This window comes from Paenibacillus nuruki (assembly GCF_001721045.1).
Lineage (GTDB): Bacteria > Bacillota > Bacilli > Paenibacillales > Paenibacillaceae > Saccharibacillus > Saccharibacillus nuruki.
Map to the genome: position 1 here is coordinate 57,672 of NZ_MDER01000086.1, position 57,671 is coordinate 115,342.

The 57,671-nt window shown below is 40.1% G+C and carries 53 protein-coding genes, 1 pseudogene and 1 CRISPR repeat array (1 of these 55 only partly in view); of the genes and pseudogenes, 17 read left to right on the forward strand and 37 right to left on the reverse strand.

The genetic code is table 11. From position 1 onward, the window contains the following. Positions 1-332: 332 nt before the first annotated feature. Entirely contained in the window at positions 333-3,062 is a 2,730-nt protein-coding gene (gene acnA / locus PTI45_RS20335) for an aconitate hydratase AcnA (protein ID WP_069329415.1), read from the forward strand. Between the two features lie 211 nt (positions 3,063-3,273). Here the strand turns inward: acnA and PTI45_RS20340 are convergent, their stop codons facing one another. Beyond that, positions 3,274-4,017 carry an IclR family transcriptional regulator gene (locus PTI45_RS20340; protein WP_069329416.1) on the reverse strand — a complete coding sequence of 248 codons (744 nt, stop codon included), beginning with the start codon at positions 4,015-4,017 and terminating at the stop codon, positions 3,274-3,276. 268 nt (positions 4,018-4,285) lie between these two features. Between PTI45_RS20340 and PTI45_RS20345 the strand changes: the two genes are divergently transcribed. Then, entirely contained in the window at positions 4,286-5,377 is a 1,092-nt protein-coding gene (locus PTI45_RS20345) for an alpha/beta hydrolase (protein ID WP_139129299.1), read from the forward strand. A 187-nt stretch (positions 5,378-5,564) separates the two neighbouring features. Here the strand turns inward: PTI45_RS20345 and PTI45_RS23950 are convergent, their stop codons facing one another. From PTI45_RS23950 to PTI45_RS20430, 16 genes and pseudogenes are all read right to left on the reverse strand, one after another. Next, the gene (locus tag PTI45_RS23950; RefSeq protein ID WP_425415583.1) at positions 5,565-6,293 is read right to left on the reverse strand and encodes a nucleotidyltransferase domain-containing protein; all 729 of its coding nucleotides are present in this window, start codon (positions 6,291-6,293) and stop codon (positions 5,565-5,567) included. Further along, positions 6,294-6,590: a CRISPR direct-repeat array (repeat unit 29 nt; unit sequence CTTTAAATCCCACTACGTTCATATAAAAC). 257 nt (positions 6,591-6,847) lie between these two features. Further along, positions 6,848-7,714 (reverse strand): SDR family oxidoreductase, encoded by an 867-nt coding sequence (locus tag PTI45_RS20355; RefSeq protein WP_069329418.1) that lies wholly within the window; start codon positions 7,712-7,714, stop codon positions 6,848-6,850. Between the two features lie 106 nt (positions 7,715-7,820). After that, positions 7,821-9,170, reverse strand: coding sequence for a F390 synthetase-related protein (locus tag PTI45_RS20360; RefSeq protein ID WP_245703523.1), 1,350 nt, complete (start codon positions 9,168-9,170; stop codon positions 7,821-7,823). Further along, on the reverse strand, positions 9,167-10,072 hold the full coding sequence (locus PTI45_RS20365) for an MBL fold metallo-hydrolase (protein WP_069329420.1): 906 nt from the start codon (positions 10,070-10,072) through the stop codon (positions 9,167-9,169). Before PTI45_RS20365 ends, PTI45_RS20360 begins: the two co-directional genes overlap by 4 nt. Continuing rightward, positions 10,069-11,061 carry an NAD-dependent epimerase/dehydratase family protein gene (locus tag PTI45_RS20370; RefSeq protein WP_069329421.1) on the reverse strand — a complete coding sequence of 331 codons (993 nt, stop codon included), beginning with the start codon at positions 11,059-11,061 and terminating at the stop codon, positions 10,069-10,071. The genes PTI45_RS20365 and PTI45_RS20370 overlap by 4 nt, the downstream gene beginning before the upstream one ends. Further along, positions 11,058-12,353, reverse strand: a complete 1,296-nt coding sequence (locus PTI45_RS20375) for an ATP-grasp domain-containing protein (RefSeq protein WP_069329422.1) — start codon at positions 12,351-12,353, stop codon at positions 11,058-11,060. The genes PTI45_RS20370 and PTI45_RS20375 overlap by 4 nt, the downstream gene beginning before the upstream one ends. Then, positions 12,343-13,341 carry a beta-ketoacyl-ACP synthase III gene (locus PTI45_RS20380; protein WP_069329423.1) on the reverse strand — a complete coding sequence of 333 codons (999 nt, stop codon included), beginning with the start codon at positions 13,339-13,341 and terminating at the stop codon, positions 12,343-12,345. The genes PTI45_RS20375 and PTI45_RS20380 overlap by 11 nt, the downstream gene beginning before the upstream one ends. A gap of 55 nt (positions 13,342-13,396) precedes the next feature. Then, a complete protein-coding gene (locus tag PTI45_RS20385; protein ID WP_069329424.1) occupies positions 13,397-14,242 on the reverse strand; it encodes a lipoate--protein ligase family protein in 846 nt (281 codons plus the stop codon). 146 nt (positions 14,243-14,388) lie between these two features. Next, on the reverse strand, positions 14,389-14,679 hold the full coding sequence (locus PTI45_RS20390; RefSeq protein ID WP_069329425.1) for a hypothetical protein: 291 nt from the start codon (positions 14,677-14,679) through the stop codon (positions 14,389-14,391). Between the two features lie 13 nt (positions 14,680-14,692). Continuing rightward, positions 14,693-15,184 carry a hypothetical protein gene (locus PTI45_RS20395; RefSeq protein ID WP_069329426.1) on the reverse strand — a complete coding sequence of 164 codons (492 nt, stop codon included), beginning with the start codon at positions 15,182-15,184 and terminating at the stop codon, positions 14,693-14,695. Positions 15,185-15,322: 138 nt separating this feature from the next. Then, positions 15,323-15,916 (reverse strand): GTP cyclohydrolase I FolE, encoded by a 594-nt coding sequence (folE, locus tag PTI45_RS20400; RefSeq protein ID WP_069329427.1) that lies wholly within the window; start codon positions 15,914-15,916, stop codon positions 15,323-15,325. 60 nt (positions 15,917-15,976) lie between these two features. Further along, positions 15,977-16,255, reverse strand: a complete 279-nt coding sequence (locus PTI45_RS20405) for a YneF family protein (protein WP_069329428.1) — start codon at positions 16,253-16,255, stop codon at positions 15,977-15,979. Positions 16,256-16,395: 140 nt separating this feature from the next. After that, positions 16,396-17,430, reverse strand: a complete 1,035-nt coding sequence (locus PTI45_RS20410) for an HD-GYP domain-containing protein (protein WP_069329429.1) — start codon at positions 17,428-17,430, stop codon at positions 16,396-16,398. A 35-nt stretch (positions 17,431-17,465) separates the two neighbouring features. Continuing rightward, positions 17,466-19,177: pseudogene (queG, locus tag PTI45_RS20420) on the reverse strand (tRNA epoxyqueuosine(34) reductase QueG). 25 nt (positions 19,178-19,202) lie between these two features. Further along, positions 19,203-19,721 (reverse strand): signal peptidase I, encoded by a 519-nt coding sequence (lepB, locus tag PTI45_RS20425; RefSeq protein ID WP_069329432.1) that lies wholly within the window; start codon positions 19,719-19,721, stop codon positions 19,203-19,205. Between the two features lie 148 nt (positions 19,722-19,869). Continuing rightward, complete coding sequence (locus tag PTI45_RS20430) at positions 19,870-20,298, reverse strand: GNAT family N-acetyltransferase (RefSeq protein ID WP_069329433.1); 429 nt, start codon at positions 20,296-20,298, stop codon at positions 19,870-19,872. Between the two features lie 678 nt (positions 20,299-20,976). Between PTI45_RS20430 and PTI45_RS20435 the strand changes: the two genes are divergently transcribed. Then, on the forward strand, positions 20,977-21,585 hold the full coding sequence (locus PTI45_RS20435; protein ID WP_069329434.1) for a superoxide dismutase: 609 nt from the start codon (positions 20,977-20,979) through the stop codon (positions 21,583-21,585). A 75-nt stretch (positions 21,586-21,660) separates the two neighbouring features. On the opposite strand, the gene PTI45_RS20440 is transcribed toward PTI45_RS20435, so the two are convergent. The 4 genes from PTI45_RS20440 to acpS form a co-directional block, all read right to left on the reverse strand. After that, positions 21,661-22,539: a DMT family transporter gene (locus PTI45_RS20440; protein ID WP_069329435.1), complete on the reverse strand. Its 879-nt coding sequence runs from the start codon at positions 22,537-22,539 to the stop codon at positions 21,661-21,663. A gap of 335 nt (positions 22,540-22,874) precedes the next feature. Next, positions 22,875-23,294 carry an SMI1/KNR4 family protein gene (locus PTI45_RS20445; protein ID WP_069329436.1) on the reverse strand — a complete coding sequence of 140 codons (420 nt, stop codon included), beginning with the start codon at positions 23,292-23,294 and terminating at the stop codon, positions 22,875-22,877. Positions 23,295-23,311: 17 nt separating this feature from the next. Next, on the reverse strand, positions 23,312-24,703 hold the full coding sequence (gene mutY / locus PTI45_RS20450) for an A/G-specific adenine glycosylase (RefSeq protein WP_069329437.1): 1,392 nt from the start codon (positions 24,701-24,703) through the stop codon (positions 23,312-23,314). Positions 24,704-24,799: 96 nt separating this feature from the next. After that, the gene (gene acpS / locus PTI45_RS20455) at positions 24,800-25,207 is read right to left on the reverse strand and encodes a holo-ACP synthase (RefSeq protein ID WP_069329438.1); all 408 of its coding nucleotides are present in this window, start codon (positions 25,205-25,207) and stop codon (positions 24,800-24,802) included. Positions 25,208-25,389: 182 nt separating this feature from the next. Here acpS and PTI45_RS20460 point away from each other — a divergent pair, with 182 nt between their 5' ends. After that, complete coding sequence (locus PTI45_RS20460) at positions 25,390-26,220, forward strand: alpha/beta hydrolase family protein (protein ID WP_069329439.1); 831 nt, start codon at positions 25,390-25,392, stop codon at positions 26,218-26,220. Positions 26,221-26,367: 147 nt separating this feature from the next. On the opposite strand, the gene nadE is transcribed toward PTI45_RS20460, so the two are convergent. The 3 genes from nadE to PTI45_RS20475 form a co-directional block, all read right to left on the reverse strand. Further along, positions 26,368-27,177: an ammonia-dependent NAD(+) synthetase gene (nadE, locus tag PTI45_RS20465; protein ID WP_069329440.1), complete on the reverse strand. Its 810-nt coding sequence runs from the start codon at positions 27,175-27,177 to the stop codon at positions 26,368-26,370. Positions 27,178-27,329: 152 nt separating this feature from the next. After that, a complete protein-coding gene (locus tag PTI45_RS20470) occupies positions 27,330-27,764 on the reverse strand; it encodes a BrxA/BrxB family bacilliredoxin (protein WP_069329441.1) in 435 nt (144 codons plus the stop codon). A 104-nt stretch (positions 27,765-27,868) separates the two neighbouring features. Then, positions 27,869-29,527 carry an ATP-binding protein gene (locus tag PTI45_RS20475; protein WP_161594297.1) on the reverse strand — a complete coding sequence of 553 codons (1,659 nt, stop codon included), beginning with the start codon at positions 29,525-29,527 and terminating at the stop codon, positions 27,869-27,871. Positions 29,528-29,848: 321 nt separating this feature from the next. Here PTI45_RS20475 and PTI45_RS20480 point away from each other — a divergent pair, with 321 nt between their 5' ends. Continuing rightward, positions 29,849-31,117, forward strand: coding sequence for a BaiN/RdsA family NAD(P)/FAD-dependent oxidoreductase (locus PTI45_RS20480; RefSeq protein WP_069329746.1), 1,269 nt, complete (start codon positions 29,849-29,851; stop codon positions 31,115-31,117). Positions 31,118-31,221: 104 nt separating this feature from the next. Here PTI45_RS20480 and PTI45_RS20485 read toward each other — a convergent pair whose 3' ends face one another. Next, positions 31,222-32,100 carry a glycerophosphodiester phosphodiesterase family protein gene (locus tag PTI45_RS20485; RefSeq protein WP_069329443.1) on the reverse strand — a complete coding sequence of 293 codons (879 nt, stop codon included), beginning with the start codon at positions 32,098-32,100 and terminating at the stop codon, positions 31,222-31,224. A 693-nt stretch (positions 32,101-32,793) separates the two neighbouring features. On the opposite strand from PTI45_RS20485, the gene PTI45_RS20490 reads away from it, so the two are divergent. Then, on the forward strand, positions 32,794-33,261 hold the full coding sequence (locus PTI45_RS20490; RefSeq protein WP_069329444.1) for a MarR family winged helix-turn-helix transcriptional regulator: 468 nt from the start codon (positions 32,794-32,796) through the stop codon (positions 33,259-33,261). Positions 33,262-33,575: 314 nt separating this feature from the next. On the opposite strand, the gene PTI45_RS20495 is transcribed toward PTI45_RS20490, so the two are convergent. The 6 genes from PTI45_RS20495 to PTI45_RS20520 form a co-directional block, all read right to left on the reverse strand. Continuing rightward, positions 33,576-34,535 (reverse strand): NAD(P)H-dependent flavin oxidoreductase, encoded by a 960-nt coding sequence (locus PTI45_RS20495; protein WP_069329445.1) that lies wholly within the window; start codon positions 34,533-34,535, stop codon positions 33,576-33,578. A gap of 24 nt (positions 34,536-34,559) precedes the next feature. Next, positions 34,560-35,363: an energy-coupling factor transporter transmembrane component T family protein gene (locus tag PTI45_RS20500; protein WP_069329446.1), complete on the reverse strand. Its 804-nt coding sequence runs from the start codon at positions 35,361-35,363 to the stop codon at positions 34,560-34,562. Continuing rightward, entirely contained in the window at positions 35,356-36,213 is an 858-nt protein-coding gene (locus tag PTI45_RS20505; RefSeq protein WP_069329447.1) for an ATP-binding cassette domain-containing protein, read from the reverse strand. The genes PTI45_RS20500 and PTI45_RS20505 overlap by 8 nt, the downstream gene beginning before the upstream one ends. Next, complete coding sequence (locus tag PTI45_RS20510) at positions 36,189-36,998, reverse strand: ATP-binding cassette domain-containing protein (RefSeq protein ID WP_069329448.1); 810 nt, start codon at positions 36,996-36,998, stop codon at positions 36,189-36,191. The genes PTI45_RS20505 and PTI45_RS20510 overlap by 25 nt, the downstream gene beginning before the upstream one ends. 13 nt (positions 36,999-37,011) lie before the next feature. Continuing rightward, complete coding sequence (locus PTI45_RS20515; protein ID WP_069329449.1) at positions 37,012-37,563, reverse strand: biotin transporter BioY; 552 nt, start codon at positions 37,561-37,563, stop codon at positions 37,012-37,014. 177 nt (positions 37,564-37,740) lie between these two features. Further along, positions 37,741-38,070 (reverse strand): hypothetical protein, encoded by a 330-nt coding sequence (locus tag PTI45_RS20520; RefSeq protein ID WP_069329450.1) that lies wholly within the window; start codon positions 38,068-38,070, stop codon positions 37,741-37,743. A 207-nt stretch (positions 38,071-38,277) separates the two neighbouring features. On the opposite strand from PTI45_RS20520, the gene PTI45_RS20525 reads away from it, so the two are divergent. Together PTI45_RS20525 and PTI45_RS20530 are read left to right on the forward strand one after the other, a co-directional pair. Further along, positions 38,278-38,757, forward strand: a complete 480-nt coding sequence (locus PTI45_RS20525) for a GAF domain-containing protein (protein WP_069329451.1) — start codon at positions 38,278-38,280, stop codon at positions 38,755-38,757. A gap of 301 nt (positions 38,758-39,058) precedes the next feature. Next, positions 39,059-39,661 (forward strand): nitroreductase family protein, encoded by a 603-nt coding sequence (locus PTI45_RS20530; protein ID WP_069329452.1) that lies wholly within the window; start codon positions 39,059-39,061, stop codon positions 39,659-39,661. Between the two features lie 218 nt (positions 39,662-39,879). Here PTI45_RS20530 and PTI45_RS20535 read toward each other — a convergent pair whose 3' ends face one another. After that, entirely contained in the window at positions 39,880-40,560 is a 681-nt protein-coding gene (locus tag PTI45_RS20535; RefSeq protein WP_069329453.1) for a hypothetical protein, read from the reverse strand. 448 nt (positions 40,561-41,008) lie between these two features. Here PTI45_RS20535 and PTI45_RS20540 point away from each other — a divergent pair, with 448 nt between their 5' ends. From PTI45_RS20540 to PTI45_RS20555, 4 genes are all read left to right on the forward strand, one after another. After that, positions 41,009-41,878, forward strand: coding sequence for an ABC transporter permease (locus PTI45_RS20540; RefSeq protein WP_245703533.1), 870 nt, complete (start codon positions 41,009-41,011; stop codon positions 41,876-41,878). Positions 41,879-41,891: 13 nt separating this feature from the next. Next, positions 41,892-42,833 (forward strand): carbohydrate ABC transporter permease, encoded by a 942-nt coding sequence (locus PTI45_RS20545; RefSeq protein WP_069329455.1) that lies wholly within the window; start codon positions 41,892-41,894, stop codon positions 42,831-42,833. A 54-nt stretch (positions 42,834-42,887) separates the two neighbouring features. After that, positions 42,888-44,438 (forward strand): DUF3502 domain-containing protein, encoded by a 1,551-nt coding sequence (locus tag PTI45_RS20550; RefSeq protein WP_069329456.1) that lies wholly within the window; start codon positions 42,888-42,890, stop codon positions 44,436-44,438. 463 nt (positions 44,439-44,901) lie between these two features. Then, complete coding sequence (locus tag PTI45_RS20555) at positions 44,902-48,642, forward strand: collagen binding domain-containing protein (RefSeq protein WP_069329457.1); 3,741 nt, start codon at positions 44,902-44,904, stop codon at positions 48,640-48,642. A 104-nt stretch (positions 48,643-48,746) separates the two neighbouring features. Here the strand turns inward: PTI45_RS20555 and PTI45_RS20560 are convergent, their stop codons facing one another. Together PTI45_RS20560 and PTI45_RS20565 are read right to left on the reverse strand one after the other, a co-directional pair. Then, a complete protein-coding gene (locus PTI45_RS20560; RefSeq protein ID WP_069329458.1) occupies positions 48,747-49,559 on the reverse strand; it encodes a helix-turn-helix domain-containing protein in 813 nt (270 codons plus the stop codon). A gap of 185 nt (positions 49,560-49,744) precedes the next feature. After that, on the reverse strand, positions 49,745-51,115 hold the full coding sequence (locus PTI45_RS20565; RefSeq protein ID WP_069329459.1) for a dihydrolipoyl dehydrogenase family protein: 1,371 nt from the start codon (positions 51,113-51,115) through the stop codon (positions 49,745-49,747). Positions 51,116-51,505: 390 nt separating this feature from the next. On the opposite strand from PTI45_RS20565, the gene PTI45_RS20570 reads away from it, so the two are divergent. Together PTI45_RS20570 and PTI45_RS20575 are read left to right on the forward strand one after the other, a co-directional pair. After that, the gene (locus tag PTI45_RS20570; protein ID WP_069329460.1) at positions 51,506-52,162 is read left to right on the forward strand and encodes a hypothetical protein; all 657 of its coding nucleotides are present in this window, start codon (positions 51,506-51,508) and stop codon (positions 52,160-52,162) included. 59 nt (positions 52,163-52,221) lie between these two features. Next, positions 52,222-52,824 (forward strand): hypothetical protein, encoded by a 603-nt coding sequence (locus PTI45_RS20575; RefSeq protein WP_069329461.1) that lies wholly within the window; start codon positions 52,222-52,224, stop codon positions 52,822-52,824. 50 nt (positions 52,825-52,874) lie between these two features. On the opposite strand, the gene PTI45_RS20580 is transcribed toward PTI45_RS20575, so the two are convergent. Together PTI45_RS20580 and PTI45_RS20585 are read right to left on the reverse strand one after the other, a co-directional pair. Beyond that, on the reverse strand, positions 52,875-53,219 hold the full coding sequence (locus tag PTI45_RS20580) for a DUF1292 domain-containing protein (protein ID WP_161594296.1): 345 nt from the start codon (positions 53,217-53,219) through the stop codon (positions 52,875-52,877). An 89-nt stretch (positions 53,220-53,308) separates the two neighbouring features. Beyond that, positions 53,309-54,508 carry an ROK family transcriptional regulator gene (locus PTI45_RS20585; RefSeq protein ID WP_069329462.1) on the reverse strand — a complete coding sequence of 400 codons (1,200 nt, stop codon included), beginning with the start codon at positions 54,506-54,508 and terminating at the stop codon, positions 53,309-53,311. 320 nt (positions 54,509-54,828) lie between these two features. On the opposite strand from PTI45_RS20585, the gene PTI45_RS20590 reads away from it, so the two are divergent. The 3 genes from PTI45_RS20590 to PTI45_RS20600 all read left to right on the forward strand — a co-directional run bounded on the left by PTI45_RS20590 (position 54,829) and on the right by PTI45_RS20600 (position 56,707). Further along, entirely contained in the window at positions 54,829-55,470 is a 642-nt protein-coding gene (locus PTI45_RS20590) for a chromate transporter (RefSeq protein WP_069329463.1), read from the forward strand. Between the two features lie 12 nt (positions 55,471-55,482). Beyond that, the gene (locus PTI45_RS20595) at positions 55,483-56,019 is read left to right on the forward strand and encodes a chromate transporter (protein WP_069329464.1); all 537 of its coding nucleotides are present in this window, start codon (positions 55,483-55,485) and stop codon (positions 56,017-56,019) included. Positions 56,020-56,107: 88 nt separating this feature from the next. Further along, positions 56,108-56,707 carry a hypothetical protein gene (locus PTI45_RS20600; protein ID WP_069329465.1) on the forward strand — a complete coding sequence of 200 codons (600 nt, stop codon included), beginning with the start codon at positions 56,108-56,110 and terminating at the stop codon, positions 56,705-56,707. Between the two features lie 80 nt (positions 56,708-56,787). Here PTI45_RS20600 and PTI45_RS20605 read toward each other — a convergent pair whose 3' ends face one another. Then, on the reverse strand, positions 56,788-57,671 hold the 3' portion of the coding sequence (locus PTI45_RS20605) for an NAD-dependent epimerase/dehydratase family protein (RefSeq protein ID WP_069329466.1). Its footprint extends 19 nt past the window's final position; the window shows 884 of its 903 coding nt (coding positions 20-903); its start codon lies beyond the right edge, outside the window; it ends in the stop codon at positions 56,788-56,790.

A 57,671-nucleotide genomic window follows, 5' to 3' on the forward strand; every position in this document is an offset into this window, starting at 1 on the left:
CAGTTACATCAAGTCATTTTCAAGATTGTCATCTTAACAAATTTCTTCCAAAAACATCTTTACTACCTCCCATGTAAACGGTATACTTAATACAAGAATTACTTTTTGAAATTGTGTTTCACTGTGTGAAACTATAAACATTTTTATCGTTCTCCATTTTGAATAATTCGATTTTAGTTGCTTAATAGTATAGAATAGTAATGAATTGAACCGTTTTCATTTCTAATTTTATCCAGCAAGCGTTTGAAGATCATTTGCCAAAATGTTGAGGATTTTTCCCTGTAACGCAAAATCCAAAAAGTAAGCCGTATTTTATTTGAGGAGGGGCATCTATGTCACCAAAAGATTCATTTTCTGTTGGCCGAGAACTGAAAGTGAGAGACCAGTCTTACCGTTATTACAGCCTTAATGCTTTAGCTGAAAAAGGTTATGAACACATTTCCAAACTTCCTTTCTCTATTCGTGTGCTACTTGAAGCCGCTGTTCGTCAATATGATGGACGTGCGATTACTGAAGAGCATGTGAAGCAACTTGCGAACTGGAGTGAAGGTCGCGAAGAGAAAGAGATTCCATTTATTCCTGCACGTATCGTACTTCAGGATTTCACCGGTGTACCTGTAGTTGTTGATTTAGCCGCTATGCGTGATTTTGTTAAAAAATCAGGTGGCGACCCTAAACAGATCAATCCGCTAGTACCGGTTGACCTTGTTATTGACCACTCCGTTATGGTAGACGCATTCGGTACGCCTGATGCACTTGAATATAATATGAATATTGAATTTGAACGTAATGAAGAGCGTTACCGCTTCTTGCGTTGGGCACAAACAGCATTTGATAACTTCCGTGCTGTTCCACCAGCTACAGGTATTGTTCACCAAGTAAACTTAGAGTATCTTGCTTCTGTAGCAGCAACGCGTACTGTTGATGGCGAATTGCAAGTATTCCCTGATTCCCTAGTGGGTACAGATTCACATACTACAATGATCAACGGTCTAGGTGTTGTTGGTTGGGGTGTTGGTGGTATTGAAGCTGAAGCAGGTATGCTTGGACAACCGCTATACTTCGTTATGCCTGAAGTAGTTGGTTTCAAATTAACAGGTAGCTTGAGCGAAGGCGCAACAGCAACAGATTTGGCGCTTACTGTTACTCAAATGCTTCGTAAAAAAGGCGTTGTTGGTAAATTCGTAGAATTCTACGGTCCAGGTCTAAGCAATATCAGTCTTGCTGACCGTGCAACTGTAGCTAACATGGCTCCTGAGTACGGTGCTACTATTGGTTTCTTCCCTGTTGATGATGAGACTTTGTTCTATCTTCGCAACACAGGACGTGCTGATGAGCAAGTAGAATTGGTTGAAGCATATTACAAAGCACAAAACATGTTCCGCACAGCCGAAACACCTGATCCAGTATTCTCAGATACGATTGAATTGGATCTAGCTTCTGTTGTACCAAGTCTTGCAGGACCTAAACGTCCACAGGATCGCATCGAATTGACTAATATGCAATCTAGCTACCGTAGTGCTGTTCGTACTCCTGTAGAAGCAGGCGGTTACGGATTGTCTGATGAGAAGATCGCTGAGAAAATCACAGTGAGTCATCCAAACGGTAAAACAACTCAAATGGGTGCTGGTGCAGTTGTTATTGCAGCAATCACCAGTTGTACGAATACATCTAACCCTAGCGTTATGCTTGGTGCTGGATTACTTGCACAAAAAGCAGTAGCTCGTGGATTGAAAGTGCCTAGTTATGTAAAAACAAGCTTAACTCCAGGTTCCTTGATCGTTACTGAATATCTGGCAAAAGCAGGCGTAGACAAAGATTTAGAAGCTCTTGGTTTCTATCTTGCAGGCTACGGTTGTGCAACATGTATCGGTAACTCCGGTCCATTGCCAGACGAAGTAGGACAAGCGATTGCAGATAACGATCTAACAGTTGCTTCTGTATTGTCAGGTAACCGTAACTTTGAAGGACGGATTCATGCTCAGGTGAAAATGAACTATCTAGCATCTCCTCCACTGGTTGTGGCTTATGCTCTTGCAGGAACAGTTGATATCGATCTACAAAACGATCCTATCGGTTATGATCCTACAGGTGAAGCTGTATACTTGAAAGATATCTGGCCTACAGCGAAAGAAATTCGCGATGCGATCGGCTTATCCATTTCTCCAGAAATGTTCCGTAGCCGTTATGAGCATGTATTTACAGCGAACAAACGTTGGAATGAAATTCCTGTACCAGAAGGCGAATTGTATGAGTGGGATGACAAATCAACTTATATCCAAAATCCGCCATTCTTTGAAAAACTGGCTGATGGTATGAAAGATATCGAAGATATTCGTAGCGCACGCGTGCTTGCACTACTTGGCGATTCGGTAACAACCGATCATATCTCACCAGCAGGTAATATTTCTCCTTCTTCACCAGCAGGCGAATACTTGAAAGAAAACGGTGTAGAGCGCAAAGATTTCAACTCTTATGGTTCCCGTCGTGGTAATCACCAAGTGATGATGCGCGGTACGTTCGCAAATATCCGTATTCGTAATCAGGTGGCTCCAGGTACAGAAGGTGGCGTAACTACTTACCTTCCTACCAATGAAGTCATGTCGATCTATGATGCATCGATGCGTTATCAAGAAGAAGGTCAGAACTTGATCGTTATCGCAGGTAAAGAATATGGTACAGGTAGTTCCCGTGACTGGGCTGCTAAAGGTACATTCTTGCTAGGCGTTAAAGCTGTTATCGCTGAAAGCTTTGAACGTATTCACCGTAGTAACTTGGTAGGTATGGGCGTATTGCCACTACAATTCCAAGAAGGTTACGGTTGGAGCAGTATGGGACTTAAAGGTACTGAGACTTTTGATATCATTGGTTTGAGCAACGATGTTAAACCAGGTGAACAAGTTACGGTCAAAGGTACTCGTGAAGACGGTACAACATTTGAATTCCAAGTAACAGCTCGTCTGGATAGTGCTGTTGATGTCGATTACTACCATAACAGTGGTATCTTGCAAACTGTACTTCGTCAAATGATGCAAAACACTAATAAAGGTGAAACGGTATAATTTATCCTTCGTTTCGCTTTTCAAAGTATACATTACCAAAAAAAGGCTTCCTTAATCGGGAGCCTTTTTTGGTATACAAAAACAGCGAACTTCCTAACGCTTAGGAGATTCGCTGTTCGTTATATTGCCTTTATGATGATGAACTCTACTTTATCTATCTTGTTACTATATAGTCACGCAATTATCAGAGTAATCGTAGCATTATTAACTATCAACGCAGTTTAAAGCCCATCTCTTGCGCCGCTTGAATCAATACTGGCGCATATTCATGCAGTTTATCCATCGACAATCGACTGACAGGCCCTGAAAGAGATAGCGAAGCTCGTAATGCTCCTGTTCGATCAAAAATCGGTACAGCAACCGCTGCGGCTCCCGGTTCACGCTCTTCATAACTGGTTGAATACCCGTTACGCTGCACTTCTGCAAGCTGTTGACGATAATGCTCAACATCTACGGTAAGCGGCCAATCTGGACTATTTAACAGTTCTTCTTGCTGTTCACTACTGGAAAAAGCGACTAACACTTTACTGGATGCTCCTACTGTCAAAGGCAACCGTGCTCCTACTGGTGCAACACGTCGTACCGCCTGATTACTTTGCACTGCTTGAATCCGTAAGCGCTCGTCTCCATCTCGCAAATACAGGCTGATCGTTTCGCCCAGCTGTTCACGCAATTCTTCCATATCTGCAAGCAATAACAACGCAGGATCATCGTTTTGTGATAGGTGAGTCGATAACTCCCAGATTTTGATCCCTAGACGGTATTTATCTGTACTGCTATTGCGAATGACAAAGCCTTTTTCTTCTAACGTAGCTAATAAACGATGTACCGTACTTTTGTGTAATCCAATTTCCGTAGCAATCTCGGTGAGTCCAAGATCGCTCGTTCGGGTAAAACACAGTAATATGTCTAACGCACGTTCTACTGCTCGTACAGTCAACTTGCGATCTTCCATTGTTGTCGCCTCCGCATTTGAATCTGTTTACAACGAATACTGTCTATTTTTGTAAGTTTCACTCAATGAAACTTGGTTACATAAATTATATCGAAGCTAGCTCTAATCGTAAAGAGAAATACGTCGATAATAAGGAAGAAGACGATCATCTAACATTGACTTTGCTGAACTAGACTTTTACCATAAGTAGATATTGTCGAATCAAATCGGTTAACGCAACAATGAAGATGAGATACAACTACAAACTTTTAATTCTAGGAGGGGCAAGATGTCCAGTACTTTGCAAAAAAATGCAAAGCCCCATTCGTCTGAGCTAGAAGAGACACCTCCTGTAGTTTCACCAAGACAGATTCGAATAAAGCATGTTGTGGTAGCTTTTGTGTTATCCATAGTGTTTTTTTTCCTGTTTTGCTTTGTGGCACTGCATGCCTATATTGCTTGGGTGCTGTCTAATCCGACAGTAGCAAGTGTCTACTCTAATCCAATGCAGGCAAAAGGAATGGCTTACGAAGATGTAACATTCCCGGCAGCGGATGACAGCCGGATGATGCAAGGTTGGTATATTCCAGCGGAACAGAAATCGTCCAAAACGATTGTGTTTAGCCACGGATATGGTGCAAATCGAGAAGAAACATGGATTCCGATGTACGATCTCGCTCATTATGCGCATAAGCTTAATTTTAATGTGATTATGTTTGATTATGGATTCGCCGCTAAAACAAACAAAGAAGTCGCCACAGGTGGTAAAAAAGAATCTCAACAATTACTTGGAGCGATTCAACTTGCCAAACAAAAAGGTTCTCAAGAAATTGTCGTCTGGGGATTCTCGATGGGAGCAGGTACAGCTCTACAAGCAGGTCTCAAAACAAAAGATGTGACTGCGATGATTTTGGACAGTACCTTCTTGTTAGAACCGGATACACTCTACTATAATATCCAGCAACAGTTGGATCTTCCACGACATCCATCGCTGGAAATTCTGGAATTTCTATTACCTATTGTTAACGGAACAAGCTTGAATCAGATTCCATATCAACAGGTGAAAAAGGAAGATTATCCATTTCCTATTTTCTTTATTCATGGGACAAACGATGATAAAGCTCCTTACCAGATAGCAGAGCAACTTGCAGCCAATCAGACCAATCCCGATTCAGGAAGCTGGGTGATCCAAGGCGCTCATCATGAACTGGAATTCCGTGAACATCCACGAGAATATTTACGCAAAGTCTCAGATTTCTTAAGTAGCCTGAATCTAGCGGAAGAAGAAGACGTTAATAATGAACCGTTACTGAATGATGAATTGTCTAACAGTCCTTCGGATACATCATCGTCTACTGCTAAGGATGCGAATAGTAAATAACATACGAAATAGCTATGACTTTAAAAGCCCAATTCATTCTCTTTTGAGAAGATGAATTGGGCTTTTGTTATGTATTAAGTGCTCTTACTGCATTTGTGGAGTATACACTTTTTAGAATAAATATTGATTCGGTAGATTCTCTGATTGTCTATAATTTTGAATATCAAAATCAGTCATTTTCTGCCTTTTACAAACGAGTGTCATTTCGAGAAGAATTATAATCAATATAATCGTAACCTAGAAATTCAACTCTCTGGTCAAGCGAAATACGTATCATTTCGTTTCTAATATGAGTTAGTGCTCTTTCAGCGCTAGCATGATCTCTATGGCTAAAATGTCTATTGTCATCAGGATATCGTCCCAATGTATTATATTTAGCTAGCGTTACACCATAAGCTTCGCAACCATATAATTGAATACCTTCTCTTTCTATCGAATTCATAAAAGTTTGTCCATCATATTGTCCAATGGTACCTAATACAATATCAAATTTTGCATCAGGAATATACTTTAAGGCTATCGTTACTAAAGAAGCATATAGGATATCGTATTCGTCTTCTTCTATACCATTACCAAGATATTCGACGTAGAAATCAAAGTCGCTTTTAGCATGACTGATTCCTTTGGCTTTGCTACCAAACAAGTATATTTTAGTAATACGCTCCTCCATTAAAGACATATCGCGGCTTATTTGTTGAGCTAATTCTAAATCTTCTTTAGCTGGTCCAATATGCTCATTTCGTTCAGCAATCATACTAGAATCAATATCTATCACCATTCGAGAAGAATCAATACCATTTTCTCGCAAAAAAATACGTAGTTGCTCAGTAATATGATTAGGTACATGCAGCGCCATAATATCTCCTCTTTCATATAAAACTGATTTTAGTGAATCCGATGCGAATAATGTAGTCATGTTTAAATCCCAATACGTTCATATAAAACTGAGATCAATTCTTTTGTACCTTTAGAATTGACAACGAGACTTTAAATCCCACTACGTTCATATAAAACCTGCACGTTCCTCCAGAAATACCGGAAGGTAATTCAACCTTTAAATCCCACTACGTTCATATAAAACTCAAAGACTACAAACTTAGTATTCAGTCTGTAGATACATCCTTTAAATCCCACTACGTTCATATAAAACGTACACAAAAGGTCGATATCAGACCACGCCTGTACTTTAAATCCCACTACGTTCATATAAAACTCCGAACTTTTACACCTCTAAACCCGCAGTACATCAACGTTTTGTCCCCTCTGTTTTTTACGTTTTGCATTGAACCTCCAATAAGGAAAATAGACACTTGTCTAAAAACGCTTCAATCCCTTATTACACAAGGCATCCAGCGGATTCGACAAAATAATCGCTCACTGCATTTTTATCATCATTGCTTTATATTTAAATCATACGTCAGAACAACTCAATCTTTCAATACTATACGTAAATACATTTCCATATCCTTTTTAAGACTTCAACGCTCGACCGATCACCCATTCGAGCACACGCCAGGGTAATAGTTTGCGTGCCCAGATCATGATGTGAGAACCTTCTCCAATAGCATAGCGTAACTTTGGAGAACGCTTATCTACAATTTTCCCGACAAGATCAGCGACTTCTTGCGGATCAGGAGCGGATGCCGCGGATTTACGAGAATAACGCAATACTGCTTCTAAGCGAGATTGATAAGGTGAATGAGGTGCTGTATGGATATCAGCTAGACCTTTTTCCCAGATTGATGTCCGGTATGAACCGGGTTCTACTAATACTACTTTGATATTAAATTCAGCCACCTCATGACGCAAGCTTTCACTAAATCCTTCGATTGCGAATTTGGAAGTGGCATACGGTGCATATCCGGGAAAAGCAGATAGCCCGCTTACACTACTCATATTAATAATATAGCCCTGCTTTTGCTCACGCATCATCGGAAGAACCGCTTGAGTCATTGCTATCAGTCCAAACACATTCGTTTCTAGTTGTGCTCGCCATGTCTCCATCGGTACATGTTCGATAAATCCACCTACAGCATACCCTGCATTATTGATAAGAATGTCTATATTTCCATACTGCTGTTGGATAGTTGTGACTGCAATCTGAATAGATAAAGAATCGGTCACATCCAGCTGGATATAATGAATACGGTCAGTGATTCCTTTTTGCTCAGCGATACGTGCCAGTTCTACGTTGCGTGTCAAATCTCGCATTGTAGCAATAACAGTAATTCCTTTTTCTGCTAATAAGACCGCAATCAACAATCCAAATCCACTTGATGTGCCTGTCACCAAAGCGATACGTTTGCGTTCCAATGACGCTTCTACTTGGTTGGACATAAGATCCTCCTTTATCTACTTTATGCCTGAATATACTACTTTATTTTAGAATGATCCTATTTCATTTCGATATTGAAAATAGCTATAGAGCTACTTATCTACTGACTCACAACGTCCACTTTCGTTCGACTCGCCGTAACTTTATGATTCCGGGCGTGAACTCATATGCTGTAAAGGTAATCGCTGGCATAACTGCTTGTAAAGTATCGCAGATATGCTGGATACGATGGATGATTTGCGCTTCGACAGCTTGATCATGTGCTATATGATCTGTTTTTCCAGTAAGACGATAACTGATTTCCAGTTGGTTGATCTGATACTGGATCACACGATAATGTTCAATATCTGCGGAAGCTCCTATAATCGCTCTGGTGATCAGATCGGGGAATAGCGGTACTTTTTCTGCTGTCGTCTGATGAGTGACATAAAGAATATCGTCGCATCGTCCTTCAATCTGTTCGATAGTAAGCATCGGTGATCCACAAGGACAAGGCACTGCGGCTTCGGTCAGAATATCATTTAAACGATACCGTATAATCGGTTGAGATACCCGCGAGAAGTCCGTAATAATTGGTACAAACCGTCTGCTTTGCTGATCCAGCATTTCTTTCTCAATATGTACAATATCTTCGTTCAGATGCAGATTACCATATTCGCACGTGGCTCCGAGGAAACCTTCTGTACACTGATACACCTGATGTACTTTTTGCATAAAAACAGATTCAATATATTGACGATCCAAAGGATCTAGTACTTCTGCCACCGAAATGATTTTGCGTGGCTCTATCGTTAATAAGCCTGATGATTGCTGCTCTGCTAATAAACGCAACATGGAAGCAGGCGCAATCAATAGACTCGGACGGTATCGTTCAAGCTGCTCAATATGCGCTGTGATCGGTAACAATAGATCGAAATAACAAAATTGCAGTTTTCCTTTTTGTACCGATTCATACAGATTACTATTCGCTCTCAAAAAGAACGCAATCTTCTCAGGTTGCCGAATACCACCGGGTAACAACTTGGCAAGCACGGTCCCTGTCCATTGTGCTTGTTCTTGGGGACTCACTAGAAATAACCCTCGATTACCCGATGTACCCGAAGACAACCCAATAGTCACTCCTTGCAAAGTAGGTTCAAAATCTCGTGTCTGCTCTGCTTGATCGGCAATATCCATCGCTTCTCTTTTGGTAATACCCAGCGTATTCAATTGATCAAAATGCTCCATCATTATCGACTTATCTATCAACGGAAAGTCACGCCACTGATCATCAGTTATCCCTTGCCACAATTGCTGATAAAAAGGTGATTGTTGCCGTATATAACGCACATGCTTGATAATTTTCTTTTCTTGCCATTGCTCAAGCTCTGCTCGACTATTCCAACCTTTACGATAACGAGTACATACATAATGATAAAGGATACGCATCGTATTGGTGAGTTCGCTTAATCTTTTCACAACCATCGTCCTCCCCACTGCTGTAATGCCTGTTTACAATGACTAGGCACGATCCGAATCGATGGAGATGAGAGGTGCAACTGACGTAATTTTTGGAGATTAAGCCTATATTGCTGACGATCTGACATAATCATACCTGCCAGAAAATGAGGCGGACGATTCTCAGTAAAAGCGATACTAGACCATACGGTATCTGCACATAACAAATAATCATCAATGGCTGTCGATACCAATAGTCCGATCATCCCTTCTGCATGACCAGACAATTCAATAGCGATCAGACTTCCATCTCCCAATATATCGTACCCCGTTTTCCACGGAAATTCTTGTGTAATCAGATCGTTGTCTCGGGATACATCATGTACAAGATGACTATATAGCAATGAGGTTAACGGTTGAGAATCTGATCGATGCAACACTCGCGAGCGCTCAGTGAGATCATCCGGCAATAAACCTGCTAGAAATCCTGCTTTGACTGCTCGGATCGAACTCAAATCCTTGACCGCTTGATACGATTCGGAAAGATATATAAACGTCGCTTGCGGAAAGTCTTTTGCTCCAGCAATATGATCTCCATGAAAATGCGATAAGATCACATACTTAATCTGATCTGTCATAATGCCTTGCTGTTCCAATTGCGAAATGACCGAGTTCTCTTCCTGATAGATCACCGGTGTAATATAACGGTACAACGATTGTGGTAACGTGGCTGTTTCTTCAAAAAAGCGCGCACTATATCCAGTATCAAATAAAATATACCCGTGCTGAGGATGCTGAATACAAGCAAACCCTGCTGGAAATGACACCGCTCGTAGCGAACCACCTCGTAATGTCAAAAATTCAGGATGAGTACAATATCCAGCTGCTCCGATCCATAATCGCACTGCTGATGAAGTGATCATTGAGTACACCACCAATCTGCAAATCGCTCTAACCCTTGATCGACACTGATACGAGGCATATAACCTAATTGTTGCTGTGCTAACGAGATATCCAGTGTATGAGGTACCGCAATCGACCCTACACTATAACGAGTCAATGGAGGCTCGCCTAGCGCTGGGAATAGACGATACACAGCTTCCATTCCTCCTGCGATCAGATGGGCTACCGAATAAGGTACATTTCGAGTATGTAAAGGTATATCTAAGCGTTCAAATAAACGCGACAACAATTCGACAAACGCAATCGGTTCACTATTGGATATATTGTACGCCTGTCCAAGCGCTGTCTGTGGTGCTTTTACACCTAGTAACATTGCATCGACAACATTATCTACATAGGTCAGATCTATCGGCGCACGCCCCCCTTGTAATAGTGGCACACCAGATTGACGATTGGCTTCTAATAACCGTGGAAATAACGTCTGATCCATCGGTCCAAAAATCGCACGGGGACGAATCATAATCGAAGCTAAACCTTGCTTTTTATAAGCTTGCAATACAATCTGTTCAGCTAATAATTTGGTTGCCGCATAATGATTGACTGACTTACGAGGTAAAGGATCGGATTCTCGAATCCCGTAGTGAGCTTTGCCATCAAAATAAATACTGGGTGTAGACACATGAATCAATCGCTGGACATCATGCCGAATACAACCATCAACAATATGTTGAGTGGCTTTTACATTGCTTTGATAAAATTGTTGATATTTGCCCCACGGCGAAGACAATGCAGCACAATGAAAAACGATATCTTGTCCTTTACAAGCTTGTATCGCTTGCTCTGCATCTCCTAGATCATAATAATTCATCTGTACGCCAATACGTTCTAATGCTTGTCCACGGCTTTCATCTCGCCCTGTTCCATGAACATCCCAGCCTAGTGCGACTAATCGTCTGGCTAGATGTCCACCCAAAAATCCTGTCGCCCCGGTAATTAATGCTCTGGTCATAAGCTCTCCTTTCCATTCCATTCGATATCATGGGTTAATGCTTCAGTCAGTGAAATACGCTCTGTACGACAAGTTCGCAACGCTTGAGCGACTAATCGAAATTGCTCCCAAAATGGCTTGCGATCGTCTGCCTGATATACCACATCTGTCGCTTGGTGTAGACCGTTCCACCAGTTTTTCCAAGCTTGCCAATCACGGTTGTATTTGATGCCTGCTATCCACATCGGTAACGTCAATACTCTAGCTATTCCTACGGCTGGCATAATTACTTGACCACTTTGCGCTATTGACTCAGGATCTAGCAATGCTTGAATCATTGTATCTTGGTGTTGAAAAAGATGAATCCCACTGGTCGTTCGTGGATTACATTCAATCGGATATAGAATGCCTGTCGAATCTTCTTCAATAAAATCAAAACTAATCTGTCCACAAAAAGCAGTATTAGATGGATGTTGATCCTCTACAGGTATCCCTTGAACAAATTGGCATACCCACTCGTACGCTTTATTATGCTCTATAGCTTCAAAATATACACTCGCTCCTGTACGTGATGTTCTATAGTTACTTGTATACGTAGCATGAGCGATCACGATACCTTTATGTACAAGACTATAGGTACAGATAGCTTTCCCTTTAATATATTGCTGAGCAATCCAAGCTGATGATTCATATTGTTTATTCATTACTGTTGTTTCTGTTGTTATTATTGTATTTGCTGTAGTCTTTTGCTTTTTTGAAGCTATAATACGTCTGATTTCCCACGGCATAATCACTCGCGATGCAAATCTAGAATAAATCGGTTTCCGCACAAATGTATGACCTTCTGCATCAGGCACCGAATAATCATAAGAGTCTGTTGAAGGCTCTGCTACCGAGAAAGTGATCGGAGCGGCTTGATTATTGATTATCACTTGTTCAATAAATTTTCCTTTGTGATGCAGAGTATGCAGTGTAGAGAGCGAAGGTGTAAGCACTCGACAAACCCTTTGCAATCGTTCCAGACCTTGCGCAATATAAAAAATCTCTTCACATGTCGGTAGCAAAAGATCGATCTGATGCTCTATGATCAATTGCTCTAATGCAGACAGATATAATTGCGGTTGTTGGCGGGGCGGTGGCACTTGAAAGCTCTCCACCACAGCACTCGATACACGGCACAGATGATACCTACTACTTTCAGTCACATAGACATAATGACCGTTACGATGCAAAAGGCGAGCCCACTCAAGTGCTACAGGAGCACGTCCACCTGTAATCAATATCCGTTGCGGTGTGACTGGCTCAGTACTCAAGCACCATTCCTCCTAATGATAATCCTGCCGCTGTTCCCATTAATAGAATGCGATCGCCACGTTCCATTCTTCCTTGTATAATCGCTTCATGAATGCCCATCGGAATAGAGGCAGCTATCGTATTCCCATGATTAAGAGTGATATCGAGAAATTGTTGTTTGCTAATGCCTAACTTTTTGCGTATCAGGCGCATTGCCATAGCACTACCCTGATGAGGAATAACCAATTTGAAATCTTCCATTTTGGTATGAGATTGCTCTAACAATTGATCAATAAAGTCAGGTAATAATCGGGAAGCCATGCGGAAGATTTTCTGTCCATCCATAAAAAATAAAAAAGATTCTGCTAGATCTTTTTGCAAATGAGCAGGCAATCGTGTACCTCCACCTTGAATTTCGGAATAACGTGCGCCTTTACTATAGGTTTGAAGCGAAGTATGTATAATTCGAGCAGACTCTTCTGGCGCAGATGCACCAATAATCACAGCGGCTGCTCCATCTCCGAATAAAGCTGCACTTTCTTTATTTTCCCAATTAAGCCCTGCCGATGCAATCTCTGTAGCTACCAAAAGAACATACCGATATCGTCCTGCGGCTACCAGATAAGACATCGTATCCAAGCCGACCAAAAAGCTTAAGCAGGTCGCATCAATATCAAAAGCAGGCACACCTGACTCTTCTTGTCCCATCGCTTGCTGGATAAATACCGCTGTGCTTGGTAATGGCTGTTCTTTGGTTCCACTTGTACATACGAGACAATCCATATCTGCAAATGTAAGACCTGCTGCATCCAAAGCATCTTGCGCCGCTTGTGCGCCCATCATCGAAGCTGTCTCACCTTCACTCACATAATATCTGGTGCCCACACCTGTCGCTTTGTGCGTCCAACCTGCTTGTACTCCTAACTTCTGATCCAATTCTTCATCGGTTACTGCACGCTTCGGTAAATATTTACCGGTTCCTACGATTTTCACTTTGCGTAATTGCATGATAGACCTCTTTTCTTATTCAATCCCGTTCTTAATTCACTTCTACTTCGCTTCTCTATTCGTCATATCGCTGGATCAAGTACTCTTCCATCTGTTGAATATCTTGTGGTGAAAATAAAGTCTGTTCCTTGATCATTTCAATCGATTGACCTTCTGCTAAAATAGATTTTAATTGCTCTGTATATGAAGTTACATCGGGTACTTGCGCTAATTCAGATAGACTGCCCATCGTGCCTTGTTGTACAACAGGATATCCTTTGTCCTGCTCCCCTACTGCCAGATCATAAAAGCGCCGAATCCCTGCGGACAATTCATCTCCACGACCTTCTACAATAATAAAAGCCGTAATAATATAGGCTTTGGCTTGTCTACGCTGAGCTATACCGCAGAACTTTCGTCCAGCAATACTCACATCATAATCTCCCGGACAAAATGCCCCTTCGATCTCACCCACATGAGAATGTGTATTCCACGGATCGACTGCTCGACTGATCCAATCCGCCATAAAGCGAAAATCACGATGAATACTAATATTGCGCTTAGGATTAGGGAGTATAATCGATAGATTCAAAATACCGGGATGTAAAGGAACTGCCGCACCACCTGAAGGACGTACACAGACCGATGTACCCTTTTGCCGAAATTGTTCCATTGCTTGTGTAGCATACGTCAATCGCCGATCACGCAGACCAATCGCCATACCATCTGTATGTCGCCAGAGATGAATCACAGGAGGATGCCCTTGCCCCACTTGACGACACATTAACTCTTCCCATGCTAATGGTGCTAATATCGAATCTCCTTGCTCTACCAATGGTCGTTCTACCCATACCGCCTGTTCCAAACCTACAGGCACATCGATTAATGTAGGGATAGAATGCCGATGATTGTCTGCTGACATCATGATTCCTCCACTTCAGTTGCTTGATTCTAATCATTGTATTATATCAGTTTCTATATGTCCTCTACATAAAAAAATGGCAGGAACACTGCCATTCGGCATCATCCCTACCATTTTTGAATAATCACTTTTACCTTGTTATATCATCAAGAACGAACTTGAATTGCAGTATATTGTTCAAACCATTCCCGATTACTTTGCATACGGGCATCATATTGTTTTTGTCCAAGGTCTTCTTTCATACTCTGGCGAATAGCTCTCATGCCTACATTCATATCTACTAATTGCTTAGCAGAAGCAGGTTTAATCATCACTATTGGTTTTGAAGTAGTGCTCCATGTTTGAGTCACATTCTTTACACGACGTATATTTTGATTAGTATGATGAATCGATTGCAAAGAAGCTTCATTCAATTTAATTAATTTGTTTCTTAGCATCAGATCATCTCCTTTAATAATAGTATAACTCTATTATCCTTCTTGCATCAATATCATCTAAGTACATACCTTGACTATTTCCAATAAACTTTGCATTGAATCGTTGTTGATAATATCTGATTAATTCGTTTTTAGGAACAAATGAAACGAACCCATCATATCCTATAGATTGACTGTATAAACAAGCTTGTCCCAGAAGAACATCTGTTACATTCACAAAAATACGATCTTTAAAACGATAACGATTTTGAGGAGCGCTTTCTAACAAATCAACATATACATGATCATCATTATCACGATATGCTATTGCACCTTGTATGTAAGAACTATGTATAGAAAGAAGCTTATAAGCGTTATAGTCATTGTTGCTTTGGCAATATATCGACCAGTCAAATTCGACTTGCCATCCTAACTTATGAAGATTATCTGTATCAGAATCTGCCATTGATACTATTTCTGCTAAGTAAACATGATTTAATCTATCTTTAAGATGCCAGTCGGGCATATGTTACAACTCCTTGATTACAAAATGACTTTATTAAGTGTAACATATTTTATACTTTCTAAATATACACCTATCTAAAATAAACAAAAACAAGACCCCTTCTATTTAGTAAGTAGGCGTCTTGTTTTTTATTCATATTTAGTCTTTAATCAATGCTAAAAATTCAGCACGTAATGGTGCATCTGTACGGAATCCACCGCGAACTGCGGAAGTGATCGTTTTGCTACCTGGCTTTTTAACACCTCGTGCACACATGCATAGATGTTCGCCTTCAACCACAACCATAACGCCTGTTGGATCAAGTACTTCCACCAATATATCTGCAATTTGAGAAGTAATACGTTCTTGAACTTGTAGACGACGACTGACAGCTTCGACCAGACGAGCGAATTTGCTTAAGCCTGCAATTTTACCGCTAGGTACATAACCGATATGCACTTTGCCGAAAAAAGGAGCCATATGATGCTCACATTGACTGTAATAGACAATGTCTTTAACGATAACCATTTCTTCGTGATTCTCGTTAAAAGTTACACCTAGCGCTTCTCTAGGATCTACGCTATAACCAGCAAAAATCTCCTCGTACATACGAGTAACACGTGCAGGCGTATCAAGCAAACCTTCACGTTCTGTATCTTCTCCGATCAATTTCAAAATCTGACGGATATGGTCTTCAATCTGTGCACGGTTTTCACCGACATCAAGATTGGTATAATCTTTGATACCAGCCATAGTGACCTCCTCTTCCCATTACAAGGTCTTTATGGACCTGATCCCTGTGATGCTACTTGCTTATCTTCTGCGTTTACCTGTATTTCCGCGACCCATAGGAGGCATTTTAGCTTTAGGCGCTTTGCCACCTTGTGGATTATTTTTCATCATTTGTTGAGCTTGTTGCATCTGCTTACCATTCAGGTTGTAACCCATTTGCTTCGCCATTTTTTGCAAAGCTGCTGGATCGTTTTGCATTTTTTCCATCTGTTTGCGCAAATAATATGCACCAATAAAAAAGCCGCCAATCAGACCGACAATCAAAGTCACGATTGGAATGACCCAGTTTAACCACGTCATAACTGCCACCCCTGTAGATGAATTATAGTGTGAAGTTCCTTGTAAAAGGGTACACTACGCCCTTAACCGATAAAGGCAGGAACAGCATTTATCATACCATTTCCGTGATCGGCTTAGCAAACATTTTCAATCGTTAGAAGTTACATCATAACTGCTTCAATAAATGTAGTCGTTGCATTCGCCAGATCAATTTCTTTGACGTCTAGATCGCCACCACTTCCGCTTACAATGCGTACCACCGGACGACCGGGTAAGCCCCGATGTTGTCTGACGATCACACCTGTTTCTTTATTCGATAATCGCACACCTGTACCATTAGGATACACCGAGATAATACGTGTAAATTCCACTAACACATCATGATCTAACATACGATCCGATTGAGCCATCATTTCTTCGCAAGCTTGATGAGGCAATAATCCCTGTCCACCGTTGTCTTTGGATGTAATCAGATTATCATAAGTATTCGCTGTGGCTACAATACGAGCATACACATGAATTTCTTCTTCATTAAGTCCACGTGGCTTGCCTTTGCCATCCATTCGTTCATGATGTTGAAGTGCAATATGAGCGATCATTAAGTTGAATTCTCGCTTGGTTTTGATGAGTTCGAATCCACGCCATGTATGATGGTTTTTGGAACCGATCTCCAGATCATCTTCCGCTATCTTTGAAAATTTACCGACATCATGCAGTAAAGCCCCTGTTGCTAAATCTTTCAGTTGATGTTGATTGAGTCCCATATTCATCCCCATCATAGCGGACAAAAGACAGACATTCATCGCATGTACATATTGCACATTATCGTTTGTTTTGATATCAGTTAATTGCACCTGTACTTCACGCATACTTGTAATATCTTCAAGCAATTGTTCAATACTAAAAGCTACTTTATTCGGACTCCACTCTTTACCGGAACGAACAGCATCGAACGTATCACTCATTTCACGGATCATCATCTGTTTGGTCGCTTCGCTGAGTACCTCTTCCATTTCAATATCAGCAAAGTTCTCATCTTGAATATACAACATCGTGACTCCGATCCGATTAAGTGTATTAATCATATAGACGGTCAGTTGTACACCAGCAGACAATAGAATCGCTCCATTACCTGAATAAATCGCTTTGCCCAAATATTGCCCTGTCTCTACTTTATCGATGTTTACGTACCTCATGGGAAGTCTCCTTTACCGATATTAGAATATGAGCTCTATTTCAATTCAAATAGCACAGGTTCAATAGGATACCCTTCCAGATTCAATAACCATTCTTTCAGTGGCAGACCACTACCATAACCGACCATTTGTCCATTCATTCCAATCACACGATGACATGGAATAAGCAGCGGTACTGGATTACGATTATTAGCGCCTCCAACGGCTCGTACTGCTGTAGGATGGCCAATCTGCTGAGCGATCCATTTATACGAAACGACTTCTCCATAAGGAATAGTCTGTAACCCTTGCCAGACCAGACGCTGAAAATCAGTACCTTGCAAATCAAACGACAACTCAAAGATTTGCCGCTCTCCTGCAAAATATTCATGTAACTGCTGTACGGCTGACTGTAAATGATCAGGCGAATATATATACTTATGCTCTCCATACCAGCGCTTTGCCCAGATTGCCATCTTATCTTTATTATCGGCATAAGATTTAAAATCTAAACGGCATATCCCATGAAGTGACGATGTTAGCGTTATGGTTCCTGTAGGCACCTTAATTTCATAGTAATACAAAGAAATCATTCTGCGATCTCTCCTTCAAGTATAGCTTTGGCTTGGAGCAAACGTTCCGTGACTTCAGGCTCCACTTCTTTGGCGAGCGCATGGATCACTGCTTGTAGCGCATCTTCGCCACCTATTCGGCTAAGCGCCCATGCGATTGTTCCTCTGAGCTCTGGTCTAGGATCACGATGTAGTAATTCGGTTAACTTCGGCACAGCCGATTTGTCCCGGAAATTCCCGAGCGCAATAACTGCATTGCGTTGAATCGGCTTTTTGCCACGCCATGCCGCAGAAGTATCACCAAATTGTTCTTTAAATTCTCGATTACTGAGATCAAGTATCGGTAATAATAATGGCTTGGCTTTTTCTGGATCAGGGCGAAGTTCTTCTTGATGATTCCAGTTCTTGCCTTTGTTTTTGGGACATACAATCTGGCAGGTATCGCAACCATACAATCGATTTCCGATCTTACGCATATGCTCATCAGATAACATGCCTTTAGTCTGTGTTAGAAAAGAAACACAGACTTGTGAGTTCAATTGTCCGGGACCTACTAATGCTCCTGTTGGACAAGCATCTATACATTTGGTACATGTTCCGCAATCTTCAGTAACTGGCGTATCGGGTGGAAACGGAATATCCGTGATCATATCACCTAGAAATATCCATGAACCTAATGTAGGTGAAATCACAGCACAGTTTTTACCGTAAAAACCGATCCCTGCACGCTGAGCCACCGCGCGATCTGACAACACCCCGGTATCTACCATACTTTCTATTCGAACTTCCGGTACCTTTTCCCGAATAAAATCTTCTAAACGCTGCATCCGATCACGTAGTACATAGTGATAATCTTTGCCCCATGCTGAACGTGCCATAATGCCTCGATATTGTCCGGGTTCTGACTTAGGCGGGTTTTCCATTTTGGAATGATAGGTAACAGATATCGCTATAATCGACTTCGCTCCATCTAATGCCAAGCTCGGGTGAATACGTTTCTCAATATCCGGTTCTTCAAAACCTGATTCATGCCCTTTACGACGATGCTCTTCCAAGACTCCTTTTAAATACAAAAAAGGATCTGCTGTCGTAAAGCCTACATCATCTATGCCCAGCGATGGCGCAGCCTGCTTGATTTCAAGCTTGAGCTGTTCCCATCTGGTTGTTGTTTGTTGTAATACTTCTTGCTGCGTCATGCACTGTCACCTCCTATAATACGTTCTATAAAAATGCCCATTTGGATAAAGGCCATATAATAAAATCGGCACGTCCGACAATCTGCGTTAAAGCTATCGTACCAAAAATACGACTGTCTTTACTCATTCCTTCATGACGATTATCACCCATGACATAATATTGCCCTTCTGGCACTATCATCGGCTTGTGATCTTCATCTCCTATATCGGTATCAATATACGTTTCCTGCTGTTCAATCTGATTGATATATACTCGGTGGTTACGAATCTCAATCGTATCTCCGCCGATAGCAATGACTCGTTTCACTAACAATTTGGAGCTGGGGCTTGCACTCAATATAGGATCATGCAAAATAATAATATCTCCGCGTGCCGGTGTATGAAATTTATAGATTAATTTATTGATAAACAACCGTTCTTGCTGTACAAGAGTTGGTTGCATCGACTGTCCTTTGACTGTTGATATATTAAATACCCAACTATTCAATATGCCGAGTATGATTAATGCCAAGACCATCGTCTTGAGCCATTCCCGCCAATACATAATACACCTCATTTAAAATCTTACGTTATGTTTATTATACCTTAAATTCTTCCTAAATATAGAAAAGCACATCTTTATTCCCATCCGTGTTTCGGAGGGCAAGATGTGCTCATATGTGGATATTACATAAAATTCTTCTCTCTAAACTTTACGCATGAACAGCAACGATACTGAGTTTGTCAAAAGTCTTCAAGACTTTATTCTCTCCATATCCCATTGCTTCGTAAAGTGGTAATACAGCCTTGTTGTGCTCATCGCCAGCGACCATAATGCCACTGACATTGCGTTGCTCAAAACGTTGTTCCATAGCTTTGACAAGTGCCGTACCTACACCTCTGCGTCTAACATCAGGATGTACAGCGATGCGGTAATAACAACCAAAATTCCGATCGATTGTACCGATTAATAGACCAACAATCTCTTCGCCTTGTTCCGCTACTACGATTAGCTCGGAATCCCATGATAATTGTGTGGCGAACGGTCCCATCGTGTTCTCGTAACATTCTTCAGATAAAGCCACCTGCAAGAGTTCTGTAACGAGACTCAAATCACTTAATTTAAAGGAACGAACATTCATACTCCAAACTCCCTTTTCATCAGCTTGATTAAGTACACCCTTATAAAAAAACAAAAAGAAGGACATTCGCTTATAGAAGCGTTGCGTCCAACGATAAAGGATTGCATAAAATCCTATAGTACACATCGACCAAAAGACAACAAAAAACTGCAAAAATGTGCAGAATATAACCTCAACGATAATTAAACCACAATTTCCGCCAGATTACACCAATTTTCTTTTGAAAGCGCTTAATTACTCTGTTTTTCACCTATCGGTTCCACTTTAAACATAATTTGGTAATTAATGGATACCCAATTATATTTATAAATAAACGCTTATAAATATTCACGGCAATTATTATATCTTCAATTAAAGTTGTATGCGGGACAAAATATAGTATAACACTACTTTAGTAAGCTCACTATACTTTTTGTCATATTTCGTGCATTTTCGACTCTTTTTCCTTCTATTCTTTTTATATATTAAAATAAAATAAATCGCTCGGAACCCGCACCACATCAACTTTCTAAACATAAAAGTTGATTTAGTCAAAAATATACGGTTTAATATAGAGAGTAATATGTTTATTTACATAGGGAACGGTTTTTAGCAGTTGTCATTAAGTTGAATACTATTTTTCTTATTGTTTCTGCTAACTTTCGTTTCTGAATTCTAAATTCTGGGAGGTATTTTACAATGGCATTCGAATTACCAGCATTACCGTACCCTAACAACGCTCTGGAACCACACATCGACGAACAAACGATGATGATTCACCATGACCGTCATCACAACACATATGTGACTAGTCTGAATACCGCTTTGGAAAGTGCTCCTGAATTGCAAAGCAAAAGCTTAGAAGAATTGATCAGCAACCTGGACAGCGTACCTGAAGGTATTCGTACAGCAGTTCGTAACCACGGTGGCGGACATTACAACCACAGTCTTTTCTGGGAAATTATCGGACCTGACGCTGGCGGCGCACCTACTGGTGATATCGCAGCAGCAATCGATAGCGAACTAGGTGGATTTGAGAAATTCAAAGAAGACTTCGCTAAAGCAGCAACTACTCGTTTTGGTAGCGGTTGGGCTTGGCTAGTTGTTAAAGATGGCAAATTGGCAGTAACAAGTACTCCTAACCAAGATAGCCCGGTTATGGAAGGTGCTACTCCATTACTTGGTATTGATGTGTGGGAACATGCATACTACCTTAAATATCAAAACAAACGCCCTGACTACATTGCAGCTTTCTGGAATGTAATCAACTGGGATGCAGTAAACAAACGTTACGCTGCTGCAAAATAAGAATATACCCTTTTACAATAGAAGTATCAAAAAGCCCTTTGGAGTATTTATATTCCAAAGGGCTTTTTTTATTCTTTATACTCTGATCTTCTTGGTCTTCTGTACACCATTCATCAAAATAACACCTATAAAAATCACGATCAACCCGACAATCGTTCCTAAAGTAATATGTTCATTTAAGAGCAAGATTCCCCAGAAAATACCGAATAACGGAACTAAAAAAGTCACACTTACTGTTTTGGTTGGGCCGACATGCTCCACGAGATAGAAATATAACAGGTAGCCAATAGCCGTACATAACACCGCTAACCCTAATACAGCGATCATCACGGTTAGTGAAATCGTTACTGTAGGTACAGTCACTACACTTAAAGGAATAAGAATAATTCCGGCTGCTAGCTGTTGCCCGATCGATAACGAAAGAGCCGGTGTATTGGTAAAGGTAAGTTTCGTATACACACTGCCGATACCGTAAAATAACGCCGCTGTTAGCGAAGCACCGATCGACAACCATACTTCTAATGTAAATGGAACGGAACTCCAACCCATCAGAATACACACACCTACAAGTCCAATCAGAATACCAATCACTTTACGAACAGATAAATATTCTTTTAACCAGATGCGAGCTACAATCGCTGTAAAAAGGGGGGTTGTAGCATTCAAAATAGCTGTTAAAGAAGCATTGAGATGAACAGCTGAATACGCAATAAGTGAAAAAGGAATAGCTGCATTTAATAGACCCAACATCAGATAATATTTCCATTCCTTTTTAAAATCAGGCAATTTGCGCACAATAAACGCATAGATAAGTAGTACAATACCTGCAATCCATACACGTAAATCAATCAGCCAGATTGGTCCCAATACAGGTGCGGCTATTCGTATAAATATAAATGAGGCTCCCCAGAGAGCACCCAATAACAGTAACGCTCCTAATTCTTTAGGTTTCATAATGACTTACCTCCATCATTTCCAAAATATCATATCTCTGTGTACTATGTATTTTCGTTAGACTTTCAGCAATCTATTCTAATTGATAATGATTATCATTATAGATTAGAGTACCCATTGTTTCAACATGTTCTCCAAAATAAGTTACATCAAAACACACCGGATGATAAAACTTTCAATTGATTGCTTTTGGATTTGTCCTGCAAATTTACAAAGCAAAATTAGTATAGCTATCAACAGAAATAGCGTACACCACTGAATCTCTACTGTACGCTATATTCTCGTTGTAACTATACTTTATAATGTCACTATCAAGCTTTAAAAATCAGTCACACTTAATAATAAGGCAGATCCTCTAGCAATTCGGCAAAAGAATGACGACAAGGAATGATCGACTCCTCTTCCTCTAGCCAGACAACAACTTCTCCATAGTGTTGAGGCACTATTCGTAACAAAAAGCTGTTACCTCCAGCATCAGAAGCAAATGGAATACAGACTTCTTGCAAAATATCCCACGCATACTGCATATCTATCATTAATTGCTCTATCGTTAGTGAACCATACGTAATAGGCATAAATCCATGAATCAAAGGCGCATATTCTTCCCCATCTACAAATAATGGTTCTAGATAACCTCCATTATGCTGTAAATAGAATTCTTTGAACGATTCTGGAATTGGATAGTCTATACTGTTAGCAAAGGTCTGCCATTCATGCTCGGTTAATGATTGTTCACTTTCCTCTAACGATATCATGGCTATATCGCTCCTTTTTACTGGGCAAAATGCTGTTGCAGAATTTTGAGGAATAGATTGGGAAACGCATAATTTTTCATATCGTCTGCGGTAATCCAGCGATAATCGTAAGCAAAAGCTTCACCCATCAGTGTACTTGGAACAGCTTCATAAACTTCTGGATGCTCTGCAACCGCTTCTTGTTGTTCTACTGCCAATGTATCATCAAGGTGAAGTTGTTTTTGGATTTTCTGTAGACTGCTTGGTGTTGAACCTGATAATTTGAGCTCTAGTGTAGCTTGTTCATATTCCAAAGGATCGATCTCTTTCAAAGCGCCTTGTGACGCTTCTAACGGCTGTGTCGCCGAACTTGTATAACGAACAGTAGGTTCTGATTGTTGCCCTGTAGCAGAGACTCCAGCTTCACGACAGCGGAATACACGCATCGTCCAATGGATATGGCTAAACGTATGCTCTTCTGTAATCCACGGCTCTAGCGGTTGGATATCTACTCCTTCGTTATGAATCCCATGGGTTAAGCGCTTCATTGCATCTGTATCCGGCAAGTCTGCACCTGCACCTGCTTTTTTGGAATCGTCTGCAAGAATATGAGGCAACTCCCACATGCGTGCAAGTAATCCTGTAGCTGGACGTTGGCGAATCAATACTTGTCCTGCGCGTTCTCCTGTTCCTTCAACCAGAGCGAGTAAACGATGTTCAGGACGTGGAGGTTTGGATTTGGTTTTGATCGGCAATATAAGCTCCATCCCATTCATTCGTCCTTCACAATGCTTCATCACCGGACAGGTAAGGCAACCCGGAGATTTGGGCGTACATACCATAGCTCCAAGTTCCATTAACGCTTGATTGAAATCCGAAGCACGACCACGTGGAATTAACTCTTTAGCGAGCACTTCCATTTTGACCCGTGTAGGCCCCTTAGCAATATCATCTTCTAAGCAGAAGTATCTCGATAATACACGCATCACGTTACCATCTACGGCTGGAACAGGAACACCATAAGCAATACTAAGCACTGCACCCGCAGTATACGGGCCTATTCCTTTAAGGGCAGAGATTTCTTCTGGTGTATTCGGTACAATACCTTCATGACGCTCTACCACTTGTTGCGCCGCTGCTTGTAGATTACGGGCACGTGAGTAATAGCCTAGCCCTTCCCAGCTTTTTAACACTTCTTCTTCCGGTGCAGTCGCTAATGCTTCTACCGTCGGGAATTTCTCGATAAAGCGAGTAAAGTAAGGAATTACAGTATCAACACGTGTCTGTTGCAACATAATTTCAGAGATCCAGATATGATAAGGGTTACGACTTCGTCTCCATGGCAAATCACGCTTATGTTCGTCATACCAGACTAACAATTCACGACTAAAATACGTTTTGGCTTCTTGCTTTAAGGCTAAATTAGACATAGTACTCTCCTTCAATGATCGCAATCTTATGTGATCAGATATGATGTAGAATCATGTTGTAAATGAGGTGCATAAGTGTAGATAACATGCTTAATTTCAATGGGTTAACGTTATTTTTTCGATAACGGCAAAAGCAGAAGCTAATTCGGTCTGGTGAGAAATGCTTAAATGAATAGCATACTGTTCAGCTTGATCTGATAATCCTAATCGCTCCCATGCTTGAGCAGATAAGGCAACCGTAGGTTTGCCTGAAGGATTCGGTACAATCTCTATATCACCAAAGCTTATTGTAGCGCCAATCCCAGAGCCGAATCCTTTAGAAATAGCTTCTTTGGCAGCAAAGCGTCCAGCTACAAATTCGTGTAGTTTGGCTCCTTTGGTCTGAGCAATGTTACGTTCGGCTGGTGTTAGTATACGATCTATAAATTTGGACCCTTGTGAACCTGTGACAATTCTAGCTACCCGTTTAATTTCAAGGACATCATGTCCTATACCATAAATCAAAATACGTACCTCCTGCACATTCCAATCTTGAATACTATTATTGTACCATTGGTGTTGCTTGTACTGCCAAGCATGTATAGTTAGATATTCAGCTAAAGCCCAAATCATTGTTTATTCGATATCGGTTACGCTTTGATTACCAAGTGCTTTGGGTAAGTAGTACTTAGAAGGAGGTAATGATGATGTCAAATTCATTCACGATCCCCGGAGCAGACGGGGCAGTCATTCGTTGTACTCGCTACCCTGCTAAGCATGAAGTACGAGCTGTTATTATTATCGCTCATGGTTATAAAGGATTCAAAGATTGGGGCATGTTCCCGTATGTTGCCCAGCAGTTGAGCAGTATCGGTGATGTGATTACATTTAATTTCTCACATAATGGTATTGGCGAACAGCCAGAAGAATTTACAGAGCTTGAGTTATTTGCTCGTAATACGTATGGTTTTGAATTGGAAGATTTATCGAACTTGACGAATTATATAAAAGAACAATCACAATATCAAGAAGTACCTATTTTTGTGCTTGGTCATAGCCGTGGAGGTGGAGTGAGTCTAGTGCATGCACTCGATCATCCAGATCAGATTGCTGGTGTATTATCATGGAATGGTATAAGCGATCTGCCAAGCTTATTCACGACAGAACAGAAAAAAGAAATGGTGACTGCGGGCAGAAGTTATATTACCAATGCACGTACAGGTCAACAGATGCCACTTGATCGAATCATTATTGATGATATTGAGGAGCACCGTGAACAATATGATCTGCTTCATCGAATAACAGAAGCTGCTTTGCCGATTATGCTTGTGCAAGGAACAGAAGATCATCCTCATCTGCTTGAAGGCTCACAAGCTTTGCTAAATGCTAATCCTTCGATTAATTATGTTGCTATTGAAGGCGGTAACCATATGTTTAATACGGTTCATCCTTTTGTCGGTTCTTCTCCTCAATTGGATCAAGCATTGGAAGCCAGCAGTACATTTATTCGTAGTGTTATTGGTAGTCGTTTGGATTAATCTATTTAGTTATTTGGGTTGCCACTTTACATCCAAGCATAAAACAGCGTTCTTTCAACCTTTGCTCAGGTTAAAAGAACGCTGTTTTTTCGTGTGTATAAAAAAATCCGTCATTATGTTCAGACTTTATAGTATAGCAACTGTGATTTAGATACCTGGAATTGGATCACGTTTGTGTGCAGTGCGTTTGTAATAACTTTCAAGACGCTCTGCTGCTACTTGATCTATTGTTTTGCCTTCTAGATAGTCACTATTGTCATTATACGTAATCCCTAACTCGTCTTCATCCGTCTGATCTTCCCATAGTCCAGCAGAAGGAGCTTTATCTAGAATCGATTGGGGTACAGCCATATGTGTAGCCAATTGACGAACCTGACGTTTGTTTAACGTGCTTAATGGCGTGATATCTACTGCGCCATCACCATATTTGGTGAAAAAGCCTGTGATCGCTTCAGAAGCATGATCGGTTCCGACTACTAACAAATTCAATTCATTAGCTAGTGCATATTGAGTGACCATACGTGTTCTTGCTTTGATATTACCTTTGGCTTGAGGTGTAATTGGATCTTGAATATCAATGCTTGGCAACACTTTATTTACAAGATCAGTAATGGCATCTACACCGCTCTGTACATCAGTTTCAACTGTATGTTCAAGCTTGAATGCTTCAGCAACCGCATAGCTATCAGCGATATCTGATTGTTGTCCATAAGGTTGATATACACCAAGTGTCATGTATTTTTTACCTGTGGACTCACTAAGCTCATCCGTTGCTTGTTTACAAAGACCTGCGGCAACTGCACTATCAATTCCACCACTAATTGCAATCAGTAATCCTTGTGTACCTGATTGTTGAATATAGGATTTGAGAAAATCAACACGCTTGCGAATCTCTGCATCCGGTTCAATTGTTGGTTGAACACGTAAATCATCAATAATTTGCTGTTGTATACTCATCTTTATTTCCACTCCTTTTATTCATTCTGTAATACATCTTTACCCATTCCATTCTATTCATATCAGCTAAAAAAAACAAATGTCCTGCGATTTTCAGCTTAGCCGAAAATCGCAGGACATTGATAGATGTTTATATAAACCGTTAGGTTAGATTACAGGCAATATTTTTCAAATGCATCATTCAATGCATAAGCAATATCTTCTGCTGAATTATTTTCAATCTGGTGACGCTCGATAAAGTGGACTAATTCTCCATCTTTCATCAAAGCAATCGAAGGCGAAGACGGTGGGAATGGTGCGAAATATTCGCGTGCTTTGGCTGTTGCTTCTTTATCTTGTCCTGCAAATACCGTATACAAATGATCCGGTTTTAATTCATTTTGCAGTGCTTGAGCTACGCCTGGACGACATTGACCTGCTGCGCATCCGCATACAGAGTTCACGACAACCAGTGTTGTTCCTTTTTGATCAGGAAGATGTGCTTCTACCTCTTCTGGAGTACGAAGCTCCGTAATACCTAGTGTAGTTAGTTCATCCCGCATCGGTTGAACCATATCTCGCATATATTGATCAAAAGACATTGACATTGTTATTCACTCCTTACTTTTAATAAGCGTTAAGTTATATTATACAGTCATATAGGCTGAAAGCAAGCAACAGAATACAATACTTGTTAAGACAATACCATAAATTAATCTTTATTTTCAGTAGAATTCACTTGATCATGCGAAGGATCAAAGATGACGTTAAACGTTGTTTTGACGCCTTCTTCTGATTCTACCTGAATACGACCATGATGGCGCTCTACAATACTCAGGCAAAGCGATAACCCCAAACCTGTCCCTTTGGATTTGGTCGTATAAAATGGCTCAAATAATTTCTCTAACTTATCTGGAGAAATTCCCGGCCCTATATCTTGAATACTCATGGTCACCTCATTGCCATGACAATACGTCTCGATCTTGAGCTCACCTTTGTCATCCATCGATTCCATTCCATTGCGTGCCAGGTTCAGAATAAGCTGTTTGATCTCTTTGGAATTTAAGTTCAGTTCAGGCAAGTCTTTGCCGGGTACAAAAACGATACTTTGTCCTCGTAGATTCGCATCTGCCCATAATAACGGCAGCAATTCTTCTATAATAGAATGTAAATGAATCCACTGCTTCTCAACCACTCGATTCTGTGCCAGAGACAAAAAGTCGTTAATAATACTATTTGCACGATCCAATTCATCCATTACTATCACGTAATAATGATCAAGCGAAGGTGGGCTCTTTTCTTGCATTAACTGCAAAAACCCTCTAACGACTGCCATTGGATTGCGGATCTCATGCGTGATACTAGCAGCCATTTTACCAACAAGGCTTAACTGCTCGACATGATCCAATTCGTTACGTAACCGTTCTAACTCTGTCGTATCTTGACTCAAAATAACCACACCAGACGGTTCTTCTGAAAATGTACGCAAAGGCACAATATTCACATAAAATGAACCATAACCTAGACGAAGCAATTTGTTAATCGTTTCTTGACCTGCTTGAGCAGCTTTCGTTAACGTTACTACTTCGTGTAGACCTGGTGTAATATCTTCTTTTTGCAAGCCGGTGAAATGAAACCCGATTGCAGATTCTGCGGTCATATCCGGGAATGAGCGTTTCATCAATTGCAAAGCGCTTGCATTAATCGAAGTAATCCGTCCATGTTCATCAAGCGATGTAATAATCATGGGTGATACATTCATAATCTGACGTAACTTTTCAGCTTCTGTAATAAATTTGTTCGATAAACGTAACATCTGTCGATCAATTTCTTTTTTCTCTATAATACGTTCAATCGCTTGCACGCAATAATCTCCTGCAGCTAATGCCGCCAAAACAATCATCACGACCATGATCCAGAGTTCCGGACTCATCGGTACTGCATTTTGATTTAACAACGAAATAATCATAGATAATACAGCACTTAACAAAATAAGAGACGCTACAAACGAGCGTTTAACTTTTAAAGTCGCTATGCGAAATCGTAAAGAAATCAGGCATATAAATGGAAACAGTAATAATCCGGTATCTATAAGTAAGCCATTCCAACTCCAATGGTTGTTAAATATAAAATACATTGCGATACCTAACCCCAGTAAAACTATACCGCGAAGAGGGCCTATATACATGACTCCAACAATCAGTGAAACTACGCCCATATGTAAAGCGTAGGGAGATGCACTATACATCGAGAAAAACCAACAAATCATTATACTAATGGCGAAGGAAACTACAATAACGGGAGAATATCCACGCCATGCTAATCGTCCATTATGCAAGGAATCGTAGCCACTGCGTTCAATAACGCCCATGAAGAAAAAAATAGCAGAACCTACAGACAACATTTGCAGTAGAATTTCCTTGACGACAATAATAATGACGTGCCCCTCCTTTACATATGTCTTATCCCGATTAAATCATAGCAGACATTACATTACAATATATAGAAATTTACGCTAATATTTTGAAATCATCTACTCAATACCCCTGCTCGCTATCATTATAAACATTTGTTCAATAACTATTTATGATTTGTTGTCCTATCCATTCCTTATTAGTGGTATATTGAAAAAGAACGATTCTTGGATAGTACAGAGTCTGTTCCTATTTTTAAGACAAAGGAAAGATACATGTTGATATACGATATTATAGTAATTGGCGGCGGATCAGCTGGACTGATGGCAAGTGTCGCAGCAAGTGAAGATGGTGCACAGGTTCTACTCGTTGATAAAGGAAACAAATTAGGGCGTAAGCTTGGAATCTCTGGTGGTGGACGTTGCAATGTCACCAATGCTAAAGAAATCGATGACTTGATCAAATACATTCCGGGTAACGGACGTTTTCTATACAGTGCTCTCGCTAATTTTAGCAATCGAGATATTATGACTTTTTTTGAAAATATGGGTATTCAGCTTAAAGAAGAAGATAACGGTAGAATGTTCCCTGTATCAGACAAAGCCAAAACAGTTGTCGATGCACTGATTAATAAAGTGCGTTCTCAAGGCGTACAGATTCGTACCAATAGCACTGTAGACGAAGTGCTATACGATCAAGGGCAGGCTGTCGGAGTACGACTTCGCTCTGGCGAAGTATTTCACAGCCGGGCTGTTATTATCGCTGTAGGTGGTAAATCGGTTCCTCAGACTGGTTCAGAAGGCGATGGTTATGCCTGGGCAGAACAAGCAGGACATACGATTACAGACCTTTATCCTACTGAAGTTCCTATGACTTCACCAGAACCATTTATTCAGAGCAAAGAACTTCAAGGATTATCTTTACGTAATATCGGCTTAACCGTATGGAATCCAAAGGGCAAAAAGTTAATTTATCATGATGGCGATATGATTTTTACCCATTTCGGGATATCGGGCCCTACCGCTCTAAGATGTAGCCAATATGTGGTCAAAGCACTCAAAAAATTTCCGGTTACTTCTATTATGGTTACGCTAGACTTGTTTCCTGACAAATCGGTAGATGATGTCTATAATGAAACTCTTGCTTTAGCGGAAACGGATTCAAAAAAAGCGATTAAAAATGTATTAAAAGGTTATCTACCTGAACGAATGATTCCGCTGATCTTGAGCAAATCAGGGCTAGAAGACGATATTACCTTCTATAATATTCCCCGTCAATTATGGTTAGAGATGGCGAAATTACTCAAAGCTTTCCCGATTGCGATGCATGGTACACTGTCGATCAAAGAAGCTTTTGTTACAGGTGGCGGTGTAAACCTGAAAGAAGTCGATCCCAAAACCATGGAATCTAAATTAATGAACGGATTATACTTTTGTGGTGAAGTGTTAGATATTCATGGCTATACAGGTGGATACAATATTACTGCTGCTTTTACTACCGGTTATAATGCAGGCAAAAGTGCAGCACTCCAAGCCAGTCAAGTATAAACGATTTTGTTCATACACAAAAAGAAGCTTTTCCTATCGTTATGGAAAGCTTCTTTTTTGTATGATAGTTGTGCAATATAGATCAAATAATAGCTATCCTTATGTTATTCGTTAAGATACGCAAATAATCCTTCTGGATCATCGGTCTGAATCATATTCACACCACGGCGAATATGCCATTCCCATCCTTCTGATACATCTACCCGAGAAATAATATCTGAATGACCACCGCAGATCGAATCCCACATTGTATTTGTCCAAATACGGCAATGATTGCTTTTGATACGGTCTAATACTTCTATGGATATCCGTTCGTCTGCTTCATCTTCAAAGCAAATCTCAAAAGCTTGTGGCTGTACCGCTGCACAGATGTAATCAATATCTTGAACCATCTCCGGATTCGAATCATCAATAATCTGCATATACAACGGTTGCTCTATTTTATCTGCCAAAAATAACTGTACTTCTGCCGCACTGGCTGTACTTTTAAATAAAGCTTGCGATACTGTACCTGTACGTAATAATACTTCATAGACTTGCTCCCGATAATCCCAACATTTATCCAAATTAATCATAACTTTATTTTTGATCAAAATTAATATTTCTTCTAATGTAGGAATGCTGTAATTGGTTAATGGTTGATTGATTCCACCTTGATATTGACGCAGACGAAGTTCCCGCAACTGTCTAAACGTCATTTCATTAATAGAGCCTGTTCCATTGGTCATTCGATCGACGGTCTCATCATGCATCAGAATCAATACACCATCCGTAGTCTGTTGTACATCAATTTCAATCATATCCGCTCCAGCAACAACTGAATATTGAATCGCTGCTAATGAGTTTTCTGGTGCTTGCTTCCAATTTCCTCTGTGTACAGCCATCATCACTCGACCGTTCGGGTCCCAAAAGCTAGATAAAATCTCTTTCAACGACGATTCTGAAGGTTGTTTGCGTGCAGCAGCGATATTATTTCTCACCATGTATCATTCCTCTATTCTTTTATTCGTTAGAATTAATTGAATTTCATCAGATGTGGTTTCTGCGTTATAACTGATCTTTATACTTTAATCAATAAGGGTCAAAATCAGTAGATATTTGATCTCTTTTTATGTAAATTCGATTTTTGAATTATAAACAGCTTATACACAAATTAGTACCAGATATTAAGGGTTTACACACACTTTATCAACAAGTTATACACAGCCTGAGGATAGATTTAAGTAAAATACTTCCACATTAATCATTTAAAAAAATAATTATGCACCGAAATCAGGGGATAGATTGTGGAAAACTGCTTATTTATACGATTTTTCTATACATTCTATACTAATTTTACGTATATTGTCCGTAATTTAATATTCCCTCTATTTATACACATACTTATCCACAAATTTTATCCACTTATACACAGTTAACACACAGCAAACAAAGCAAGAGAAAATCTATTTTTTTGTAAATTTAATGTTTCAAAAATCGTTATCCACAATTTATCCTACTTTTCCACGCTTTGATTGGAATTTAATATTTAAATTTAATATTTAAAAAGTCTACCATTGTGACAAATCGCATGTTTTTTCAATAAAATTACAAGTAAAATAGATTTATATTCCAATCCATTAATTCATTTGATGAATATATTCCACACTAAACTGCCTAGAAAGGGTGAATTTATCATGATCAATATGTCCATGAATGATACTGAACAATCTATGCACCTTTACCGTGTTTTCGCTAAAGCTTTTAAAAGTTTGAGTGAACATGCTGTAGCTGGAAGCAAAATTGAAGGCTTCAACTCTACTGCTTTTGCTGTAATGGAAGTTCTTTATTTTAAAAGCGCCCAACCGATACAACAAATTGGTGCTAAATTATTACTACAAAGTGGTAATGTTACTTATGTGATCGACAAGTTAGAACACAGCGGATTGTTACGCCGTCATCCTTGCCCTACCGATCGTCGTGTGATCTATGCTGAATTGACTGATGTGGGACGTGCTGTGATGGATGAAATTTATCCAAAATATGAAGAACGTCTGAATTATGCGTTAAGCGGTCTGAATTTCCAAGAGAAAGAACAAATGATTTTCTTACTCAAAAAATTAGGTATGGAAGCAGAACGTTTGTCTCCTGCTATGCGTAAATAAACCGTTTGTACGTTCCGCATACTCTATTAAAAAAAGGATCATTCCCTATTTTCTCCATGTTTTGCAGGAGAGAATGCGAAATGATCCTTTTTGGGTTTGTTTTTTGAAAATATCGCTTGGGTGGGGTGAATGAGAGCGCTACGGGGAATAATCGTTCTTGTCGTCGCTGGTGCAAGCTGATCCCTTGAATAACCGCTTTGCGGTAGGGATTAGCTTACAAAGGCGAGCGCTTCGCTCTTTCAGAATGATTATTCCCCTCCGCTCTAGATCGTGGTGGGAGATATTTTAAGAAAAAAATTAACCCTATTAATTGATTAGGTTGACCACTTTTGGCGGATGTCTTGGGCTTCTTGGAGCATGCGTTGGATGAGTTCTGCTACGGTTGGGATGTCTTTGATGAGACCGATGACTTGTCCTGCCCAAGCGAAGCCTTGTTCGGGTTGGTCATCATAAATCCATCGTTTGTTGGCTTCGCCACTGATATAGGATTTTAACGCTTCATAGGTGGGTGTGACTTGTTCGATTTTTAGAATTTCATTCGTATAGTCAGTCCGTAATACTCTTGCAGGTGCTTTGATAGAACGTTTGATAATCACGGTATCGGATGCTGCGCTGTCGACCAGTGCTTTTTTATAAGAAGCTGATGCATGTATACATTCGGTGGTAGCAATAAAGCGTGTGCCCATTTCTATACCTTCTGCACCTAGCGCATGTGCCGCCATCCAGCCTCGACCGTCTCCGATCCCTCCTGAAGCGACCACTGGAATACTCACTGCATCGACTACTTGGGGAACCAGTACCATCGTTCCTACATCATCGATCCCTAGATGTCCACCACCTTCTTGTCCAACAACGATCACAGCATCTGCACCTAATTGCTCTGCTTTTTGCGCTTGTCTGGGTGACGATACAAGCACTAATGCTTTGATAGTTGTAGGTCTAAGCATCTCTAATACAGGTGCTGGATTGCCTCCTGTAATTGTGACTACTGGAACATGTTCATCTATAGCCACTTGTACTCGATCTTCATAACCGAATCCATACTGCCCTATCGCAAAGTTCACCCCAAACGGCTTATCTGTCAATGTACGTAGACGACGAATATCTTCACGTAATGCTTCGGCATCTGGCAGACTCATAGCTGTAATTTGCCCGAGTCCACCTGCATTACAGACCGCAGCCGCAAGGTCAGAGTAACCTAGATAGGCTAGTCCACCTTCTATGATGGGATATTCAATCTGTAATAGCTCTGTTATTCTTGTATTCCATTTCATCATTATCATCCTTATCTGATAGGTCTATATCTTCATTATATTTAATAATAACAGACCTAGCGCAATTAGGATGGCGATAATCATCACGATATAATCGATAGATTGCCACTGTAGTTGTCGATACGATGTTCTGCCTTTACCTTTGCCATAAGCACGAGCATCGATCGCATCACTAAGATGTTCAGCCCGTTGAACAATCATAAATAGCAATGGAACTAGAATAGGAATATATGCTAGCACACGTTGTGGTAAGCGAAGTGTAGTGATATCGTATCCTCTTGCTTTTTGCGCTAACAAAATACGCTCTAATTCTTCTAAAATAGTCGGGATAAAACGAATTGCTATCACGATCATTAATGAAAATTGTTCAATAGGTACGTTAAGTTTCCCCAGTGGATACATTAACTTCTCTAACCCGTAGGCTAGTGTTAACGGCTTAGTCGTTAATGTTAAGATCGCTGCCAGTATGACTAACAAAATAATGCGCCACACCAAACGTACACCATTCTCTAATCCTTCTATCGTAATGTGTAACCATCCCCATGACCAAATAATGCTACCCTCTGTAAATAGCATATTGTAGACAAACGTAAATAATAAAATAACGACTAGTGGAATCAGTCCACGCCAAAAAATAACAACTGGAATACGAGTGATTCCTACAATCATGACCACAAATAAACTAGCTACGATATAGCTAATTCCTGTATTCAGCCATATCAAGCTCAGCATAAATATAAATAAACTGATCAATTTCGTACGTGGATCTAAGCGATGAATAATCGAATGAGTCTCTACATATTGACCAATAAGTACGGGATTAGCCAAAAGTCTGCTCCTTTCGATGCCAAACAGGTATAATTTTGGCGAAAATATCTTGTTCACGGCAACTGTCTATCTCTATCTTCTGCCCGGAGCATTGTTCGATCAACTTCAATAATTGAATAGATTCTGGTAAAACCAATCCGCTTTGTTCTAATAGATGAGATTGCTCAATAAATAAAGTAACAGGATCATACTGTCCGATCAATCGACCTTGATGCAATAAAAGAACTTCGTCTGAATATTGAGCTACATCGTCCATATGATGAGACACCAAAATCAGAGTGCGATTCTCTTGTTGTTGCCATTGCTGAAGCCACTGTAGCATATCTGTACGACCGACAGGATCGAGACCTGCGGTAGGTTCATCGACAATCAACACTTGAGGATTCATCATTAAAACAGAAGCCAGTGCTACCCTTCTTTTTTGCCCGCCACTTAATTGAAAAGGCGCTAACTCTAATATGTCTTCGGATAGTCCTACTTGAGGCAAAATAGCTGTAATCCTTTGCTTGATCTCCGAAGCAGACCAGCGTTGTTGTTTGGGTGCAAAAGCTAATTCTTTAGCTACAGTCGTCTCGAACAATTGATGCTCTGGATATTGAAAAACATAACCGATCTCAGGTCGAACCTTGACCTTTCCTTTGGCATCTGTTGCTACTGTTTGATCGTCAACCAGATACTCTCCTTGGAATAGAGGAATTAATCCTTTCAATACTTGCACTAGTGTCGACTTGCCTGCGCCTGTCTGTCCAATCACTGAGATCCATTGGCCAGCTTCAATCGTACAGCTTATATCTTGTAAAGCATGATGATCTTGATAACGTACACTTACCTGTTGGAGTTGATAGACCATTGTGTCTGAACCGCCTCTTTCCACTGGGGTGCCACAGGAGTGGTAAGTTGAAGGAGCTGATGAACACGCACAGCAAAAGGAACTTGTAATTGATACCGGGCTACAGGAACGTCTGCAAAAAAAGATTGCGGTGAGTCATCGAAGACCAATCGTCCTTGATCAATCAGTAATACACGTTCTGCTGTTAACACTTCATCCATATGATGGGAAATATGAACAATCGTTATCCCTTGTTGGTGAAGCTTGTGCATGATATGAAGCACCTGCTCTCTCCCTTGCGGATCAAGCATTGATGTCGCTTCATCAAAAATAATCATATGCGGACGCATCGCTAGTATGGCTGCTATTGCTACACGTTGCTTTTGCCCACCAGATAATTGATGAGGTTCTGCATCGATATGGGATTCCATCTGCACTGCTTGTAATGCTTCAAGTACTCGATATTCCATTTCAGCGCGGGGTACAGCTATATTTTCTAAGCCAAATAGCACTTCATCTCTAACCGTGGTAGTAATAAACTGATCTTCTGTATTTTGAAAAATATAGCCGATCTGTCGCCGAATATCTGCAAGTTCGATCTGGTTAGATGTATCTAATGTGTTCCATTGCACTGTGCCCTGCTGGGGTAATACCAATCCATCGATCAACTTGGCAATCGTAGACTTCCCACAACCGTTGGCTCCGACAATCGCTACAAATTCACCTGGATGTATAGTGAAGCTCATATCTTCTATAATAGGTTGTCCTTTTTTATAATAAAAATGAACATGATTGAATGTCAGCATTCGTTCACTTCCTTTATTGATTAGCCTTTACTTCTATCGGACTAATCGCTTTTAACTGCCATATAATGATAGCGGCAATCACCGCTTTGATACAGTCTCCCGGTAAAAATGCAACACCTCCAACAAGCCCTGCCCATACAGAAGTATTCGTCACCCATGCCATAAACGGAGCACCGATCAGATTGATCAACAATACGCCGAACACGATGTTGATCAGAATCATTTTCCATAATTTCAAACGAGACCATACTTTTTCGGTAGCATATCCGATACAAAAAGCAGCAATCGGCCAGCTCAATAGATATCCTCCTGTGGGTCCCACTAAAACAGATAATCCGGCACGTCCACCGGGTAGTACAGGCAACCCTATCGCTACCAAGACAAGAAATAAGAGCAAAGCAATACCGCCAACCTTTTTACCTAAAAATCCTCCGGCAATCATAACGCCCAGTGTCTGTACTGTAATCGGCACCGGAATAAATCCTAAAGGAATCGGTGGGATCAATGCGAATACACTAATAAGAGCAGCAAATAAGGCTGCATATACCATTTCTTTTGTTGTCATGTTCTAACCTCCGTTAATTGTTAACCACTTTATATAATTTAGGTTAACAATTAAAAGAAGTCAATTTATTTTTATAAATATACTGAAAAGAGCGTTGATATCCGCTTAGATAGCGAAGATCAGCGCTCTTTTCAATGGGAACGATATTAAGCTATAGATTGGAATAAAGAATAATCGTTAACCTACCACCGATGGTTCTTTATATGATTTGCGTTGACTTACCGATTTGGAAGAACCCGGAACCACTTCTCCGCACAATAGAGATAATCGTTTACGGATCGCTTTTAACTCTTGAATCCCTGTACCTGTGATTATATATTCATCGCTACTGGAGGTCAGCATATTTTCCTGTACCAGATATTCTAGTTCTTGCTTAATCTCACGTTCGCCTACACGATAACCCCGATCTTCCAGAAACGGTTGCATATCATTGACTGTTAATTTGGCTTCATGGGAATGGTGAAGTAGATGAATACGAATAAACAAATTCTGTACTTCAGCGTGCATAAATTCCTCTCCTTCCGGTTATTAGATTCACGCTGTAATTACCCGTCGCCCTAGAAGCGGAAACAATTTCTGGGTTATTTATTGATCATTTACCTAATCGTTGGGATGATGCACAATTTCGACTTTACTATTTGCAAATAAATAGAGCAGTTGTATACTGTTTTATAGGCTTGATGGTTATAATCTATTGGAAAAAAGGTGAAACTCATGTTTGAAAATATAGCGTATAGTGGTACGCGTGAAGAACAATACAAGACGGCTTTGAGTCAATTGAAAAGTCTAATTGCGGATGAGCCTGATCGTGTAGCGAATCTGGCTAATGCATCTGCGTTGCTAAAACAATGCTTAAACGATACGAACTGGGCAGGATTCTATCTATATGATGGTAAAGAATTAGTATTAGGTCCTTTTCAAGGATTGCCTGCTTGTATTCGCATCCCTTTAGGCAAAGGTGTATGTGGTACATCCGCTTCAGAGCGTCGCACATTACGCATTGCGGATGTACACGAATTTCCTGGACATATCGCTTGCGATGCCGCTTCAAACAGCGAGATCGTTGTTCCTTTAGTCAAAGGCGATACGTTAATTGGTGTACTTGATATCGATAGCCCTCTAAAAGAGCGTTTTGATGCAGAAGATCAATCCTTTTTAGAACAATTTGCTGAAATATTGGTTGGCGCTCTATAATTGTAGTTCTCTAATCAAACATCGATCGTGTAAAAGATTAAACAGTAACTACTTTGATCTTATAAAGTAGTTACTGTTTTTTATGCTTGTCCACAGGAAAAGTGCTATTACAAGGAACATTCTTCTAACTCTACACCCTAAATTTATTCTATCCACATGTGTATAACTTTTTTCGGAAAGTTATCCTTATTTATCTTAACGTTAAGATTTTTTTGAATTACCTATTGATTTATAACAAATATGTAGTATCATTATAAAAGTAAGTAACAAACATTTATACATTCCAAGGAGGAAACACATTATGGCTTTAGACTTTTTCCAAGCACTTGAAAACAGACGTTCTATCTACGTAATCAGCAAAGAATCTCCAATTGCAGATAGCAGAATCCAAGAAATCGTTGAAGAAGCAGTAAAATATACTCCATCTTCTTTTAACTCTCAAAGCGCACGCGTTGTTGTATTACTAGGCGAGCAACATGATAAATTATGGGATATCACTACAGAAACATTGCGTGGTATTGTAAATAACGAAGAAGCGTTCCAAGGAACAGCTGACAAAATGAGCATGTTCAAAAATGGATATGGTACTGTATTATTCTTTGAAGATACAGACATTATTACAAATCTTCAAAATCAATTTGAAGCTTATAAAGACAACTTCCCACTTTGGGGACATCATGCTAACGGTATGTTGCAATTGGTGATCTGGACAGCACTTGAAGCAGAAGGTCTAGGCGCTACACTACAACATTACAATCCAGTGATTGATGCAGAAGTAAAATCAACTTGGGATATCCCAGCACAATGGCAATTGGTTGCACAAATGCCTTTCGGTAAACCTGCTGCTCCTGCTGGCGAAAAAACATTCCAACCTGTTGAAGAACGCGTTAAAGTCTACAAATAAGTAAACCATCGCACATAAGTTAGGATGAGGTCTAACAGGTAAAGCGTATATGCTAGCTGTTAGATCATCACTATCCATATGTACAACAAAAAGCACCTCTTATCCGAAAACTTTCCCAGTCATTTAGGGCAAGATTTCAGCCGATAAGAGGTGCTTTTTCATTAGTACTCATTATAGATACAATCAAACTCAGACAAATGGCGAATACGTTATGCTTATTAACCTGAACTTGTATCTTGATACTGCAAGCTTACGCGTTTAACATTACCCTCAGCATCCAGTTCCAATTGAACCGTTTTGCCTGTCATATCCGCTGCGCCTGCTTCTACATTTTCTTCAAAATCAGCAGCTTTATTATAAGATACTTCTTTTTCACCTTTTTTGATCATTACGGTCTTCGTATCTTCACTTACATACGTTCCGATTGGATCTTTAGTCGTATTATCTTCATCATTCGCTGCTTTAGCTAGTTCTGCACTGACAGCGGATTGACTTTGGTTATCAATTTTGACACTGATCTCTTGTCCATCCATATTGTCTGGCAACGAATCGCCTTTTTCAAATGAACTTTTCTTCGGAATCACAACTTCGTTTCCGCTCACTTTAATCGTCAAATTATCTTCATTTTGACTGACAAAAGTACCCACTACATTAAAATCAGCATTCATATCTGATTTGTTCGGATCAGACGAATACTGTCTTAGATCCGCTAGGTCTGATTGCTCGCTCGCATTTTTTTGATCGGTTGTGCTGCTATCGGTCTGACCTGTATTTGGACCTTTATTTTCAGTCTGGTCTTGTGCAGCAGGTGTTGCGTCCGGGTTGGAACATCCGGTTACTGCTCCTGCAATCAATAGACTGCCTAGTACAGTAAGTGTCGTATACTTGAATGATGTCATTGGAATGATGCCCCTCTCTTTGAGAACAATAGATTAACGATTCTGTATGCATCTTCAATTAGATGCTTTCGTTACTCTTTACCCCAAATGCACAGGGTTCCAAACTATGAATCATTTACAATATTAAGCCTGCTATCATATCATGTCGAAATTGATCATACAACCTCTTTTTGTAACCCTTTTCATTTTTATGATTTACCCTTTTCTAAAATTCAAATCGTAGCAGAATGATGATGGTTAATAGCAGTATTGTGCAATAGAAAACGCAAAGAACCCCTTACAATAAAAAGAACAACAACACACTTAGCAAAATGTAAGCGCTACAAAAAAAGAAATGGTTTAAAGCACAAAGGAGGAATATCACTTGGATACAGCCAAATCGATCCCTGCTGTACGTGTCAAAAATTCCAAACGTAAGCATTTCCGCAACAGCCGTGTGCTCCTGCTGATGTGCTTGCCAGCTATCGTATTCTTTTGCATTTTTGCTTATCTACCTATGCCTGGATTATATCTGGCTTTTGTCAAATATAATTACACCGATGGAATATTCAGCAGTCCATTTGTCGGATGGGATAATTTCAAATTCCTTATCATTACCGGCGATCTCTGGCGACTCACCTTTAACACAGTGGCATACAATATTGCTTTTATTGTACTTGGTAATATTGCCCAGATCACCGTGGCTATTTTGTTAAATGAAATTCGCAAAAAATGGTTCAAAAAAATATCGCAAACGCTTATGTTTTTGCCTTATTTTATCTCTGCGGTGCTGATCGGTCTGCTTGCTTATAATATTTTGAGCTATGATTACGGGTTGCTGAATGGCATCTTGCGTTCTCTTCATCTTGATCCGGTCAAAGCTTACTCTGAGCCTCATCTATGGCCATTTATTATTGTGATCACATATCTCTGGCAGACCACTGGATATGGATCGATTGTATATTTCGCTGCAATTATGGGACTTGATAGTGAAATTGTAGAAGCTTCTGAGATTGATGGAGCCAATGCTTTCCAACGTATTATCTATATCGTTCTTCCATGGCTTAAGCCTACTTTTATTATTCTTTTGTTGTTCTCACTAGGTGGTATTTTGAAAGGAAACTTTGGACTATTCTTCAACTTGGTAGGTGCGAATAATACAGCGCTATATGCCAGTACAGATATTATCGAAACGTATGTATTCCGTTCCTTGATGACTAACTTTAACTTCTCTATGGGTAGCGCAGTGAGCCTATATCAATCTGTCTTTGGATTTATTGTGGTATTAACAGCGAACTGGATCGTCAAAAAAGTATCGCCTGAAAATTCACTATTCTAGGAGGTGAACATGAATGGATATTCGCAATGAACGTGATCTGATTGGAGGTAATACTCCACGACCTGCACGGATTCGTACCGATTACACTGAAATCATTATGAGCTGGTTTGGTTACATTTTTATCGGGTTATTCGCCATTTCTTGTTTGCTGCCTTTTTTGATCATTCTAGGCACTTCTTTTACAAGTGAAGCGGCTGTCAAAAAGTTTGGCTTCAATATATGGCCTCATGAATTCAGTACTTTTGCTTACCAGATCGTTTTTGAAAATCCCAAATTGATTATCGGTTCTTATCTGGTCACGATGGGCATTACGATTGTGGGTACTGTGGTGGGTCTATTTATCGTAGCCATGACAGGATATGCGTTACAACGACCTGATTTTTCATATCGTAATAAGATCTCATTTTTTATCTATTTCACAACGTTATTCTCCGGTGGATTAGTTCCCTTTTATCTACTGATCACTCAATACTTAGATCTCAAAGATAGTTACTTAGCCGTTCTTTTACCGGGGTTGTTAACTCCTTTCCTGATCATTATGATGAAAAGTTTTGTACGTTCTATTCCCCATGCGATCACTGAATCTGCGAAAATTGATGGCGCTGGCGATTTTACAATCTTTTTACGACTGATCTTGCCAATGACCACTCCAGCACTAGCTACGATTGGACTATTTATTGCACTTGGATACTGGAATGAATGGTATAACGCGATGCTATTTCTTTCACCGGATATGGATTATCGTCCATTGCAGTTATTTTTGTATAACGTGGTAACCAGTGCAGACTTTATTCGTAACTCTGCGGCTTCATCAAATGTAGCGATGAGCGATGTTCCACTGGAAACGATGAAAATGGCAACTGCGGTTGTAGCGACTGGGCCTGTTATTTTATTTTACCCATTTGTACAACGTTATTTTATTAAAGGGATTACTGTTGGTGCGGTCAAAGGCTAAGTTCATCCTACCGTCTATGCGAAAGATTCGCTTTTATTCTAAGGAGGTTAACAGATGTCCAGATTTCGTAAATTAACGATTTCAATACTGATTGCAGTGATGGTCATTAGTCTTGCAGCATGTGGAGGTAAAAAAGAAAGCAGTAGTGCAGGTGGCGATACTTCTCAATTCGTGACTATTAGCTTTGTCGTCTTAGGGGACAAACCAAAAAACGGTCAATTTGAAAAAGTGATGGAAAAAGTTAATGCTATTATGAAAGAAAAGATCAATGCTGAACTACAATGGAAATGGGTCGAATGGGCAGATTGGCAGACCAAATACAATCTGTTGCTTGCATCCGGTGAACCTGTAGATCTAGTGACAATCGGAACGGACTGGTTGGATACATGGTCTAATGCACAACGTGGTGCCTTTTTACCACTAGACGATCTTCTACCTAAATACGCTCCAAAAACGTGGAAAGAGATTCCACAAGAAGACTGGGCACAAAGCAAATACGATGGCAAAATCGTTCTTATTCCTGAAAACGATTACACGCAATGGATCAACCATGGATTCTTCTATCGTGGAGATTGGGCGAAGCAAGCAGGCATTACAGAACCGATCAAAGATTGGAATACGATTGGCAAATATCTGCAATGGATCAAAGACAACAAACCTGATGTGATTCCTTATGATGTTCAAGCCAGTACAAGTAACTTTGGAGGTTGGGTGCAATCGTATACGCCTCATCTAGAGTTACCGATCTCGACAGGATATATGCCTATTTTCAACACCGAATCGTATGATGATCGGTATAAAGTCGTTAGCCCGGTATTTGAAGATACGTTCCTAGACTTTGCTAAATTGATGAAAGATTGGGCGGATAAAGGATACTGGCGTGAAGATGTACTAAACAACAAAAATGATGCACGTAACGCACTACGTGCAGGTCAGAACGGTATGGACAGTCATCATACACAGACATTCTCTGGACTTCGTGTACAAATGGATAAAGATCAACCCGGTTCTGAACTGATGATGTATCCGTTCTCCCGCACTAGCAATAATTTACTAGAAATGCCGATCACTCATGGCGGTGTATCTCTTGGTGCACATAGCAAAAATCCAGAACGTGCATTGATGGCATACGATCTTATTCGTAACGATAAAGAAGTGTACCAGTTGATTAACTATGGTATGGAAGGCGTTCAATATGATATCAAAGATGGCAAACGTGTACTTCCTGCGAACTACAATGAAACTAATGATTCATTCTATTCTGACTTCTGGGCAGGACGTATGGACAAATTTGAGATTCCTAGTGACACCACATGGGATAAGATCGGTACAATGTATGATGAGTACGACAAAATCAAAAAACCTTATCCGTATGGACAATTTGTATTTGACAAAACAGCTATTGAATCTGAATTAACGGCTATCTCTCAAGTCACAGGCGAAATGGGACCTGCGATCTCTTATGGTAAAGCAGGCGATCCTGCGCAAGCTGTTCAAGAGTATCGGGATAAGCTCAAATTGGCTGGTTATGATAAAGTAATCGCTGAGCTACAACGTCAATTAGATGCTTATAAAGCACAAATGGATAGTGCCGATACGAAATAAAAATTAAAGCTTAAATCAAAAGTAGGAAATCCTAAAGAATTATCTTTTAGGATCTCCTACTTTATTTTCATTTTCGACAAGGTGTTACAAAACTTTCTTCCTGGTTTATAAACTATCATTGGCTTGTTATAGTACTAGCGACTTATTTTTAAAATAGATACGATTTATTTATGCGTTTCTATCGGCTTGTATGATATAAATAATGAGTCAGTTTTAATTTCTAGTATTTGGTTTTGCTTCAATTCATTGTTTTGTATTTATTACTTGTCCAAAAGTTCCTGCCCAATTGCTAAAAGTTGTTGAGAAATTGTTCAGAAACAGCATGTATAATGTCAAAGCAGGTACTATCAAAAATGAAAGGAGCAACTCACACAAATAGCTTAATTTTAAAACTTACAGTAAGTCAACTATTAGTCGTCAGGCTCGCATGCCACTTATCATTCAGATTGCAAGGGGATATTAGATGAAAACAGCAAAACAAATAAGCGCATTCGTACTGTCGCTAATTCTTATGTTTCACCTTCTTGTTGGTGCAACTAGTACCATATACGCTGCCGATACAACACCAGCTAGCCCGGAATCTACTGATTCCTCTCAAGCCGTTCAATCGGGTTCTACAGATGCTACAAGTAACAATAGTCAATCTACTGTACAGTCGGATACATACGCCCCGACAGATGGAAGTGGATCTGGTAGTAATGGATCAACAGGAGATCCAAGTACAACTCCACCTACAGACCCTACCACTACAACGCCAGCTGCCCCGGACCCTGCTCCAGTAGCTAACTCACAAAGTATCTTAACGAATGTTACTATTGTTGATGCTAACAATAACGTAATCGATATGGTCAAAAATCCAGATTATCAGATCGAAGCAGGTGCTCCTGTCAGTCTGATCTATCAATGGCAATTGCCGGATAACGGATCATACAAAGCAGGTTCTACTTTTGAATTTGATATTCCTTCAGCGTTCAAATTGTACAATGATATCAATAACGTACCGCTCAGTTTTGATGGTGATTCTGTAGGTAGCTTCAATGTAACGACTAAAGGTCATGTTACGATGACATTTAACAAATTCGTTGAAGAACATTCTCAAATTGGCGGTATGCTTCAAGTTAATACTGAATTTAGCAAAGAAATCTTAACAGGCAGTACAGAAGTCAAAATCCCGTTTCCTATTAATGGTGCGGATCAAGTGATTGTTGTGTTTATCAAACCTCAAAAAGGTACAGCAATCAGCAAAAAAGGTGAAGTTCAAAAAAATCAACAAGTGAATTGGACGGTTGATGTTAATACCAATCTAAAACATGTTCAAAATGGTGTTCTAACCGATCCCATTCCAGCCGGTCTTACTCTTGATCCTAATTCGATTCATGTGTATGAGTTGAATGTCAATGTAGACGGTAGTACTAAAGTCGGTCAAGAAATCACTTCAGGTTATCAATTAACAACGAACCCTGCTGATTTCAAAATTGCATTTGATCAAAGTATTCGCTCAGCTTACCGTGTGACTTACTCTACAAGTGTAGATAAAGGTACACAAACGAGCTATACGAATACAGCGACACTTACAAGTGATGTTGAATCAGTCAAAGCCAGTGCTACAGTCAGTGTCAAACGTGGCGAATTTTTATCTAAAAACGTAGTCGGCTATGATGATAAGACTCGCACCATCTCATGGGCTATCAATTACAACATGAATGAACAGCCCATTTCACAAGCCAAAGCACTACTTAAAGATCGCTTTAATGGCACACAACAATTCCTTCAGAATACATTTAAAGTGGTTAATGTAACGACAGGTACTACAATGGTCGAAGGTACAGACTATACGTTAACGCCTGTAACTAACGACAAAGGTACTAACGGTTTTGATCTTCAATTCAACTCTGATATTACTTCTGGTTACACAATCACTTATCAGACACAAGCCACTGGACGTGTCTATACCGATGAGAAAGTAATCAACAAAGTAACTTCAGACGGAACAAGCGAACAAGCAGGTCAAAACTTGCAAAGTACGATTTTTGTCAAAACATTAGCAGATGCCAATTATAGTAGTAAAATTGCGACATGGAAATTAGTTGTTAATCGCGATGGATATACAATGTCCAATGTAGCGATTAATGATTATTTCACTAACGGTGGCTTAGAATTCTTACCTTCTACGCTAGTGATTCGCAAAGCCGATGGCAGTAAGCTTCCAACTGCTGCTTATACGGTAACAACTAGCAATGCCAAGTCTGGTTTTGATATCAAATTTGCTCAAGACGTGACAGAACAGTTGACTATCCAGTATGGTACAACGTTCAATAACGATTGGAAAATAGATAAAACAAAACCTGAGTTCTACAATGGTGCTAAATTGACTTGGACGGAGAACGGAACACCTCGTTCCCAGACGACAGAAGCACGCTTCTGGCCAGATAATATGACCGTTAATAACGGTTCTAAAGAAGGCGTCTATAATGCAACAACCAAAGAAATCACATGGACGATCAAAGCGAATTACAACAAAAAGGAACTGCCTAATGCTGTGATTACAGATACACTTGAATCAGGTCAGACCTATGTACCTGGTTCACTTGAAGTGAACAATCTGAATATTTTAGGCTGGTGGAATGGTACTTCTAAAGGTTCTACAGTAGATCCTTCAGCGTATACATTCACTGCTCCAACGGCAGAAAATACAAATGTACTAAAACTTGCTTTTAATAACACAATCAAAACACCTTACTGGATTACGTTCAAAACAACGCTTGAGAATCAAGTGATTGAATCGAACATTCATAATGAAGCTGTACTTCGTAGCGGAAATGATTATTATCCGTGGGCAGCTGTTGTTCAGATTCCTAAAGGTGGCGAATATGTCTCCAAAACAGGTACACAAGATGGAGATAAAATTAATTGGACGGTGTATATCAACCGTGGTCAATCGTATGTTGAAAATGCCAAAATTATAGATACTCCTACAACTAACCAAATGTTATCTGCTAGTTCTTTCCACTTGTTCGCAGCTAATGTAGCGAGCAACGGTGGACTTGCCAAAGGTAATGAATTGGTTAAAGATACAGACTATAAATTAGCATTTTTTGCAGGCGATGCACCTCGCTTTGAACTGACTTTCCTCAAACCGATCTCATCTGCATTCATTCTAGAGTATTCAAGTATGATTACGGCATCGGATAGAGAAAAAGTAAGCAATAGCGTAGCCTTTACAGGTAACGGTATCAAAACAGGTACACTCGTGACTCAGGAAGAAATTGAAGTTCGTACGTCTTCAGGTTCGGGTACGGGTTCTGGAGTAGTCGGTAAGTTATCTGTACAAAAAGTGGATAAAGACGATAAGAGCTTGCCGCTAGAAGATGCAACTTTCAAATTACAAGATGTAGCTCAAGCGAAGCCAGCGATCGAACTTACAACAGATGCACAAGGTCAAGTAATGTATACGAACCTGTTATATGGTAAATATACACTGCAAGAAATCAAAGCACCTGCTGGATATGTTCTTGATCCAACGATTCATAATGTAACGATTGATGCGACTACTCAGAAAAAAGGCAATATGTTATCCATGACGATCACTAACGAGAAAACACCTGTTGTGATCCCGCCGGTAACAGAACCACCAGTAGTCACACCACCTGGAGGCGGTGGTGGCGGAACACCTACGACACCAACAACGCCGACAACACCAGATGGTTCAACACCAACGACTCCTGGACAACCATCTAACAATGACGATGATGATGTTCCTGGTGGACGTGTAGAGCCTACACCGGATGATCCATTTGCAACGGTTCCAGTAAATGATGATCCGATTCCGCAAGGTAATACAGAACCAACACCGGATTCACCAACACAGCCGTCACAACCAGGGAATGAGCCGTCAACGCCGGTAAGCAACAATCCAACACCGGGTTCACCATCAGACCCAGAGGTTCCGATCAATGATGATCCGATCCCTCAAGGTAATGTACCTGTGACACCGGACAAAGATATTCCGGTTAACGATGATCCGATTCCTAAAGGAACAGTACCAACGAATCCGTCTAACCCAACAAGCACACCTGATGTGGATCGTTTGCCACAAACAGGTGAGTCCAGTAACATGCCTTTCTGGTTAGCTGGATCTGCATTATTATTGTTTGGATTGTTGATGAGACGTATGCAACACAACAAACAAAATCGTTCTAAATAACAAAATGTAACTTCCGTTACATGAATACACAAAGCCCCTGTGCTAGAACAGATCGATAGCAATTATCGTTTCTGTTCTAAGCCACAGGGGCTTTTTTTGTGCGATTAAGAAGTCAATACGATCGGTTGTAATGTATGTCCCTGGCGAAATGTCGATGGATTGACACCAAAGTGCTCAGCAAATTTACGGGAAAAATAAGTCTGTGAATTGAAGCCTACTTCATAGGCAATTTCATTAATATACTGCGGAGTGAAACGCAACAGATATTCAGCTTGTTCTAGTCTCATACGTGTAACCGTGTCGACGATCGTCTCCCCTGTCTCTGCTTTGTATAGATGTAATAATCGCGAAGGCGAAAGGCAGACATGCTGTGCAAGATGCTCGATACGTATGTCTTCTTTGTAGTGTTCTTTCAAGTAATGAATGATCTCTGTAATTCTGGAATCGGTACGATCTTCTTGAGGCTCATAGTATACCGTAATCGATAGTAAAATTTCGCTAAGGGTATGAAAAGAAAGTTCATTATCATATCTGCTCACAGGCTCTGTGCAATATTCAAGCAGTCGTTCAAAGGCATGTTGGACACGTGAAGCTAAAATAGAATGATCGATTTGTATATGTAGGCTAGGACAGAAATCTTGAATACTTTTGAGTAGAATAGACCATTGAGGATGAGCGGTAAAATAACAACAAATGCCTTCCAAACGATGATGTGACGGCTGGCAGACGCTTTTTTGCATACCCGGTGGAATAATATCAATACTTCCTGCACGACATTCCAGACGATGATCCTGATCATGAATCATTCCCTGACCGGACAATGTATAAAGAATAACCCATTTCTGTTGTACCTGCGGACGGTAACAAGGCGATGGTCCAGCTAACAAATAACGATCAGCCGTTAATTCTGCATACATAGTAATACCCCTTTCCTTGTGATGATTACAGAATATACAGTCTCCTTCTCCAATAAATGTAAGCGCTTTATTTCGATGATATCTGAATTGTTAACGTCTGACAAGAGGGAAATTACGCAGTGCCGTATAAAAAAAGCGCAATCCTTTGGATAAGGATTGCACTTTATAGATCTTTTTAATACTGACTATTCTTCTAAAAAGTACGATAGATCAGACATCGCTGTCGGATAACCATAGATTGTTTTTTTCCATTCATCAATATCCAGATCGAATTGAATCGCTGTTGCAAAATGATTAATCAAATCATCTGCTTCTCCGCTTAATATATGAGCACCTAGTACTCGTCTTGCTTGCGTATCTATAATGACTTTGATGCGAGCATGTTTTTCATTGGTTCGTTTGTAGGTGTACCATGAGGAAGTATCCATATCGTTTATTTTGATATGATCACCTAACTTTTGCGCTTCTTCAACAGTCATACCAACCGATGCTAACTTGGGAATAGTAAATACGATACTTGGCATCACTTTGTAATTCGGTATTTGCACATTGTGTTGAAGCAAATTCGCTCGTACCGCTTGAGACTCCATCCCTGCAATCGGAGTGAGTGGTAATCCTTTGGTTGCTGCTACATCACCAGCCGCATAGACACGTGGATTACTGGTACTTTGCAAATACTCATTCACCGTTATTCCTTGTTTCTCTGAATCAATATTGGCTTGATCCAGCCCAAGCTTATCGATATTAGGTACACGTCCTGCACCGTGGATCACCAGACCACATTCGATCTGTACCGATTTTTCTTGTTCATTAGATTTCTGCACAGCCTGTACGCTGTATTGATGTTCTGCTGTCTGCTTGATCGCTTGAATCTCTGTATTCAGATGAAATTGGATACCGACTTCTCGTGAACGCTTCATCAATTCATCCACTAAATCAGGATCAAAATGACTCAGTGGTTGTTCTCCATGATGGATGATATGTACTTCGGCTCCTGCTCTTACCGCAATATGAGCGAATTCCATCGAAATATAACCTCCACCGACAAATACAATCGTAGACGGCAATTGTTCCAAACTCAGAAAATCATCGCTGTTGCCTAGATACTGCTCTCCTTCAATCGATAATGGAGCAGGCTTAGCACCCGTTGCGATCAAGATATGTTTGCCTTTCAGCTGATCGTCTCCTACTTGAACGGTATCTTCATTGATAAACGAAGCAAATCCGTGGAAAGTCTCTACACCCGCATCCTTTAATTTCTGTTCATGAGCAGGAGGAATATCTTCGACAAATGTTTCTTTAAAAGCCATCAGGTCTGCCCAGTTGATCGTCGGCTGATCTTGTACCCCTTTGCCACGCATTCGTTCGTTCCAATCAATAATCTCAGCCGCACCAACCAGAACCTTCTTCGGATCGCATCCACGAAGCGCACAAGTGCCACCGTAAGCTCTAGAATCAATAATCGCCACCTTCCAGTCCTCTTTGCTACAAGCGATGGCTACACCCGCTCCTGCGCTACCTGTTCCAATAACAATCAGGTCATATTGCTTCTCCATCTTCATTTCCCCCTTGAGTCTTATTTATATATAACTTGTCGCAATATTGGTCTATGAATAACAGTCTCTTTAATACTTTAAACCTTAAAACAAGATAGCAATCTACCACGGTTTGTTAACGATTATTATTATTTTTAAAATATGGATAAATTAGTATTGGTTTTTTTCAATTTACGTGTTAAATTTTCAACATAATCATTTTATATACTGCCAAACGCTAGATTCGAAATGTAAGATATTTTGCCTCGCAAAAATCATTTCTTATAGAACTCGATCGCGTTTCTGTTGCCAAACGCTGATTGTCAGATATTTTGCGTTGCAAAAATCATTTTTGATTGCATGGGGTCGCGTTTATACTGCCAAACGCTAGATAAAAGGGGATTATCACAGATGAATAGAAAACTCATGCTTACACTGGTGCTAACAGCTGTTCTGACAGGTTCTAATTTGATGTTTGCAAGCGCTACCTATGCGGCTACGGATACTGATTTACCGGATGGCACGTATACGATGGATCTGGAAACGATGGCTTCTTCATTCTCTTCTTCTTCGCTAGATGACAGTACAGAAGTTGTAGACGAAGACACATATGAAGATAGTGAAAGTGTAGACGATCTGGACCCTGCTCTCGTTGAAGAAGCTTCTCAGCTTTTAGAGTATAGTGATCAGATGGCTCCGTTGTTGGAGTATGAGAAAAAGGCATGGACAGCTTATTACAAAAATGATTATGTAACTAGCAGCAATCGCAAGCAAGAATATCTGCTTGTCACCAATACGATTATCCCAAATTACAAAAAATTCTTAACTGGCATCAGACAAATCAAACCGGTTAATCCTGAGCTGGCTAAGATGCATGCTAAATATATAAAAGGCGCTACTATTGAAATGGAAGCCTTTGTTTTATTCCAAAAATATGTATCCAAAACCAAATTAAATGATGATATACTGAACAAGTCTAATGCTAAACTAGATGTAGGCGGCGATTTGTTGCTTCAATTTGATAAAGAAATGGAAGCTTATATTTCCAAATTCCTACCTGCACAATAAACCTTAGCATGTGAATATATCCAAATCGTACTTTACACACTAAGGGGCTATTATTACTCATGAACAAAAAGAATTTATGTACAGCATTACTTGCTTTTCTACTGATCGCTACTCCTTTGATGCCTACTGCTTCTGCCTTCGCAGCCGAAGATACCACTTCGACAGATTCAACAGACAGTGAATGGATCTCAGAGGACAATAGTACAAATGTAGATGAAGATACGTATACTGACGAAGATATCGATCCTGCTTTGTTAGAAGAATACGAGCAATTGTTAGATTATGCAGATGACGTTGCGGTCTTGGCTGATTATGAGAACAAGTCGGTAGACAAACTCAATACGTTTAACGGATTCGGTACTTCTAACCGTAAACCTGCTTATACTGCACTGACCAAGACGATTATCCCGAACTATACTTTGTTTTTAAAAGGCATGAAAAAGATCAAAACCAACAATAAAGAAATAGCTTCTATGCACAAAGTGTACATTAAAGGAGCTTCTCTCAATCTGCAAGGGATGAAATTAATCAAAAAAGGATTATCTACTTCTAAAGTGAATTACACCTCTGTCCAAAAAGGAATTAATCTGATCGGGCAAGGTGGCGACTTAGTAGAGCAATTCAATGATCGATTTGCAAATTATATTGTTAAGTTTGAATAAATAAAAATAAAGCCTTCCTCTACATCTATGAGGAGGGCTTTATTTTTATTCTACTTATCGGTAGGATTGTCTTTATTTAACTGAATAATAACTTCATACACTTGCCCCATGCGTTCCCATTCTTCATCATCGGTAATATGATTTAAGAAAAATTCATCTTCTTCCTCATCATATTCGACTTTCAAAATCGTACCATCTAGCGGAGAAGGTTCTTTATGTAACAAAAGAGCATATGGAATCTGATCATACGTAAACGTTTTGACAATCATCATATCATGTTCATTACCTTGTTCGTCCAATATGAGAAACCCTTTTTGAAATGCTTCGTCTTCTAGCAATCCAAGATCATCACGGAATTGCCCTAGTTCGATCGGAAAGTTGTTGTGGTTACTCATCATTTTTCTCTCCTCAGATATACAGATATTGTAATGTCACATCGCCATGTTAGCATCATCCCGACGTAGCGTCAATCCAACCGATCCGATTACAACTCCATCTGTTGCAAAATCATTACAGCAGCGCCTACAGCAACAGCGCGTTCTTGTAACACGCCTTTGGAGAAGATGGGCTGGTAACTATCATCATACCCTACTTTCTTGCGAGCCACAGCTATGGCTTGTTCATAATAAGAAGGATTGGCATTAATCAGAGCTCCGCCAAGGATCACTTTCTCTGGTAGTAGAATATGAATAATATTGGCAAGACCAATCCCCATATAACCAGCAGAACGAGCAAATAACTCTTGTAGAAAAATATTCCCTTGATTCAGCCCTGTAATCAACGTATCAAAATGAACTTGTTCCGGTCTTAAATCTTCTGCGGCTTCCCAGATATCCATGCCAAGCTTCATCCGTTGCCGAACTTGTTGTTCTAACGCTTGAACCGAAGCAAAAGCTTCTAATGCTCCATAATTTCCTTGATCATGAAGTCTTTCTCCATCGGTCTGAATAATCATCTGTCCGATAGATCCTTCACGATCTACAGCCCCACGTACCAATTGTCCACCTGACATCATAGCAGAACGAATCCCTGCTCCTACATTCACAAATAACATATGTTGCATGTTCTCATCTCGAACTGCCCAGTGTTCGCCGATCAAAGCTGTATTCGCTCCATTTTCAAGCACAGCCATCAGTCCTGTACGTTCATTCAGCATCTGGCAGATCGCAACATTTTTCCAACCGTTCGCCGGAAAATAAACAGGGTTCAAAATGATCCCTTTTTCTCGATCTAGAGGGCCGACTGCACCAATCCCTATACCGATAATCTGACTCCATGTTAATTGATAATCATTCAACATCCAGTCGATACGTTCTTCCACATAATCGACTAAGCGTTCTGGTGTCATATGTTCATCCATAAACCAGCGATACGAAGCAATCGTGTTCATCTGAAGATCGTATAATCCTAGCACCGAATAGACACGAGAAATCTCCAATCCCAAAATATAACGATGAGTGGGATCGATCCGATATAATGTAGGTCGCCGTCCACCTGTCGATTGTCCTTGACCTGATTCACTGATCCATCCTTCTCGTACCAGTTCATCGAGAATACGATTCAGACTACTACTGGTAATATCCATTTCTTGCAACAACTCGGTTTTGGAAATCTGGTCTTGCACTGCTATACGATCATAGACTTGCCGTTTGACCATTTTCATTGGAAATTGAAATGTATTCATACGTTCTTCCCTTCTCTAACATTTAGCAGGATACATGTGACATATTTTATAAAAAAAGAGGTAATACCGTAAACGATCTATCCCTCTTCAACTCCGGTTCAAGGTTAAAATCTGCCTTCATTGTATCCTGTAAACATCGCCTTCACCACTTTTTATCAATGAGAAAAAAAGAACATGAATACACTTATTTTATAGCCTATTTTCGATTTATAAGCAAACACTTTAGCAATGATTAGAAACATTGAACTCCTCACAAGCCAAAGTTTATTTCAAAATGATTAAAAGATGATATACTTGTAATTAAGAGCGGAGTGAAGAACATGAAAACAACTAAAACTGAACATCTTCAGTTCAACATACATTTATTATGGAATCTTTTCTGGATTTTTTTCAAAATTGGCCCTGCAACTTTTGGCGGCGGTTATGCGATGATTCCGATATTGGAAAAAGAAGTGGTGTACAAGCGTAAATGGATTAATGCACAAGACATGAGCGATCTATTGTCGATTGCAGGTTCTGCTCCTGGCGGTGTAGGAGTGAATGCTTCTACGTTTCTAGGATATCGAATGGGTAAGATTCCCGGAGCGATAGCGGCTGTACTGGGTATTACATTACCTACGTTTTTTATCGTATTTGCTTTAAGCGCTTTTTATTCTTTTTTTCAAGATCAACCTAAAGTACAAGCGGCTTTTCAAGGGATTCATGGCGCTGTGATCGGGCTGATTGCTGTTGCGGCTTATCGGATGGGTAAAAATGCACTCTTTGATCGCTCTACGATTGTTGTTGCGATTGGCGCACTCATTACACTGCTGATCACCGGTCTGAATCCGATCTTTATGATTCTTTTCGGACTTGGAATAGGGATCTTAATTATTCAAGCCAAAAAGAAACTAGGCATGACCACACGTACTGAAAAAGCCACCCATGATCATATTCCACCGACGATTGAGTATTATATCTAAGGGGGAGATATCATGTTATTATGGCAATTATTTTTAAGCTTTTTAAAAATTGGCTTTAGCTCATTCGGTGGCGGTTATGCTGTGATTCCGATGATCCAGTATGAATCTAGCCGATACGGATGGCTAACCGATGCACAATTTCAAAGTACAGTCTCCCTTGCTGGAATGTCCCCCGGACCGATTGCTACCAATAGTGCAACCTTGATTGGCTATGAGACCGCAGGCTTAACAGGAGCTATTGTAGCGACGACAGGGATCGTACTTCCTTCGCTGATTGTTGTGATTATCATTGCAGCGTTCTTTTACCGAATCCATTCGAATAGGTGGGTCAAATCATCCTTTTACGGATTACGCCCTATTATTACCGGATTGATTGCTTACGCAGCGATCCATTTTGGTCTGTCTAATCATGCTGAAGTTGTCATGAGCTGCACAACACTAGCGACTTTACTGATTGGTGTTGCCGCATTCTGGGCTATTGTTAAGTACAAGCTTCATCCTTTAATGGTGATTGCAGGTTCAGCAGTTATTGGGATTGTGTTATTTTAGTGTTACCTCTTGGCGAACCTTTTCTGATATGATACCTTTATAAATGGATTTTTATAGAAAAAAAGGTACAAAGGAGACTTTATTGTCTATGAAAAAGCAATCGTTGCGAGTGATCGTGATGTTGATGGTATTTACACTTATCCCTGTGTTTTATTCATCAGCCACTATACATGCAGCAACAACAAACAAACCACTGTCTAACCAAAGTCCTTCTGCACCTGAACCGATTGATATTGAAGAAGATACCTACAGCGATCATGAAGTCGCTCCTGAGCTACAGCAAGCTTTTGATGATTATGTCGATTATTATAGTCAATATAAAGAGTGGGTTCCTTATGAGACCAAAGCAGTCTCGATTCTAAACAAGTACAAAAAAGTATTAGCTTCTACACGCAAGCAAGCTTATAGCGAAATGACGAATATCGCGATTCCCAATTACAAAAAATTTCTAAGTGGAATGAAGCAACTAAAGCCTAACAACAATGATCTTTCCACTATCCACTCCAAATTGATCAAAGGAACTACGCTTCAATTGGAAGGGATGGTCCTTTTCCAGAAATACGTGTCTAAGCTTAACCCTGACCCAACCATTATCAAAAAAGCGAACTTCAAATTCACTCAAGGTCAGTTATTGATCAGTGAATTTAATGAAGAGATCGCTTTGTATAACGCTCCATTTTCACAGTAATCATACTAGCGTAGATCAATAATAAAAAAAGGATTTAGCTGATATGACGGCTAAATCCCTTTTGGATCGTATGTTGTATTCTATTTTGTATCTACGTCTACATAAGATCTCCAGTAATGCTGTTGCTCGAATCCAAGCAATCGTTTGACTTTGGTATTGCTCACCAATGTCTCATATTCACCTAATTCTTTTTTCACAGGAACATTCGGGTAATACTCTGCGATCAATTCTTTGGTCGGTCGATCAGAAGACACATCATCAGCCGCAATATTCATCACCTGGAATCCTAAGCCATCTGTCTCTACCGCTAATCGGCATGCCAGTGCTAGATCACGAGTATCAATATAGCTCCATGTTATCCGTTTACGCTGAATAGGATCGGCAAAATAAGCAGGGAAATCTACATATCTCGCAGGATCAATCACATTGGCAATCCGGAAGCAGTACACATCAATACCTGTACGGGTCTGAAAAGCTTTAGCAGTCACTTCATTAACGACTTTAGACATAGCATAACTATCCATCGGATTAATAGGATACTCTTCATCCAATGGGAAATAATCAGGATCACGATGTTCATCTGCAAAACAAGTACCATAAGTCGTTTCGCTGGAAGCGAGAATCACTTTAGGAATATTATATTTAGTTGCCGCGTCTAATATATTGTAGGTGCTCATCACATTAATTCGATACACTTCGTTGTCGGGATACGTTAAAATTTGCGGAATCGCCGCCAGATGAATAATCGCATCAATTGGTTGTGATGCTATCGATTCGTGGTAACTTTTATCAATCGTAGGACTAGCCAAAGCATTAAACACTTGCCCTGCATCCGTAAGGTCTGTAATTAATGTCCGTACATGTGGATGATCCAAAGGCACTTTATCCAGATTCAGTACCTCATACCCTTGTTCAAATAGTTCTTTCACTACCCATTTACCAGCAAGTCCACTACCACCTGTTA

Coding starts and splice junctions, on each gene's coding strand:
- PTI45_RS20540 (WP_245703533.1), top strand. CDS start 41,009: ATGTGCTTGCCAGCTATCGTATTCTTTTGCATTTTTGCTTATCTACCT.
- PTI45_RS20435 (WP_069329434.1), top strand. CDS start 20,977: ATGGCATTCGAATTACCAGCATTACCGTACCCTAACAACGCTCTGGAA.
- PTI45_RS20395 (WP_069329426.1), bottom strand. CDS start 15,184: ATGCCCGACTGGCATCTTAAAGATAGATTAAATCATGTTTACTTAGCA.
- PTI45_RS20470 (WP_069329441.1), bottom strand. CDS start 27,764: ATGTCAATGTCTTTTGATCAATATATGCGAGATATGGTTCAACCGATG.
- PTI45_RS20340 (WP_069329416.1), bottom strand. CDS start 4,017: ATGGAAGATCGCAAGTTGACTGTACGAGCAGTAGAACGTGCGTTAGAC.
- PTI45_RS20520 (WP_069329450.1), bottom strand. CDS start 38,070: ATGCACGCTGAAGTACAGAATTTGTTTATTCGTATTCATCTACTTCAC.
- PTI45_RS20575 (WP_069329461.1), top strand. CDS start 52,222: ATGAACAAAAAGAATTTATGTACAGCATTACTTGCTTTTCTACTGATC.
- acnA (WP_069329415.1), top strand. CDS start 333: ATGTCACCAAAAGATTCATTTTCTGTTGGCCGAGAACTGAAAGTGAGA.
- PTI45_RS20385 (WP_069329424.1), bottom strand. CDS start 14,242: ATGTCAGCAGACAATCATCGGCATTCTATCCCTACATTAATCGATGTG.
- PTI45_RS20505 (WP_069329447.1), bottom strand. CDS start 36,213: ATGGTCTATCAACTCCAACAGGTAAGTGTACGTTATCAAGATCATCAT.
- PTI45_RS20390 (WP_069329425.1), bottom strand. CDS start 14,679: ATGCTAAGAAACAAATTAATTAAATTGAATGAAGCTTCTTTGCAATCG.
- PTI45_RS20535 (WP_069329453.1), bottom strand. CDS start 40,560: ATGACATCATTCAAGTATACGACACTTACTGTACTAGGCAGTCTATTG.
- PTI45_RS20380 (WP_069329423.1), bottom strand. CDS start 13,341: ATGCAATTACGCAAAGTGAAAATCGTAGGAACCGGTAAATATTTACCG.
- PTI45_RS20370 (WP_069329421.1), bottom strand. CDS start 11,061: ATGACCAGAGCATTAATTACCGGGGCGACAGGATTTTTGGGTGGACAT.
- PTI45_RS20590 (WP_069329463.1), top strand. CDS start 54,829: ATGAAAACAACTAAAACTGAACATCTTCAGTTCAACATACATTTATTA.
- PTI45_RS20580 (WP_161594296.1), bottom strand. CDS start 53,219: ATGAGTAACCACAACAACTTTCCGATCGAACTAGGGCAATTCCGTGAT.
- PTI45_RS20545 (WP_069329455.1), top strand. CDS start 41,892: ATGGATATTCGCAATGAACGTGATCTGATTGGAGGTAATACTCCACGA.
- PTI45_RS20515 (WP_069329449.1), bottom strand. CDS start 37,563: ATGACAACAAAAGAAATGGTATATGCAGCCTTATTTGCTGCTCTTATT.
- PTI45_RS20565 (WP_069329459.1), bottom strand. CDS start 51,115: ATGGAGAAGCAATATGACCTGATTGTTATTGGAACAGGTAGCGCAGGA.
- PTI45_RS20440 (WP_069329435.1), bottom strand. CDS start 22,539: ATGAAACCTAAAGAATTAGGAGCGTTACTGTTATTGGGTGCTCTCTGG.
- PTI45_RS20490 (WP_069329444.1), top strand. CDS start 32,794: ATGATCAATATGTCCATGAATGATACTGAACAATCTATGCACCTTTAC.
- PTI45_RS20355 (WP_069329418.1), bottom strand. CDS start 7,714: ATGTCCAACCAAGTAGAAGCGTCATTGGAACGCAAACGTATCGCTTTG.
- lepB (WP_069329432.1), bottom strand. CDS start 19,721: ATGTATTGGCGGGAATGGCTCAAGACGATGGTCTTGGCATTAATCATA.
- PTI45_RS20550 (WP_069329456.1), top strand. CDS start 42,888: ATGTCCAGATTTCGTAAATTAACGATTTCAATACTGATTGCAGTGATG.
- PTI45_RS23950 (WP_425415583.1), bottom strand. CDS start 6,293: ATGACTACATTATTCGCATCGGATTCACTAAAATCAGTTTTATATGAA.
- nadE (WP_069329440.1), bottom strand. CDS start 27,177: ATGAGTATACAACAGCAAATTATTGATGATTTACGTGTTCAACCAACA.
- PTI45_RS20405 (WP_069329428.1), bottom strand. CDS start 16,255: ATGACGTGGTTAAACTGGGTCATTCCAATCGTGACTTTGATTGTCGGT.
- PTI45_RS20485 (WP_069329443.1), bottom strand. CDS start 32,100: ATGGTGAGAAATAATATCGCTGCTGCACGCAAACAACCTTCAGAATCG.
- PTI45_RS20595 (WP_069329464.1), top strand. CDS start 55,483: ATGTTATTATGGCAATTATTTTTAAGCTTTTTAAAAATTGGCTTTAGC.
- PTI45_RS20460 (WP_069329439.1), top strand. CDS start 25,390: ATGTCAAATTCATTCACGATCCCCGGAGCAGACGGGGCAGTCATTCGT.
- PTI45_RS20495 (WP_069329445.1), bottom strand. CDS start 34,535: ATGAAATGGAATACAAGAATAACAGAGCTATTACAGATTGAATATCCC.
- PTI45_RS20345 (WP_139129299.1), top strand. CDS start 4,286: ATGTCCAGTACTTTGCAAAAAAATGCAAAGCCCCATTCGTCTGAGCTA.
- PTI45_RS20530 (WP_069329452.1), top strand. CDS start 39,059: ATGGCTTTAGACTTTTTCCAAGCACTTGAAAACAGACGTTCTATCTAC.
- PTI45_RS20430 (WP_069329433.1), bottom strand. CDS start 20,298: ATGAATGTTCGTTCCTTTAAATTAAGTGATTTGAGTCTCGTTACAGAA.
- PTI45_RS20555 (WP_069329457.1), top strand. CDS start 44,902: ATGAAAACAGCAAAACAAATAAGCGCATTCGTACTGTCGCTAATTCTT.
- mutY (WP_069329437.1), bottom strand. CDS start 24,703: ATGTCTAATTTAGCCTTAAAGCAAGAAGCCAAAACGTATTTTAGTCGT.
- PTI45_RS20365 (WP_069329420.1), bottom strand. CDS start 10,072: ATGATCACTTCATCAGCAGTGCGATTATGGATCGGAGCAGCTGGATAT.
- PTI45_RS20475 (WP_161594297.1), bottom strand. CDS start 29,527: ATGGGCGTTATTGAACGCAGTGGCTACGATTCCTTGCATAATGGACGA.
- PTI45_RS20510 (WP_069329448.1), bottom strand. CDS start 36,998: ATGCTGACATTCAATCATGTTCATTTTTATTATAAAAAAGGACAACCT.
- PTI45_RS20410 (WP_069329429.1), bottom strand. CDS start 17,430: ATGAGGTACGTAAACATCGATAAAGTAGAGACAGGGCAATATTTGGGC.
- PTI45_RS20560 (WP_069329458.1), bottom strand. CDS start 49,559: ATGTATGCAGAATTAACGGCTGATCGTTATTTGTTAGCTGGACCATCG.
- PTI45_RS20585 (WP_069329462.1), bottom strand. CDS start 54,508: ATGAATACATTTCAATTTCCAATGAAAATGGTCAAACGGCAAGTCTAT.
- PTI45_RS20600 (WP_069329465.1), top strand. CDS start 56,108: ATGAAAAAGCAATCGTTGCGAGTGATCGTGATGTTGATGGTATTTACA.
- PTI45_RS20445 (WP_069329436.1), bottom strand. CDS start 23,294: ATGATATCGTTAGAGGAAAGTGAACAATCATTAACCGAGCATGAATGG.
- folE (WP_069329427.1), bottom strand. CDS start 15,916: ATGGCTGGTATCAAAGATTATACCAATCTTGATGTCGGTGAAAACCGT.
- PTI45_RS20570 (WP_069329460.1), top strand. CDS start 51,506: ATGAATAGAAAACTCATGCTTACACTGGTGCTAACAGCTGTTCTGACA.
- PTI45_RS20525 (WP_069329451.1), top strand. CDS start 38,278: ATGTTTGAAAATATAGCGTATAGTGGTACGCGTGAAGAACAATACAAG.